The following is a 53120-nucleotide window of genomic DNA, read 5'->3' on the forward strand; positions in this document are numbered from 1 at the left end:
CGCATCACTATGGGGAAGCCTGTTGGGGTAAAGCTCACGAAGTATAATAGAGGCTGTTTGTCGGATCTATGCAGTGCAATTAATAAGTCATTAACTATTCCGGATTTTATTACACTTTCAGAGGAGTTTTATAAGTCATTCCTATGTCATCCAGCAAATGAAGGCAAAAAGCAGGATGACTTTTTTGCCAATGTTAGTAAGGTTTTAAGAATGCATAAGCTGGATGAAGAGGTTAAGATTATTGCAGAAGGGACAATTAAATCCGGTTTTGATCTATATAAATCCTTTGCCCTTGGAGTTTCTGCCTGGTTCCTTGCTTCAGGATTTTATACCAGATCTATGAATGATAAATATATTCTTTCAGATAAGTATATCGCAAGAGAAGAGTTGTTAAATAGTTGTTTTGAATTTATGAAGCTTGGCGGATATGTTGAGACCTGGCAGATAGAGCCTTATTTCCTATACAAAAAAGATATCAAAGGTAAACATGAATCTCTCCACGATTTATATTTTCAAACAGCAGGGGGCTTTTCATCTGCATCAATAAAGCATTTTAATTTAAACTAATAGACTTTTATGAAAAAGGAAATTATTTTATCAAAGCAAGACTATGATCTTATTACAAGTCTTATAAAAAATACTCCATCAGATTTTTCTCAGTATAGTTTGAGAAAGCTTAGTACTGAGTTAAGATCTGCTAAAGTTGTAGAAGGTGAAAGTCTACCTGCAGATGTAATAAGAGTAAACTCTGAAGTTGATATTTTTGATGAAAAAGAAAAGAAAACAATGACCTTCAAACTTGTTCCACCTTCTGTTTCTAATCTTAAAGAAAATAAGTTATCCATATTAGCTCCGCTGGGGTCGGCTATTATCGGGTATAGAAAGGGAGATATTGTAGAGTGGGAGGTACCGGCAGGTACGAAGGTATTTAAAATTAAAGAGGTAAGGAATTCATGAAGTGAAAGCTTTCACTTTGAGTTTTGGAATATAAATTATTACACAGAATTATATAGAGAAGACACAGAGATATACAGAGACCATGTTCAGCAATGCTTCATTTATCCCGATGCTTATGTTTAGTTTGTTGAGCATTTCTCTGTGTATCTCTGTGTTTTAATAATACTGAGTAAATCGTTAGTTATAAAGCATAACCACTTTTAGCCTTAAGCCTTCCACTTTAAGCTTAAAATTATTTTTTCCAAGGTAAGTTCTAAAATACACTCATTCATTGATAACCTTCTGAAAATAACTAATCCTCATTTAAAAGAAAAAAAGACCTTTCATTGTTGAGATAGGTAGTAACTTGTAATAATTGCTTCTGTATAGTCATTATAAATTCTTAATATCATTTGTAAAATATTGTATTCGATTGATTAAAGTAGATAGAATTTAGATAGTTAAGTTTCATACTTTTGTAGTTATGCACATTTTGTGAAAAACTTCAATTATGGAAAAAATAAAAAGAGTGGACGAGTTCAATTCTTTTTACTAGTTTCAATACTTTAATCAAAATAAAATAATGACAGAAGAAAACAAACCATGCCCACAATGCAAATCTCCTTACGGGTATTTAAGCGGATCGTTGATGATGTGCCCTGAATGCGGACATGAGTGGGATCCTAATGAAGTGGAAGAAACGGGGCTTGTAGTAAAAGATGTAAATGGAAATATTCTAAAAGACGGTGACTCTGTAGTGGTAATAAAAAATTTGCCGGTAAAAGGATCTCCACAGCCAGTAAAAGCAGGGACAAAAGTGAAAAACATCAAGTTAGTAGAAGGTGATCATAACATAGATTGCAAGATAGATGGATTTGGGTCAATGGCTTTAAAATCGGAGTTTGTGAAGAAAGCATAATGTATTCAGGTTCTTATATTTTAGGATTATTATCAATGTGATAAAAATAAATCCCGGAAAATGAAGCCGGGATTTTTAATGAAAATAGAATTGGAATAATTGCTTAATGCAGTTTCGTAATAAACAACCCTGTAATTGAATCTGGATAGCCATATTGACGCAAATAGATTCTGATCTCACCCTGGTTAAATTTTTAATAGCACTTTTTATATTCCATGATGCGTTTCACAATATTTCTTTATGTAGTCGTAATAACGCTTTTTTCTTTGCTTATCAGCCTTGTATTCTGAAAAGAGCTGCTCATCCCTTTTAATTATTTCTTCGATTGCTTCTTTATTTAGTTCATAATCAAAACCATTATTCATATTCAATAGAAATGGTACAAGCTGATTTACCGTACTTCCACCCCCACTTGGAGCTGGAGCACTCATGTATGAAGTTGAAACCGTATTGTAATAGCTATATTTTCCAAGTAATTCCATTTTATTGAAAATGTGATCATATTTGGCGAACGATAATCCTTCTGCACGATATACATCTTTGCCATCGCAAAATCCCCATACCTGCTTCATTTTTATATCTATAGTATCTTCAAGCCGCATTTTGTACTGGACATATTTTTCAAAAAATCCGTAAACGGTTTTGGTTTCTTTAGCTCTTACTTGACATTTTATGGAAGGTTTGTTGTTTTTGAATTCACTAAAACTAAGGTAAATACCTCCTACTTTTGTCGAATCTTTTAAGATTGGAGCCTGGCAAAAGGCATTGATACATATTAATAATGCACCAAAAGTGAATGAGAAAAGTTTACGAGTCATTTTATACAGAAATTTTTAACATTTATAAAATTACTTAAATTTTTTAATCAGAAAGTAATGAATTAATTCAAAAGTTTACATCTGCAATTCCAATTGATTTCACTAACTATTTCAGATAAGGTTAATTAGATCTCATTTGAAATCAGTCTGTTGAGAATTAAAAGATGAAATTTTAATGACTCGATTTTGTAACTTTTTGAGATAATAATGAAAACTCTTGAGAGGGGTGTTGGATAATTTTGCATATAAGCATACACTGGTTTTATCATCTATATCCTAATCCTACAGAAAAACATTTCATTCTTGAGACTGGTGCAGACCTTATAGAGCAAGCATCAATATGCGATTTGCAGGGTGTCTTGCAGTATTCAATGAATGGAAAAAGTTATATAGGAACACGCCTTATTGATGTGAGTAGTTTGAATGCTGGTGTATACATTTTAAAAATAAGTGATGGCCAAAGAGGGGTGAGATAGATGTTAAAAATAAATTGAACATTTGTAAAGGGTTGATTTTGTTGCTTTTAAAAGAAAAAATATTAATTTAGAAGGAAAAACAAACTTATGTTCAAACTATATTATTTGATAATGGCTGTAACCGCAGGCAATATATTGTTAAATACTACAGTAAAGGCTCAGGTTACTCAATCATGTGGAACTACCATTCAAAATGGGCAGAACCTCACTAAAAACGGTGATTTTACTGCTGGCAATGATGGCTCTTTCACTTTTACTCCTGCAGGAGCAGGAGGATACACTTACTTCACTTGCGCAGATGCTTTCCCTTCTTCTTCCTGCTATTCTAACCCGGGAAAGATATGGGTAGGCCCAAGTTCAGACTGGTTTAATCAGGCGTTTAACGTGGGAGCAAGTGGTTTTGGAAATCCTATTAAAGATCATTCTCCAACGGCTGATAATAATTTTCTAATGGTAGACGGTGTCTGTCAGCTTGGCATCAATGCGTGGAGCCAACAAGTAGCGGTGGTTCCTGGTACCTGGTATTATTTTGAATGTTATGTTACAAACCTGAATAGATCAGGAACTTCAAATGACCTCGCCATATTGAATTTTGATATTAATGGTGATAACCTCACGTTAACTACTGGTGGAAGTACATTTACAACTTCCTCTACTCAGGGAATTTGGCAAGTAGTAACTGCAACATGGCAATGTCCTCCTGGAATAACGTCTGCAGCCATCAGTATTCAGAATACAACCACAGGTACAGCCTGTAATACAGGTGTGGATTTTGGTCTGGATGATATTACCTTTACTCCGGGATGTGCGTTTGCAGATGCTTCTACGCAGCAGCCCGCATTGTCTTCAACAGGTACCTTATGTGGTACTGGCGGTGCCGGATTGACACTTAATCCAGGAACGCCTGCAAGTTATATCTATGAATGGAAAAACAGCGCGGGAGCCCAGTTGTCAACCTCATCAACATATAAGGCTACAAGTGCAGGAACATATGTTGTATGCGTTAAAAACGGGGCGGGAGGATGTTTAAAATCCGATGTAATTACGATAACAGGAAATTATACCTTGGCATTGCCGAATCCTGTTAAATTATGTGATCCTCCTTCAATAACTCTTAATCCAGGTTTTAATGGACCAGGCGTTACATTTAAATGGCTTTCATCAGACAATGGTACCAAGTGGGATACAATTAAAGGAACACTTGGAGTCGCGTCAACTTACACAGCTAATTCTGCCAAGTATTATAAAGTAGTGGCAAATGATCCAACTCCAGGTTGTGGTGAAGTTGTCTCAAACGTTTCTCAAATCACTACACTGCAAACTGCTGTCCCTAAAGATGCTTATTTCTGCGCTCCTGGAACAGCTAAATTGTCCGTTACCGGCCCTGCTACTTCTACTTATAAATGGTATGCAAGTCCAACGAGCACAACAGCACTTCAAACTGGTACCACATACACAACCCCATCGATTTCCACTGCTACGACTTATTATGTCGAAGATGTAACTGTTTATAACACCACAATGGGAAAAGCTGCAATAAGTGGTACATATGGCAACAGATCTTTAGATCAATATAAAACGGCATTTACGGCGAAGCAAAGTTTCATCATTGACAGTGTAACAGTTTACTGGTGGATGAATAATAGTAATCCTAATGATCCCATAACAGTTCAGATTCAGTTAACCAATAATCCTGGGGGAACAACAGCACCGACAGTAATAGATCCCGGAGTACCATTCACTACAACCAATAGTGGTGCTCAGACATTAGGGATCATAAAACCTACATATCCAACTGCTGGAGTACAGATTTATGCAGTAAGAGTTCCGGTTAAAATTACAGTACCTGCCGCTGGTACTTATAGACTCACAGCTAAAAATGGGGCGACAGGAAATGCACAGATTGAAAATCCTACCACTGCCCCTTATCCCATCTCTGACGACGCAGGTGGCACTATTGGTATAATAACAGGGACATCAGAAGGGGGAAATGCCGTTGGTACTGCTTTTTATGGAGGACTATATAACTGGAAAATTTTATATAATCTTAATTGTGGGAGAATTCCTGTAAAGGCTACCCCAGATTGCACACAGCCTCTTGAATTTCTTTATTTTGGAGTGAAACAAGAGACGGATAAAAAAGTTCTCTTAAGTTGGATTACTGCATTCGAAAAGAATACAAATCGATTTATTATTGAGAAGTCGATCAATGGCATTGATTTTTATGAGATAGGAACGCTCAGTGCTGCTGGTGAAAGCTCTACTCCACTGACATATACGTTTACAGATAATAAAACTGAAGGCCAAGTTTACTACAGGGTAAATGAAATAGATAATGATGGCTCTGTGTATAAAACTCAAATAAAGAGTGTAAAGTCCGTAAATGAAGCAAGTATAAAAGTCTGGCCGAACCCAAACAAAGGAAAGTTTAACCTGGTGATTACTGGAGTTGAAGATTCGGATTATGTTGAACTGGAATTATCAAATACTATGGGTCAAAAGATTATCGATCTTATTGAAAGAAGAACTGGCCTAATATTTTCAAGTGAGATAAACCCGGAAGGTTTAGAGCCTGGAGTATACATTCTTAATGTAAGAACGGATAAAGATATATTAACGGAAAAAATAATAGTAGAGTAAAATATGAATTGATTAAAAAATCCAGCCAACCTTTTTAAGTTATAGGTGATAGGATTTTATAATTAATATATATCAGAGCAGGTTTAAAAGAAAATTAGGGGAACGAATTTTTATTGTTCCCTTTTTTTATATGCCTTTCTTAACGTTGTAATCTAAATCTTTTGAAAAATTTGAAATATTTTAATCTTTCATTCGTCTGCCTGTATAAGCTCACACCTTACCCTTCTTTCGTGAGGCTAGTTAATTTAAGCAGATTCAACAGAAATGAATTTTAGGAGTTAAGTTGTAAGAGTTTTTTATTGCTAAACAGATAATCGAAATTTGCTACTATGAAAGTTATTATAACCGGTGCCACAGGTATGGTGGGAGAAGGCGTTTTGCTGGAATGTCTTGAAAATACTGAAGTAAAGAAGATACTGATGATCAATCGCAAACCTTCACCTATCAAACATGCCAAACTGGAAGAACTTATTGTGCCTGATTTTATGAAGCTTGAAAATTACAAGGAAAGCTTATCTGGCTATGATGGCTGTTTTTATTGTGCCGGGATAAGCTCAATCGGCATGAGTGAAGAGAAGTATACTTATATAACTTATGATACAACCATGCACTTTGCAAAAGTACTTGCAAGCATAAATCCGAATCTGGTATTTAATTTTGTTTCTGGAGGTCATACAGACAGTACAGAAAAGGGAAAGTTGATGTGGGCACGGGTTAAAGGGAAAACTGAAAATGATTTAATGAAGCTTCCATTTAAAGCTGTTTATAATTTTCGTCCTGGATTTATGAAGCCTTTCAAAGGACAAAAGAATGTGAAAAGAATTTTTAGAATTATCATTCCAATTATTCCTTTATTATTTCCCCAAGCTTCATTAACAATGAAACAGGTGGGCCAGGCAATGATCAATGTTGTTAAGAAAGGTTATTCTAAACATATTTTAGAAATAAGCGATATCAGGTTATTGGCTGGATAAGTCAGTAGGTTTAATCTGATAAAGTATTAAGTTTTACTGTTACTAGGCGTTAAACGCCTAAATTTTAATGACCAGTATAATATTAAATTTTTGCTATTGAATATGCTTTATATTTTATAAAAAATGCAACAGATATGGAATGTTGAATGGATCATCATTGATATCATATGCTTACATTAAATTGTTGATTTTTAATTTATTTTGTTTTGATCTTAGTTTTCATAATGTAGTTACTTTTAATTGAAATAGATATCTGACATGGTTGAGATAAGCATTTGATTTTTTTATTATCAACTCATAAAACCATATTATCAAATATTTAATTGCTACTTAAATCTTTGAATTATTCAAAAAATAATCCCATCTTTTCAATCAAATAAAACAGCTTGCACGAGATTCTCCTGCGTCAAGTATCACAAATACTGATCCGTATTGGTTTTGATAAACAATTTGATCTTAGAAGGTTAAATCAGATTTCTTATGTCCCTTCTTAAAGACTGTAGTTTTACAGTCATAAGGGTTGTTCTGATAATTATACATCGAACAATACAGCTGTTTTAATAGTTACCGACATCTAATTTTAAGTTTATATACTCAAGGAACACATGAATAATAATTTATTAGCAGATCTGCTTCTTAAGAAGCAAAAAGAAATTTTAGAACAATGGATGAAGAATCAGCTGGCAAATGCAACGCTGCGCGAAGATCTTATGAGCAATGAAAATTTGCGAATACAATCTGGTGAAATGCTTGACTATCTGATTAAAGCAATTAAAAAAGGAAATTTTGAAGATTTAAATTCCAGAGAATTTGAGCCCATTGTTGAGATGTTGCAAGGCTTGTCGATATCAAGAGCTCAACAAGGCTATACTCCAAAGGAGACAGCGATATATGTATTTTCTTTAAAAGAAGCATTGATAAATCTGTTAATAAAAGATATGGCAGATTCAAGAGAACTTGTTGATGCTGTTGTATTAATAAGTCAACTTCTTGATCAGCTTGGTATTATAACATTTGAAACCTTTATCAAAGGCCGTGAATCAGTAATTCTAAGACAGACACAGGAAATTAATGAAATCTCAACTCCTGTTATTCGCGTTTGGGATGGAATTTTGGCTTTACCCATCATTGGGACCCTGGACAGTGCAAGAACACAGATTGTGATGGAAAACTTGCTTCAGGAGATAGTGGATACTGGAAGCAGCATTGCAATATTGGATATCTCAGGAGTACCTGCAGTAGATTCTCTTGTAGCTCAACACCTCATCAAAACAGTGAGCGCCACTAGACTAATGGGAGCGGAATGCATTATCAGTGGTATAAGAGCAGAGATTGCTCAGACTATAGTTCATTTGGGTATAGATCTATCAAATATCCAGACCAAAGCAAGCCTGGCCGCCGCATTGAAACACGCATTTGGAATGCTACAACTTGAAGTAAAGAAGGGAGAAAGGAAGATTGTAAGATAAGATATGGACAGAATACCGATTTTAAAGATGGGCGAATTTTTACTTGTAACTATTCAAGTAGATATGTATGATCGTCTGGCCCTGAATCTTGAAAATGATCTTGTGACTATGATTAAGAAGGTAGAAGCCAAAGGTGTATTGATAGATATATCGGCAGTTTCTATTGTTGACTCTTTTATGGGAAGAATTCTTGGGAATATAGCCACAATGTCAAAAATATTAGATGCTGAAACTGTTGTTGTTGGAATGCAGCCAGCTGTAGCAATTACACTTGTGGAGCTTGGCCTTCCGCTCCCAGGAGTACATACAGCATTAGATGTTGAAAAAGGTATGCTCCTTCTTCAAAAGAAATTGAACTTTTATGAAGAAGACGAGGACGGAGACCTGGATCAACATGATAGCACTGAATAAGGAGAAGATATCAATTGAAAAGGAACAGGATGTAGTCTTTTTCAGACAAAGGCTTAAAGAACATGCGGTAAAGATAGGCATGTCTGTTCTTAATCAGACGAAACTGATAACAGCGGCAAGCGAGCTTGTCAGGAATATGTTGAAATACGGAGGTGGCGGAGAGATTACAATTGAAGTAGTTAATGAGAAAATGCAAGTAGGAGTAAGGGTTATTTTTGCCGATAAAGGGCCAGGTATTCCTGATATCTCAAAGGCTATGCAGGACGGCTATTCCACCGGAAAGAGCCTGGGGCTTGGCTTGCCCGGAGCAAAAAGACTTGTTAATGAATTTGATATAAAAAGTACAGTAGGAGTTGGTACTACAGTTTCAATAGTGAGGTGGAAGAATGGATTTTAATCTGCATACAGTATTTCCAGTTGAAGACAGAAGTTATCTGGCTCTCATAAAAAATAAGATTAAAGACATAGGTCAGGAGTTACTACTTGGTGATACAGAAATCGGTAAGTTAAACATCATAGCGACTGAATTGGTTACTAATCTGATAAAGTTCGGTGAGCATGGAAGAGAAATCCTGATCAAGCCCGTAGTTTTTTCGGAAGTTTCTGGGGTTGAGATAGTAAGCATTGATAAAGGGAGTGGCGCAAAGGATCCTGTTAGAATGATGGAAGATGGCTATTCTACTGCAGGGACCAAGGGGGAAGGATTAGGTGCTATAAAAAGACTTTCAGACGAATTCGACATTTATTCCCAAAGTACCGGTACTATTGTTTTAGCACGAGTATTTAAAAAAACGAAATCTCTTTATCCTAAGACCAAAGAAGGTTTTGAGGTCGGAGGGGTAATGGTCGCAAAGATACCCGAAACTGTTTGCGGAGACCAATGGCATTATGTTACAGATGACAATGGACTGTCACTTGCAGTAATAGATGGCCTTGGACATGGCAAAGAGGCCAATGAAGCAGCAGTCGAAGCAATCAATATTTATAAAGAAAATATAAAATCAGAAACTCCTGATTTTATTGTTGATAAAATCCACAGTGGCCTCAAAAAAACAAGAGGAGCAGTCGGCCTTATCATACATGCAGATAATCAAAAGAAAAACATGATTCATTGCGGCGTGGGCAATATTGGCTGTAAAGTAATCAGTAATTACAGCATGGAGAATGCAAAGTCTCTAATCCTCTTTAATGGCATACTTGGGTTGAATGTAAAGAGAATGAATAGTACCATAAACATTTGGGATAATACCAAAACTATGGTGGTACATTCTGATGGACTTACAAGCAGATGGGACCTTCACAAATATCCTGGAATATTAAATAGGCATCCAACTATTATTGCAGCAGTTCTTTATAGAGATTTTAACCGAAGAACGGATGATATTACTGTCGTTGTAGCCAGAACAAAAAGGGCAATAAATTATGTATAGCGCGATTGTTAAAGTTAAAATCGATAATGAACTAGATATTGTCGTCGCTCATAAAAGAGCAAGGCAGCTGGCAACGCTTACAGGATTGAACTTCTCCAACCAGGCAAAGTACGCTGCCGCAATTTCCGAAATAAGCAGAAATACATTGGAACACGCTAATGGAGGAGAAATTATGTTTTATATTAATGAGATTTCAGGTAGCCTATGTTTATCGTCGGTTATCAGAGATGAGGGGAATGGTATTTCTGACATTAATAAAATAATGAATGCCTTTCCAGGCAGAATGGGGAAGGGAGTAGGTATAAAAAATACACAGCGACTGGTCGATTTTTTTAATATTCAATCTGAGTCAGGTAAAGGTACACAGGTTGAATTGGGAATGAAACTTCCTGCAAATCATCCTCCGATTAACAGAATTATTATAAAAGGATGGGCCCAGCATTTCCTTAATGAAAAACCTGTTAGCCCATATGAAGAGTTGAAAAAGCAAAATGATGAACTCATTGATGCTTTGGAACAACTTAAATATAAAAATCTAATGGTTGAAAACCAGCTGGAAGAGATTAAACGTTTAAATACAGAACTTCAAAAGCAAAATGCGGAAATCTCTTCTTTGTCTAAAGACAAAGAGCGCCGCAATAAACAATTGGAGGAAAAAAATAAGCAGCTGGATGAATTCTCCTATATCGTCACGCATGATCTAAAAGCTCCTCTCAACAATATGCTTGGGCTTATCGATGTCTTCAAAGACGAAATCAGGGAAACGAACATCAATGATGAATTTGAGATGTTTGTTGGTCAAGTTGAAAAAATGCAGAAACTGGTTGGAAATATTGTTTCCTACACGAGATCTGGAAAGGAGAATATTGTTAAAAGTAACGTAAACCTTTCAAATCTCTTAGAAGAGATCATCAAATTTCTACCTTCTAAAGATGGGGTGAGTGTTGAAGTTCCTAGGGACATCCCATCCATTTATACAGAAGAGATTTATCTTGAGCAGATTTTTAACAATCTTATCGGTAATGCATTGAAGTATCATGATAAGAAGCAAGGCAGTATAAAAATTTCTTATAAAGTATGCGAAAATGGTATGTACCAATTTGGCGTCTGTGATGATGGTCCAGGTGTACCAGATGGTCAGAAGGATAAAGTTTTTGACCTGTTTCATACTATTAACCAAAACAGGAGCATTGAAAGTACAGGGATTGGGCTTGCTATAGTTAAAAAGATAATTGAATCTAAAGGCGGTAATATTTGGATAGAAGACAATATTCCATTTGGAGCAAACTTTATGTTTACTTGGCCAGCGTCCGCTTCGGAAGAGATTGTGAAATAATTATTAAATACATCAATAGCAAATACTTTTTTCTTGAATGATACCTATGTATACCTGCGGTTAAGAATTAATGAAGTTTAGTAAAGCTGTTATAATTTCATTCCGGATTTATGAAACCTTCATCGGGTAAAAGCATGTGATAGGTATTTTTAAAATTATCCAATTTTTTCAAAGCTTCATTAAGTATGAAACAGACAGAGCAGGCAATGATCAACGCAGTCGATCTTGATGGGGTGAATGAAATAATTGTTCATGATTTGACATTTGAAGAGGTAAGTAAAGGAAATTATCAATATGTAGACATTCCATTATTTGTCGTTTTTAAATTTAAGATTAATGATTTTAAAAAGGATGAGGTTTGACTAATACCTACAATCTGGAACATAACTTGAAGTTTAATGAGTATTTGAAAATGAAACAACCTGTCCTTGCTAGGCATGCAGACAGCATTCATGGTCCATTTTTTTAAGTGGATTTTGATACTTTAAAGCCATAAGAGCCAAATTGGTCCTTTGGATATTAAATGTTAAGGAAAAAAAATAATAGTTTTTCAAAATTGAAAAATAAATTACATCATTTAAGGAACCTGAAAAATCCTGTTTGTTTTTTAAGTAAAAGAAAATTTTAAATTTTTATTTGCCATCTAAAGAAGTTTGTTTTTGAAGCTTTTTGTAGACTAAATAATTGAAAAATAGTTGTTTGTTGTGTGTTTGGTTATAAAAAGAATAGCTTAAATAATTTAAATATTACCACTTTATTGTATAAATTGCCGCACCAAAATAAAAGTTTAACTTAATTTTTTATGAAAAGAATGTTTTTAAAATCAATGCAACTTGCATGTTGCGCTGTGCTGTTATTTTTTAGTTCGCTTTCCTTAAATGCACAATCTATTGAATTAGATAAAGTAGGAAGAGCAGGGTTTAAAGGTGTTCAGAAACTGGATGACAAAGGTTACTATGTTCAGTATGAAGAAACCAATGCAAAACCACGTGTTGTAAAGCTGATTATACTTGACAACAATCTGGTTGCGACAAATGAAATAAAACTGGAGTTGAAACCAGAAGACAAACTTGAAGACCTTGCCTATAATGGTGGTAATTTTATGTTTGTTAAATCAAACTCAAAAGAAAAATCACGTACTTTCAAAATTCTTGATAGACAAGGCAAAGAACTTGCTTCAAAAGAGCAAAAGGATGTACCTGCACGTCTTCTTTATAAGCCTGCAATGATCACTCCTGTAGAGCAAACAGACTTTTTGGTGATCAATTATACAAAAGATAAAAAAGTAGGTTACAGCATTGAGCGTTTCAACGAAAAGCTGGAAAGCAAATATCTTGAAACGTACGAGCCTGAAAAGAAAAAACTTTATCCTGTTGATTACCTTGTTGCAGATGACGTACTATATGTATTGGAATTTTTATCAGCAGATTATTCTGACTATTTCGAGTACCATATTGCTGGTTTTAGCATGACCAATGGAAAGCAGTTATTTAACAATCATCTGAAGAGCGCTGATGATAAGGCTTATGGTTATGCAACTTTCCTTCGTTTAGGAGCAGAAGGAAAAGTAGTTACTGGTGGTATGTATTTCAATGGTCCTAGAGAAGACAATGCAACATCTGATGGTCTATTTACTGCAGTAGTTGATAAAGCTGGTAAACTTAACTATCAATATAAAACATGGAAAGATGTTGAAGCTAAAGTTAAAGCTGGTAATTCAACAAATGGTATCTGGGGTGGTAAGACAAAGACATTTGTGCAGGACTTAGCTGTAAATGCTGACGGTAGCTTTTCTTTAATTGCTGAGAACTTCAGAAGAGGTGATGAGGCATTAGCAGGTGGGAAAAACAAAACTCTTGGTACTCTTACCAAAGTGAGCAATATGTCGAATGGTGAGTCTTCAGATGAAGCAGTAACCGTCTCTGAATTTGTGTTGTTCGATTTTACAAAAGACAATGTTCTTTCTGATGTGCGTAAATTAAACAAACCCGAATCTGTAACTGTTATCAGATCAGCTGCTGATCCTAATGATCAGCCTTATGTAGGACAAGCTAAAGGTTTGAACCTGGCAAATATCCTTAACAACAGGGGGTATTTCCCATATCGTTTTACTGCACAGAAAAACGGAGAGAAAGTATTGGTATATCAGTTTACTTATGAAAAACTTTTCAAAGAAAAATTGTTTTTCACAAAGTTAAATGCAGCTACAGTTGATACTAATGCAATAGAAATCACAAATTCTGTTATGAAAGTAGAGCAGGAGCTTGATGCTGCTTCATCTCAGAAAATGGGTAAATTAGGAGCTCTTTCTAAAAAGCTTGATAAAGCATCTGGTTCTGATATTCAGAATACATATTACATGAAAGGTTCACACAGCCCTCATGATTTCCGCAGCCGTTCTTTGAATACAAGAGTATCGTCTTCAAATTTGGATGGAAAAATCCTTATTTATGATTTCGTTCCTGAACTTACAGGTGATGCCAACCAAAAGAAAAGCATGCTGGCTAAGTATAACAATGGGATGAACAACGCTATCAATGCGAAATTGAAAATATGGTATATTGATATCCGTTAATTATTTAACTAAATATTAGAATGAAAGAGGCTGTCCAAACGGGCAGCCTCTTTGCTTTATATACAATTTGTATGAAATAAAATGAACTGTATGGAACTACCTGCTGTTTGAAAGTAACCATTATAAAAAAGATCCGTTTCTATTTAAAGTAGAAAATTCTATTTTTGTAAATAAATCAAAGAATAAAGTCCTTTATGTAAAATTAATTTCTTTCAGGAAAACGAATTGTCCCTGGCATCTGCCTGGTACTCAGTGTCCACTTTTAAAGAAAGAAGTTATGATAATTCTTCAGAATCTCACATATATACATTCCAATAAAGATTTATTGTTTGATGAAATACATCTTGCAGTAAACAATCATGATAAAATTGCCTTGATTGGCAATAACGGTTCCGGCAAATCCACATTGATGAAGATTATAGCCGGTGTTATTCAACCATCTGGCGGTTTTGCGAATACAAGCTCAAAGCCATATTATGTTCCTCAGATCTTTGGCCAGTATAATGAACAGACGATAGCACAGGCACTTCAGATTGAAGACAAGCTGAATGCTTTGAGCGAAATTCTTAAAGGAAATGTCACTGATTTGAATTTTTCAATTCTCAACGATGACTGGACTATAGAAGAAAGGTCTTATGGAGCTCTTGCGCACTGGGGGCTTCAGGAACTAGAACTTAAACAGCAGATGGGCACTTTAAGCGGAGGCCAGAAAACAAAAGTTTTTCTTGCTGGAATTATGATCCATCAGCCAGATATTATACTGATGGATGAACCAAGTAATCATTTGGATATAGGGGGAAGAGCACTCTTGTATGAGTTTATTCAATCATGTACAGCAACTTTATTAGTAATTAGCCACGATAGAAAGTTGTTGAATATGCTTGATACGGTTATAGAGCTGAGCACAAAAGGCTTATCTGTGTATGGTGGAAATTATGACTTCTATAAAGAGCAGAAACAATCGGAACGACAGGCACTGGATCATGATTTGAAAAGCAAAGAAAAGGAGCTTAGGAAAGCAAAAGAAACAGAACGGGAAGCGATGGAGCGCCAGCAAAGGGCAGATGCAAGAGGAAAGAAGAAGCAGGAGAAAGCAGGCCTTCCCAGGATATCCATGAATACATTTAAAAACAAAGCGGAAAACAGCACAGCGAGAACAAAAGGTGTTCATTCAGAAAAGACAGGTACACTTTCTCAAGAGCTCAGTGATCTTAGAAAAGAATTGCCTGAGGCCGACAAGATCAAGTTTGGTTTTGATAATTCGGCTTTACATAAAGGGAAGATTCTTTGCACCGCTAAAGAAATTAATCATAGTTATGACCAAAATCTTTTATGGAAAGAAGGTCTGAGTTTTCAAATTACAAGTGGTGAAAGACTTGTGGTGAAAGGTCTGAACGGGAGAGGTAAAACAACGCTTATCAAAATTATATTAGGAAAAATAAAGCCATTAATAGGAACCCTACAGATAGCAGAAAGTAAAACAATCTATGTTGATCAGGAATATTCCATCATAAGCAATATTCTTAGTGTATATGAACAAGCGCAGAAGTTTAATACAGCGCTTCTTCAGGAACACGAAGTTAAAATCAGACTAAACAGATTTCTTTTTACTAAAGATGATTGGGATAAGCCTTGTGGTGTACTAAGCGGAGGAGAGAAAATGCGTCTGATGCTTTGTTGTCTGACGATAAGCAGCCAGGTGCCTGATATTATTTTGCTGGATGAGCCTACAAACAATCTTGATATTCAAAACGTCGAAATCATGACCGCAGCTATCAATGAATATGAAGGAACGCTTATTGTTATTTCACATGATGAATATTTTCTGGAACAGATAGGAGTGGAGAGGGTGATAGAGTTGAAATGATAAGTTTGATTATGATAAATATAAAATGAAGAAGCCCCGAATTTCGGGGCTTCTTCATTTATGCTCATTAAAGATAAAATAGTATTAATAACCCATCACTCTATCTCATCAATGGTCCAATGAAATTGCTTTCTGAAGATCGGTAATGTATCAATGTTTAACTTTTTAAATTTTACTTTTTGACTTTTGTTGTTGTTTAAATAGACTAAAGTCAGGATGCTATCTTTAGTAGAATAATGATAGTTTAAAACCATTTTATATTGATTGTAGTCTGTCAGAATCAAAAGATTTTCAGCTTTGTCAATTTTTAGTTTGTAATCAATCATCTCATCGCTATCATCCTGGAATATCATATAATTCATACGATGTATGAAAACGCGTTTTGTCTTATCTAACCATGTAAATGAGCTGTCTCTATCCATAGATAAGTTAAGATAAGCACCATGTAAATAGGGGCGATTCTCTTTGTCATCATTTAAGTTCCCTGTTTGAATCGTAGGATATAATACTTCAAACAAAATTATTAAAATCAGAAATGTCTTAATGAAGAAAGATAGAAACTGGTTTTTAATATTTGAGGAAAAGTCTTCGCCTGATGGTAATTGTAGCTTGCTTAACGATGTGCTGATAATTGAATAATAGCTACTCGCCCCTAATAAAGAAAGGAATAGCAGGAAAGAAGAGAAAAACTTCAGGGAGATATCAAAACAAAGATTAATTACTAAAATGTTTGTAAACGTTAATATACTTAGAGCATATCCAATTAATCTTGTTCTTTTATATAAAAGTAATGAACCTGTTATAGCTTGTGTTAAACCTAGAAAAATATTAAAGGAATAAGAAGAGCCAATGGTTGTCCAAAACAATATGTCCTTGTCAAGGAAGCCGATTGGCGTGTATAAAATGTTTGGTTCGGGCTGATAAAACTGACTCTTGAAAATCTTGCCAAATCCATAGTTAAGAAGCTGAAAGCTTAAGTAGTATGCTATTATCGCGTTGCCTATTTTTGCTATACCTCTTTGGAGATGGATCGACCTGAAAAGCAATACAGCAGAGCTCAACAGAAGTGAGAGAATAAATAATATAAAAGCAAGAGTATAAAGGGACGACGAATCTGAGGTGATCTCCTTATAGTTATAATCATTAAATAAAAGAGGTTTGAAAAATGATATCAGGCCTCCAAAAACTAATGACGCTATCTCCTCATGTTCAGGAAATAAATTGAAAGGAAATGGAATAAATAAGATGCCAAGCCATGTAAAAAAATAACTGGCTATTCTAAGGAAAGCTCTCGGATTACCTTTCATTCAAGAGTCTTTTCATAGTTGAATATTTTTTACTCAGAAATGCAATTACTAAGGCTATAAAGAATATTGAAACAATACCGATCCATTTTGGATTGAAAGGAGGATTCGAGTTATCAAAAATTAAGAGAGGGGTATAGTTCTTTTTTGTTTTTTTTGAGACATTACTGATTTTGTCAAATCCAATAAAGTCAATGCTGTCGGAAGTTTCATAATCAAGTTCTTCTAAAGCTTTCTTTAGGTTAACTGTAGACATGCCCTGCTTAAATAAAGGGTGATTATGGATAGTGTCAAATTCAAAAGAAACTCTGTCTTGGTGAATAATGGAGAGTCTGCTTACCACTATAGAAATACTATCTGAGATGTATTTGACAGAATCTATTTTAGAAAAGTATCTTTTGGGTGGAAGTCCATAATTAGAGAAATCCTGGTCGGAAGAATCGGCCTTCATTGAGGTTCTGAAAGTAGTAGTTTTCCCGCTATGACTTTTATGGGCAATTAATTTAGTCTGTGATAATGCAGGAGTTATAATCGAAATAAAAATTGTAAAGATAAAAAAGATTCTTTTCATAATTCGTTGGTTTGATTTTTTATACTATTCTCTAGCTATTTCTAAAAAAAATTATTTCTCAGAATATCCATCTTTTAAAACGAAATATTTAAAGGATTAATATAGTTAATACTCTTGAATTTCACTAACAAAAAAAGCCCCGAATTTCGGGGCTTTCCATATATTTTTAACGTTAATCTAAAATTACTTCACCAACTTCTCATAAGCCTGCTGTACAAGCTCGAAATGGAACTGGTCAAATATGTTGTCAAAAGACGCTGTAATCTCTTCATTCATAAGATTACCTATACTTCCTTCATGTGTATGGTTAATGGTTTCTGGAGCTTTAAATTGATTTTCTTCGATAAGAGCTCCTACTTGCTTGTATGCATCTCTGAATGGTGTCCCATCCAATACCATTTGATTGACTACCTCCACACTGAAAAGATACTTGTACTTCTCATCTTTCAACAAGTTGCTCTTTACTTTGATTTGTCCTAGCATGTATGCTGCAATCTGAAGACAATTATTAAGGTCCTCAAATGCAGGCAGAAAGTTTTCTTTGATGATCTGAAGATCCCTGTGATAACCTGAAGGCAGATTAGAAGTGATCAGACTAATCTCATTCGGTAAAGACTGAATCCTGTTACATCTGGCTCTTATCAATTCGAATACATCCGGATTTTTCTTGTGAGGCATGATGCTTGAGCCTGTAGTCAATTCATCAGGGAATGTAATGAAACCGAAGTTCTGGTTCATATATAGACACACATCCATTGCAAGTCTTCCAAGTGAGGAAGCTATTGAAGACATCGCAGCTGCAACGTTCTTTTCTGTTTTGCCTCTTCCCATCTGAGCATAAACAACATTGTAATTTAAGCTTTCAAAGCCTAAAAGATCTGTTGTCATTTGTCTGTTAAGTGGAAAAGAAGAACCATAACCAGCAGCAGATCCTAGTGGATTTTTATTAGCAATTTTATATGCAGCCAGCATCATATTGAGATCATCTGCAAGGCTTTCTGCATATGCACCAAACCATAATCCGAAAGAAGAGGGCATTGCTATTTGCAGATGTGTATATCCTGGAAGTAAATCGTTTTTGTGTTTTTCGCTCAATGAAATTAAGAGCTCAAACAACGTCTTTACATTTTCTACAGTTACCCTTATCTGATCTCTTATATAGAGCTTAAGGTCTAGCAGTACCTGATCGTTTCTTGATCTCCCGCTATGTATTTTCTTACCAACATCACCAAGTCTTCTTGTAAGGATTAATTCTACCTGAGAGTGTACATCTTCCACGCCATCTTCAATGGTGAACTGGCCTTTCTGTATTTCTCTGTAGATATTTTTTAATTCTTTATGAAGGATATTTAATTCACTCTTCTCTAGCAACCCGATGCTTTCAAGCATTTGCGTATGTGCAATAGATCCAAGTACGTCAAACTCAGCCAGAAGCAAATCCATCTCGCGATCTTTGCCAACAGTGAATTTCTCAATGCTTTTATTTACTTCTGTGCTTTTTTGCCACAACTTCATGGTAACGAAATTTTAAATATCAGTTAATTAGAATCAAACAACCAGTTCACTTAGAACAGCAATGTACCTGTCGATACCTTCTTCGATTTCAGCCAGCCAGATAAATTCATTTGCTGTATGAGATCTGCCTGAGTTCCCAGGTCCCATTTTAACAGAAGGAACAGGAACCAATGCCTGATCTGAAGTAGTCGGCGAACCGTATGGCTTCGCACCAAACTTTATAGCTGCATGCACCAGGGCATGGTCAGGGTCTATGAATGATGGTCTCAACCTTACAGATCTTGGCTTCACTTCAGATTCAATGTTTTCTTCTATAATGCGAAGAACATCTTCGTTTTTATATTCTTCCGTAATACGCACATCAATGGTGAATGTACAGTTCTCAGGAACTACATTGTGCTGATAACCTGCATTGATAATGGTTACAGACATTTTCATCGGTCCGAGGTGTGGAGACACCTTTTCGAACTTATAGTTTCTGATCCACTCGATGTCTTTAATGGCCTTATAAATGGCGTTATCGCCTTCTTCACGTGCTGCATGACCAGCTTTACCTTTAGCAACACAGTCAAGCACCATAAGTCCTTTTTCTGCAACAGCGATATCCATCAACGTTGGTTCTCCAACTATTGCGAAATCGATAGGACCAAGGTCAGGATAAACCAATTCAAGTCCGTCAAAGCCTGATATCTCTTCTTCTGCAGTAGCTGCCACAACAAAGTTGTATTTCAGGTTTTCTTTCTCATAAAAATGGATGAAAGTCGCCATAAGCGAAACCAGACATCCTCCCGCATCATTGCTTCCAAGGCCAAATAACTTTCCGTCTTTTACCATTGGATCAAACGGGTCATTTGTATAGCCAGGATTAGGCTTTACTGTATCGTGATGAGAATTTAGAAGAATCGTAGGCTTGTTTGGGTCATAGTTTTTATTAAAAGCCCAAACATTGTTCTTCTTTCTGTGAGTCGGGACTCCTCTGTCTTCAAAAAAACGGTTTAACAATTCCGCAGTTTTGTCTTCCTGCTTGCTGAAGGACTCTATTCGTATAAGTCCCTTTAGTAGCTCCAGAGCGTCTTTTTTTAATTTATCCCTATCAAACATAAAAATTTGTAGTTTAAAATGTAAAGGAGTTTAGCCTTTACCTTATTTATTAAATGATTTATCTCTTCCGTGGCCTGTCCCCCGACAGGCCACCACTAATGTTATCTACAATGATACTTTACTACTTGTTTAAACTAAACTTATAGTTAATTGACTCTATGCTCTAATTGTGTCCTGTCAGGGGATAGGCACGGAGCATACTCCTTTAAACTTTCGACTTTAAACTTTTAGCTTTAAGCCTTCCGCTTTACGCCTTTAAAACCGTTCCCGCCTGCACAGACTGGTTTACAATTGAAACAATATCATCAGCATGACATATGATTACGGACTTCACACCAGCTTTAATAGCGTCAAAGGAGTTGTCCATTTTAGGAATCATACCTTTTGCGATAACGCCATCTTGCTTCAATTGACCGTATTTCTCAGTATCAATAGATGAAATTACAGAGTTTTTATCATTGATATCCTGAAGAACACCTTTTAGTTCAAAACAATAAACAAGGCTCACATCAAAAGACCTGGAAAGCGCAACAGCAAGTGTAGAAGCAACCGTGTCAGCATTGGTGTTAAGCATGTTTCCTTTACCATCATGAGTAAGAGGAGCTATAACGGGAGTAAGGCCGGAAGAAATTAAGGTTGCCAAAGGTGCAGCCTCAATTTTTTCAACGTCTCCGACAAAGCCATAGTCTATGCCATTTTTGACAGGACGTTTGCTCGCCAGCATGATGTTTGCATCAGCACCTGTAAGTCCAATAGCATTGGTTCCCATAGACTGAAGCTGACTGACAACCTTTTTATTTATCAGACCACCGTAAACCATGGTGACAATTTTCAAAGTCTCTGCATCTGTGATCCTTCTGCCATCGACCATCTGAGCTTCGATACCAAGACCTTTGCTTATTTCCGTAGCTACTTTTCCTCCTCCGTGGACAAGGATTTTATTTGCCTTCAATGAAGAAAGATCTCTAAGAAATTTTTGAAGTGTCTTGTCGTCGTCAATGACGTTGCCACCTATTTTTATGATGTAAAGTTTATCCATCGTTAAGTTTTAAGTAATAAATTGTAAGTTTTAAGAACTCAGGCTTATTACTTTTAAAAATTATCCTCTAATATTTTTTTCAGTACAGCCTGCGCAGACCACACCCTGTTGCCTGCCTGCTGGATCACAACGGAGTTTGGGCTATCTATTACTGCATCAGAAACAATGACATTTCTTCTCACAGGCAGACAGTGCATGAATTTAGCCTGATTGGTAAGCTTCATTTTCTCAGGGCTGATCATCCAGCTTTTATCTTTGGAAATGATATTACCATAGTACTTATATGAAGACCAGTTTTTTGCATAAACAAAGTCTGCACCTTCAAGAGCTTCGTTTTGATTATAGGTAATCTTAGCTCCCTGTGTAAATTTAGGATCTAGTTCATACCCCTCGGGATGTGTAATTACAAGGTCGACGTTTGCAGCCGGATGATTCATCCATTCTGCAAATGAATTAGGTACAGCTTGTGGAAGAGCCTTAGGATGTGCAGCCCAGGTAAGCACTACTTTTGGTCTTGCTGTTTTCTTAAGTTCATTGATAGTAATCAAATCGGCAAGAGACTGCAATGGATGACGTGTTGCAGATTCAAGACTTACTACCGGAACTCCTGAATAGGTTATAAATTTCTGTATAACTTCTTCTTTGTAATCTGTATCCTTATCATTAAGGCTTGGGAATGATCTGATACCAATAATATCGCAATATTGACCTATTACAGCAGCTGCTTCTTTAATATGCTCGCTTGTATCTCCATCCATCACCACATTATCTCTAATCTCAAGATTCCAGCTATCCTGACCAACGTTCATGTCCATAACCCTTAAAGTTAGGTTGTGAGCAGCCTTTTGAGTGCTCAAACGTGTTCTTAGACTTGGGTTGAAAAATATCAGGCCAAGGGTTTTATTCCGACCGAGATTCGCATGCTTTAATGGATCGTGCTTAAGTTCAAGCGCAAGGTTGACAAGAGCTGTTACATCATCTACATCATGAACAGAGGTAAAATTTCTCATTTATTTAACAAGCATTTTAGACATTACAGATTTGAAAGCTTTTAAGAATAAGTCTGCTTCTTCTTTAGTGATATTTAAAGCAGGAAGTATTCTCATCGTATTTTTGTCAGAAGATGATCCTGTGAATATTTTGTGATCATCAAGAAGTGAATTTCTCACGCCAGCGCAAGGAATTTCAAGTTCAACACCAATCATTAATCCAAGACCTCTTATTTCTTTTACTCCAGATACCTTTTTCAATTCAGTCATAAGGTAATTACCTATGTTTTCTGAATTTGAAAGAAGGTTTTCATCTTTAATTATATCCAGCACTGCAATACCAGCCGCACATGCTAAGTGATTTCCGCCGAAAGTTGTGCCAAGCATTCCGTGTACAGCTTTGAACTCAGGACTGATCAATACACCTGCGATAGGAAATCCATTACCCATTCCTTTGGCAACTGTGATAAGGTCCGCTTTAACTCCTGAATGTTGGTGTGCAAAGAATTTGCCGCTTCTTCCGTATCCTGATTGTACTTCATCAAGGATTAAAACAGCTTTGAATTTTTTACAAAGTTCATCTATCTTTTTAAGGAAAGGAGTACTTGGAATCTGCACGCCTCCAACACCTTGTATTCCTTCAATAATAACAGCTGCAACATCTTCATTCATGTTCTTTTCAAATGCCTCAATATCATTGAAAGGAAGGAATTGAATGTTTTCAGTTTTGTTTACAGGGGCTTGCATTGAACTACCGTCAGTAGCTGCAACTGCAAGAGAAGTTCTTCCATGAAAACTTTTGCTGAAGCTGATGATTTTTTTTCTTCCAGTATGGAAAGAAGCTAATTTTAATGCATTCTCATTAGCCTCTGCTCCTGAGTTTACAAGGAAAAGATCATAATTGTCATATCCGGAAAGCTTACCTAGTTTTTCAGCAAGTTCACTTTGCACAGATATTACAACAGAGTTGGAATAAAAGGCAATGTTATTTAACTGTTCAGTAATCTTTTTTACATAATGTGGATGAGTATGACCGATAGAGATAACAGCATGACCGCCATAAAGGTCCAGGTATTCATTACCTTGTTTGTCCCAAAGCTTGATTCCCTGAGCTTTTACAGGCTCCACATTAAGGAGAGGATAGACGTCGAATAGTTTCATACTTAAGTTGTAAGTTATAAGTTATAAGTATTAAGTAGTTTGCCTTACCTTTTTAATAAAAGAAATAAGCATGGCTTTTACTTCATTAACTTCCTGGTTCAATTCTTCAAATAAATCTTGAGTCAGGTATTTCAAATCCTTTGAAAGGAGTAATAAATATTCAATTTCATCAGCAGATCCCAAAGATATTTGCAGAAAATTTGCGAAGTCAGCATTGGTGCGCCTTCCACAGTCTTCCGCTATATTACAAGTAATCGATGCCTCAGCTCGCCTCAATTGACTTACAAGATTGAATAATTCCCGATTTGGGAAAGACTTCAGTAGCTTTATAGATTTTAAGCGTTAAACTATAGGCTTTTTGCCACACTATTAATTCCTTATAGTCTTGCATAATTACTTATAACTTACAACTTATAACTTAAAACTCAGAAGGCTGCTGCCTTTAGTCTTAATCCTTCCGTTTCCTCCAGACCAAACAACAGGTTCATATTCTGAACCGCTTGTCCTGAAGCCCCCTTCAGAAGGTTGTCAATCATGCTCACGATCAGAAGATAGTTGTCATGCTTTTCGATATAGATGATTGTATTGTTTGTATTCACTACTTGCTTTAAATCAGGATTTACTCTGCTTACATGGGTAAAAGGATGAGAAGCATAATAGTTTTCATACATCGCATAAGCTTCTTCCTGAGTCAAAGTAGACTTCACATGAAGCGTCGCGAATATACCCCTTGTAAAGTCACCACGGAAAGGAATAAAGTTGATGGCCTTATCCATTCCTGGCTGAAGTATTCTTAAGCTCTGTTTGATTTCTTTTAAATGCTGGTGATTGAATGCCTTGTAAATAGACATGTTATTGTTTCTCCAGCTGAAATGAGAAGTAGCAGAAAGACTCTGACCAGCTCCTGTAGAACCTGTTATAGCTGAGATATGAACCTCATCCTGAATTAGACCTTTTGAAGCAAGAGGAAGAAGTCCAAGCTGAATGCATGTAGCAAAACAGCCAGGGTTCGCAATATGATGCCCTTTTTTAATCTTGTCTCTCTGAAGCTCTGGTAATCCGTAGATAAAGTCGTTGCCTTCTTTAGCGATACGGAAATCCTGACTAAGGTCAATTATTTTAATAGTTGATGCAATCTTGTTTTCCGCAAGGAATTTGGAGGCATCGCCATGACCCACGCAAAGAAATAATACATCAATTGCATCTGATAATGTAGAGGAAAATTTCAGATCCGTAACACCCAGAAGGTCAGTATGAACCTGAGAGATCGGGTTACCAGCGTTACTATTGCTGTGTACAAAAGCAATTTCAACAGAAGGATGGAATACAAGGATTCTTAAAAGTTCACCACCTGTGTATCCGGCACCACCGACAATTCCTACTTTAATCTTTTTCATGATTTTAAAAACGTAAAGCTTAAAGCAAAAAGCTGAAAGAGTTTGTATTCAGTTTTAGCTTTAAGCTTTAAAATGATTTATTATAAATGAACTCATCTAAATCCTCTCCCAATTAGGAGAAGTAGTTGAGTTGGTTGTTAACTTTTAGCTTTTAACTTTAAAGAACCTCATCCTAAATCCTTCTCCTGAAGGAGAAGGACTTTAATGCGTTGAAAATTTTAATTCTTCTACTTCAAGTAAGCTTTCTCAAAAACTACAACTTAAGACTTTTAACTTTAAGCTTTCTGCTTTTCGCTGTCAGCTTAGTTATTCACCTTATGGAAAATCATTGTCTGATTTCCGAAGATCTTAGAGAACCCTTTCACATCTTCACCAGACCATGCATTGTTCATCTCACCGTAGCTTCCGAATTTAGAAGACATAAGGTCATGAGAAGACTCTATACCTATCACATGGAATCTGTATGGAGCAAGGTATACTTTCACTTTACCGGAAACAAACTTCTGAGAATCATCAAGGAATTGTTCTATATTTCTCATTACAGGCTCAAGGAATTGGCCTTCATGAACGAAGTTCCCATACCAGCCGGAAAGTTGCTCTTTCCAGTAGGTTTGCCATTTGGTTAAAGTGTGTTTCTCAAGTGTATGGTGTGCTTTGATGATTACCATCGGAGCAGCAGCTTCAAAACCTACGCGTCCTTTAATACCAATGATAGTGTCACCTACGTGGATATCTCTGCCGATTCCAAATGGAGCGGCAATGTCATTCAATTTAAGAATAGCCTCTACAGGAGAAAGCTTCTGGCCATTAATACCAACAAGTTCACCTTTTTCAAAAGTTAATTCGACTTCTTCAGCCTCTGTTTTTGTAACTTGAGTAGGGAATGCAGTTTCAGGAAGATATTGACCTGAAGTCAGAGTCTCTTTACCACCTACACTGGTTCCCCAGATACCTTTATTGATAGAGTATGCAGCTTTTGTCCAATCAGAAACAACTCCTTTTGATTTCAGATACTCGATTTCGGCCTCTCTTGAAAGCTTCATGTCTCTGATAGGAGTGATGATACCTACATTAGGAATCAGGATATTGAAGATCATGTCGAAACGTACCTGATCGTTTCCAGCTCCTGTGCTGCCGTGGGCTACAAAGTCAGCATTGACCTGCTTGCAGTAATCAGCAATTGCAGTTGCCTGAAATACTCGTTCAGCACTAACAGATAGTGGGTATGTGTTATTTTTTAGGATGTTACCGAATATGAGGTACTTAACACAATCTTTATAGAACTTGTCAACCACATCAAGGGTAACGTGGGTTTTTACGCCCAATTTGTAAGCTTTAGCTTCTATTTCTTTAAGCTCTTCCTTAGTGAAACCACCTGTATTGACGATGGCGGAATGAATCTCAAGACCTTTCTCTTCTGAAAGATATTTTACACAATAGGAGGTATCGAGCCCTCCGCTAAAAGCCAGTACTACTTTCTTACTCATTAGTGAAAATGCTTAATTGAGCTTTAAATTTAAAGATAAATTTTAAAAACAGGACAAAGGCGACATTAATTTGTCGCCTTTGCTGTAGAAAAAAGAGTCAATACTTTTGAAGACATCTTTAAAGCTTTGAGTAGCTTATGATTTTTTAGTCTTTGGAAACGCTCGTAGAGTTTGGATTTTTTTACAAACTCCCATTTTTTCTTATTCTTCTCTTCAGGATCGTAAAGCATTCCTGTGCAAAGACAGTTTTTATAGTTCTTGCTTTCCAGTATCTGAAAGTTAACGCAGCTTTGGCAACCTTTCCAAAAGGTTTCATCATCTGTAAGTTCTGAAAATGTAACCGGACGATAACCTAGTTCGGAATTAATTTTCATCACAGCGGCACTCGTCGTAAGGCCAAAGAGCTTTGCGTCTGGATATTTTTTTCTTGATAGCTCAAATGCCTTCTCCTTGATCTTTGTAGCAAGGCCTTCTTTTCTGAATTCCGGTGATACAATCAGACCTGAGTTGGCCACATATTTATTGTGAGACCAGGTTTCTATGTAGCAAAAGCCAGCAAATCTGCCATCCTTAGTGGTGGCGATAACGGCTTTGCCTTCTTCCATTTTTTTCTTAATATATTCAGGATTTCTTTTAGCTATACCGGTACCACGTGCCTTGGCACTTTCTTCCATTTCTTTACAGATTGCCTCTGCAAGAACTTTATGTTTTTCCCCAGCAATAGTTACAATAAAATCAGCCATTTTTTCTGCTCAGATAAATAAAATTGATAAAATTAACCCTGGCTTATATTTACAAAGCCCTTTTTAAATTTTAAAAGAGTAAAGTGAATTGAGAGCAGAATTACCACATGGGTAATTCAAGAGGTATACCGGCCTAGGGCCTGGGGTTCCTGAATGGTAAAATTCTTCCTGCACCCATGGTTGTGGGAGTAGAGATGAGGTTAGAATATTTAAAAGTATTTACCATTTCTTGTTAATGAAAGAAAGCACAAATTTAAGCTAAAATGCAGATTTTTCAAAAAGAGTTCATTGAAAATCTACAAAAAAATAACTCTAATTATTACAATACTGTTTATTTAACATTTTGGCCCATATTCATCCGCTCATTATCAGTACTTTCTTCTTCCACACAAACACTGATTCAATAGATAAGCAAAAAAACACGTTATATAAATAATTATACAAGGATAATAAGCTAGATTGTTAGTATATTGTATAATAGAGGCTTCGGGGACAAGCAATTTCACAGATGTTCTGCTATAGCTGAGAAATGTTCTTTCATATTCAAATTTTGTTTGATCCTTTACCTGGAGTTCCTCATTGCGGAGTGAGTTTTTTCCGATAAATAAGATTTCTCAAAATTATTTGGTCCTGTGATTATTACTTGTTCTTTCGTTGAATCTCGTTTTTTGATAGAAGAACATATGCATTCATGGTCGTATTCCGGTTATCTGTGTTCAATTTTATTTTCCATAAATATTTTTCCGCTTGTGAAACTAATGGCATTTCACAAATAAACTCCAAAGTTCTTGTTTCTCCGGGGCTGAGGTTTTTGTAATTGTTGCCATCAATTGTGCTTATTCCATCAGGAATAGTTATTTCATGCATTTGATTGCCAAAATTGTCCTGAACACTCACATCGCCTTTTAACGACAACTTTTCTTTCGGACAAAAGAATTCCTGGTTACAGAAGTTGACTATTTTGCAGGTGAGAATAAAGTATTGTTCATCACTGGTTAGTTCCCTGGATCTTTCTCCAGGAGTATGGTCCAATAAAAATTTTACTGGTCTAATTTGTGCTGAAAGTGCTGTGATTTCAAGATTTCCCATCTTTAAGGTTTCTCCTAGTGAAAGAGTGTGCTTCAGAATGTCTTGGATATCTGAAGTCTTTCTGGAAAAATGCACTCCTTCGACTGAATCTTTCATCTTCTGAAGATAAAAAGCTTCTTCAAAGCGCATTTCTTTGATCGCTCTTGAAATCTTTTCTTCAAGCCCATGTCTTTTTGTGGAATTATTTTTCGCTGATTTTTTTTTGCTGAAATTCAGATAGATTTTATAATCGCTTTTCTCAGAGACAACCTTGAAAATCTTTTCTTCTGAGGTAACCACTACAGGCTTTTCCTCCATCAGACTAAAAAGTGCATTTTCAGGATCTGGCATTTTCTCCTCATTTCTACTGATAGAGTTTAGCATAAAAAAGCCCAACTCTCTCATAATTTCTTCTGCATCAGGTTTGTATAGTTTTGTATATACAATTAAAGTGTCAGCTTGTTTCTCAGTCCTCAGGATTTCATATTTGTATTGCTTCCTTACATTTTTGGGGAGCTTTTTCTTAAGATAATTTTTTCTGTTTATTTCTCTTATAAACAGGTCTCTAGTTTTAATTTTTTGATCTTCTGCTGATAGAAGTTCATATGCATCATCAGGCTGGGATTCAATATAAGTTAAGTCAAGATAGTTTTTTACAACATCTTCCGGCTTTCTGTGACAACCGCTAAACCCCACAATATTTGATATTACAAAAAGTATGTATAAATAAAGCTGTATTTTTTTTTCCATAACTTTTAAAAATGACCAATCGCATTCTTCCTCCGTAACAGGAGAACTCTGAAAAAATAATTAATGTTAAAATATAATGTATCGTATTGAGAATTACACTGATATATAGTGGTCTATAGAGATTTTTTGGATAATCGAAAATATTTTAGTAGTTGGCTGGCAGGAATTTGAATTAAAAAAACTAAAAACTTGGGACGGGAGGTTCAAAATCTTAACTTTGCCCGATTATTTATTGGATAAATTGTAATTCGGAATCTAGAGGTAATGAAAATTTTAAAGTTTGGCGGGACTTCAGTTGGAACTGCAGATAGTATAAGAAAGGTAGTAGATATTCTACTTTCATATAAAAAAAAGAAGCAGGAATTTTCCGTAGTTTTTTCAGCAATGTCGGGAATTACCAATCAGCTGATTGAGGTAAGCAAAAAAGCTGCTGAAAGTGATGAAGACTATCATGCAATTCTTAAATCCATTGAGAATAAGCACATCAATGCGGTAAAATCGCTTATAGATATAAAAGTTCAGAGCAAAGTGGTGGCACATATCAAAATGCTTACTAATGAGCTTGAAGACCTGCTGCACGGTGTATTCCTTCTGAAAGAACTTTCACCAAGAACAACAGATCTTGTTGCGAGCTTCGGAGAAAGAATGTCAACTTACATTGTTTCCGAGTTTATGAAGCAATCTGGCCTAGATACTGAATTTTGCGATGCCCGCAAGCTGATTGTTACTGATAATAGTTTTGGAGCTGCGACTATTGACTTCAAAGCAACAGATAAAAATATAAAAGAGCATTTTAAAGCTACCAAAAAAATCCAGGCCATTACAGGTTTCATCAGTTCTACAGTTAAGGGGGAAACTACAACATTAGGACGTGGAGGCTCTGACTACACGGCTTCTGTATTTGGTGCAGCTTTGGGAGCTGAAGAAATAGAGATTTGGACGGACGTTGATGGTGTGATGACTGCAGATCCTAAGAAAGTTAAAGGAGCATTTACGCTTCCTGCAATTTCTTATGTGGAAGCAATGGAAATGTCACATTTCGGAGCTAAAGTTATTTATCCTCCTACATTACAGCCAGCATTTAACAAAAAAATTGCTATCTGGATTAAAAATACTTTCAATCCGGAATTTGAAGGCACCTACATAAGTGCTAAAACCAAAGCCAATGATTTCCTGATTAAAGGGATCAGCTCTATCCGTGAGATCGCATTGATCAGCCTTCAAGGTAGTGGTATGATGGGTGTACCAGGCGTTTCGGCACGTTTATTTGGCTCATTAGCTAAGAAAAAAATCAACGTTATATTAATTACGCAAGCGTCTTCTGAGTACTCAATCTGTTTTGCAGTAGAACCAAAGGAGGCAGAGTACGCAGCTGAATTGATCAATGAAGAATTTGCCAACGAAATTCAGGCAAAGAAAATTGACAACGCAATAGTAGAATATGATTTGTCTATCATTGCGATTATCGGTGAAAACATGAGAAATACACCAGGTATAGCAGGGAAGTTCTTTGCCTCACTTGGTAAAAACGGTGTTAACATTCGTGCAATCGCTCAGGGATCTTCCGAGTTAAACCTTTCTGTTGTAATTGGAGAGCATGATTTATCCAAAGCCTTAAACTCTCTGCACGAATCTTTCTTCCTGTCTGATATCCGTACATTGAATGTCTTTGTAGTAGGTTTGGGATTGATAGGAAGCACCCTTTTAAAACAGATACAAAAGCAGTCTTCTCAATTGCTTAAAGAAAGATTATTGAAGATCAATATCATTGGAATTGCTAACAGTAAGAAAATGTTGTTAGATGAAAATGGGATCAATCTGAAAGACTGGAATGGAAAGCTTGAGAAAGACGGAGAAAAGATGAAAATGTCTGCTTTCGTTGAGAAAATGAAAAGTATGAACCTTCAGAATTCCGTATTTGTGGACTCAACGTCTAGCAAAGATGTCGTGGAGCATTATGAGGATGTTCTTAACACAAGTATCTCTATCGTAACTCCCAATAAGCTTGCAAACTCAGGATTATATAAGGATTATCAAAAGATTCAATCTGCTGCATTTAAGCATGGGGTGAAGTTCCTTTATGAAACAAACGTGGGAGCAGGGCTTCCGGTCATCAATACACTGAAGGATCTTAAATATAGCGGAGATAAAATATTGAAAATTGAAGGTATCCTTTCAGGTACGCTTTCATTTATTTTTAACACATTCAAAGAAGGTACAAAATTCAGTGAAGTAGTTAAAGAAGCTAAGGAAAAAGGATATACCGAACCAGATCCGAGAGATGATCTTAACGGAATGGACGTTGCAAGAAAGATTCTAATATTGGCAAGAGAAGCAAATTATCCTTTGGAAATTGCAGATGTCAATGTGGAGAACATCCTTCCAGAGCCTTGCAGAAAGGCTAAGTCTATAGAAGATTTCTTTGTTCAACTTGAGAAGAACAATGATGTTTTCTCAGCAAGAAGAGATGAGGCTGCAAAGAAAGGTAATGTATTAAGATTTATCGCAACTCTTGAAAACGGTAAAGCAAGAGTGAGTCTTGAATCTGTTGGAACTACTCATCCATTCTACTCCTTAAGTGGAAGTGACAATATGATCGCTTTTACAACCGAGAGATATAAGGACAGACCTTTGGTAATTAAAGGTCCAGGTGCAGGGGCAGAGGTAACTGCTGCCGGCGTTTTTGCTGAGATTATCAGCATAAGCAATTATTTGAAAAGTTTTGTCTAGTATGAAAGATAGTATAAAAGTATTTGCCCCTGCTACAGTGGCAAATGTGGCATGTGGGTTTGATGTACTTGGCTTTGCGGTCGAGAATCCAGGGGATGAAGTAGTGCTTACTAAAAAATCTACACCTGGTGTAAAGATTACAACAATTACTGGGGATGAAGGAAGGCTTACGAAAGATGCAGAAAAAAATACCGTCGGTGTTGCTGTTTCCAGGTTCCTGAATCATCTTCAGTCGGATGCAGGTATTGAAATTACCTTGCATAAAAAAATGCCTCTTGGCAGTGGACTTGGTTCAAGCGCAGCAAGCGCAGTGGCTGGTGTGTTTGCAGTAAATCAACTATTAGGTATGCCGCTTAATCAGCAGGAATTACTTCCATTCGCAATGGAAGGTGAAAGAATTGCCTGTGGTAGCGCCCATGCGGATAATGTTGCACCTTCATTGCTAGGTGGTTTTGTTTTGATCAGAAGTTATGATCCACTGGATGTGATCAAAATTCCTACTCCGGCAAATTTATATTCTACCATTATTCACCCTCAGGTAGAAGTACAGACGAAAGATGCGAGGGAAATACTGAAAAAGCAGATCCCTTTAAGGGATGCAGTTACTCAGTGGGGAAATGTCGGTGGATTAATTGCTGGCCTTATGCTTTCAGATTATCAACTCATCGGAAGATCCATGAAAGATGTAATCGTAGAGCCCATAAGAGCAATTTTAATTCCTGGGTTTGAAGATGTGAAGCAAGCAGCTTTAGGTGCTGGTGCACTTGGCTGTGGAATTTCAGGTTCCGGACCTTCAATATTTGCACTTAGCACTTCAGAAGAAATTGCTTACAAAGTAGGCGGCGAGATGCAGAAAGTCCTTAATTCTATCAATATAGGAAGCGAAGTTTATATTTCTAAAATCAATAATTCAGGTCCACAAATACTGGACTAAAATTGTCAATATAAAATGAGATTATACAGTACCAATCGTTCTGCAGCCGAAGTATCTTTTAAAGAAGCTGTATTTAAAGGTTTGCCTGATGATAACGGTCTATTTATGCCGGTATCTATTCCTCAGTTGCCATCATCTTTTTTTGAGACCATTGATAACCTTTCTTTTCAGGAAATTGCTTTTCAGGTTACAAAAGCATTAATCGGAGATGAAATTCCTGATACAGATCTGAAGAAGATTATTGACGATGTACTTTCTTTTGATGCTCCACTAGTAAAAGTGGAGGATAATATTTCGGTACTTGAATTATTCCATGGGCCATCTCTTGCATTCAAAGATTTTGGAGCAAGATTTATGGCTAAGATCATGTCGTATTTCCTTCAAAAGGAAAAAAAGGAAATTCATATATTAGTAGCAACTTCAGGAGATACAGGCAGTGCTGTAGCTCAGGGATTCCTTGGTATGCCGGGAATAAAGGTTACTATTCTGTACCCAAGTGGAAAAGTAAGCGATATTCAGGAAAAACAGTTAACGACTTTGGGTCAGAATATTACTGCACTTGAAGTAAATGGTACATTTGATGATTGTCAAAGACTGGTTAAAGAAGCTTTCTTAGATAAAGAACTTAACAGCAAAATAAATCTGTCTTCAGCCAATAGTATTAACATAAGCAGATTGATACCTCAGTCATTCTATTATTTTTATGCTTATGCAAAACTGAAATCATTAGGGTTGCCAATTGTATTCTCTACGCCAAGCGGAAATTTTGGTAATCTCTGCGGAGGACTCATTGCAAAAAGAATGGGTCTGCCTATTCATAAATTTATTGCATCTACGAATGCGAATGATGTAGTTCCAGAGTTTCTGAATACTGGTATTTTCAGTCCTCGTCCTTCTGTCGCTACTATTTCAAATGCCATGGATGTTGGAAATCCTAGCAACTATGCAAGACTTGTAGAGCTTTACGGAAAGGATCTTGAAGCGATTAAGAAAGATATCTTTGGAACAAGATACAATGATGAGGAGACTGCACAGGCAATAGAAAAAGTATATAAAGCCGGCGGCTATATTATGGATCCTCACGGAGCCATTGCTTATCTTGGGTTAAAAGAATATTCCAAAACAACAGGTGAGAAATTTGCAGGCGTATTTCTGGCTACTGCTCACCCAAGCAAATTTATAGAAGTTGTTGAAGACATTATTAATAAAAAAATAGAACTTCCGGAGCGTCTTCAGGCGGTTGTCAATAAGAAAAAAGAAGCATTTCCATTAACTTCTGACTTCTCTGATTTGAAATCTTATTTGCTTAAATCAATGTAATTTTTACAAAGATTTAACATATTTTATAATACGGGCAGGTTTTAAGTAAAACCTGCCCGTATTTTTTTAATCTATATTATTCTCAATGCTTTTTAACTGAATTTTAATTTTGGACTTTTTGTTTTCTAATCAGCGCAGGATATAAAGAAGGCAAAAGCTTAAAACGCCTACAAGGTTACCCTCTCAGACATTATAAATCTTGTTTTAGTCTTTTTACGCCCTGTTGTAGGATAATTCCATTATTTAAATTTGTTATTCAGTGAGCGGTGTTGTACTAAATATAAAATCAATTCGAAAGCAAAAGGGAATAAGTCAGGAGTATCTAGCCTATCAACTAGGAATTGACTATTCAACTTATGGCAAAATTGAACGCGGAGCGATCTCTTTAACTGTAGATCGTCTGGAAAAGATAGCTTCCATTTTGGAAGTAACTGTTGAGGATATCTTTAAATGGAGAGCTGATTCTTCTGAAAAAGAAGATATTATGAAAGCATTGTCAGATCAGAAATTTATCAATGAGCAATTGATACAGGAAAATGAGCGTATGAAAAAGGAGGTTGATCTACTAAAACAGCAGTTATCTGATAAGGAAAAAATTATCTTTTTGCTTGAAAATAAGCTACATAAAGGAGAGAACTAAAAAAAGTCTCTCCTTTAAAAAATATTTTTTTGATGTAATTTTTTTGCCGATTTGTAGGGATCTATTAATTATTTTTTTAACTTTAGGGAAATTAATTACTTATTTTATGAATACAGGTACAATCAAATTCTTCAATGAGAGCAAAGGTTATGGTTTCATTAAAGATGAAAGTTCAAACCAGGAAATTTTTGTTCATGTAACAGGTCTAGAAGACAAAGTAAAGCAAAATGATAAAGTTGCTTTCAAAGTGGTAGATGGCAAAAAAGGCCTTAGCGCGGTGAATGTAAAGAAAATATAAATTATTTTATTTACAGAGGCAAAAGAACTTAACCCGTGGCAACGCGGGTTTTTTTATTTACTTTTTTGATGTCCTCCTCCTGCAAGACCTTAATTTTCAAATAGTAGATATATTTTTTACAATTATTTTCCAGTAGGTTACAATTTCTATTGAAATAGTATATACAATATGGTATTTTGCCTGGATTCTATATACTAAAACCAATTTTGGAAATGAATAAACCTTTATTAGTATTATTAATTTCAATTTCCCTCTTTGCGGCAAACCTCAGTGCAAAGGCCCAGGGTTTTACTACTCAGGATTATAAAAAGGCCCTATGGATGACAACCAGAATGTATGGTGGTCAAAGATCGGGAGAGAATAACTGGCTTGTTTCTGGTCATTTGCCGTCAGGTGTTGCAGAAAATCTTAGAGGAAAATGCTTTTCAGAGGACAAAGATACCGATGGCTATGACATCTCCGGTGGATGGCATGATTGCGGTGATCACGTAAAATATGGTCAGACTCAGTTTTATTCAGCATATATGCTGCTTAAGGCATATGCAGAGTTCCCAACAGGATATGATGATTATTATTCCTATACATATAATGGTTACAAAACTGCCGGAGACTGGTCCTGGGAAGGAAAAAAGCATGATCCGAATGGAATTCCGGACATTTTAGATGAGGTAAAGCATGCAACAGATTATTTTATAAAATGTACTCGAAATGCAACTACCTTTTATTATCAGGTAGGAAATAGTAATTACGATCATCAAGAATGGGTCACAGCAGTTAAAATGCAGACTTCTGCAGTAAACAAAGGTGGTCAGCAAAGGCCAGTTTATAAAAATCCCAATGATGCTTCCATGCCTTCTTTCTGCGGAGCTACATTAGCTTTAATGTCAAGAATGTACAGACCTTTTGATCCTGCTTATGCAGATTTGTGTTTGCAACATGCCTTATTTGCTTATACCTACGCTAAGGCGCATCCTGGAACAGCTGCAACAGGAGAAGGAGGATTCTACGGCGCAAACTATTCCTGGAAAGATGATTATGCGACTATGTGCACTGAATTATTTTGGGCAACCAATACTGAAAGCTATAAAACAGAAGCATTTGCATTTACTATTGCGGCCAACAATGCCTCTGCCTATGATATTTCCGGAAAAACTTATGGCTTTGACTACGAAAATAATGGAGACATAGCTATCTATAATTTAGCCTTGTTAGGTCGTACAAATGCAAAATCTACGTTTGGAACAATTGTTAATAGTTATCTTACAAATGTGCAAGCCGATGGCCAGTTTGCCGGAGGAAATACAAGCTGGGGACCGCTTCGTTATAATGCTAACACTGCCCTTATGGTGGCTCTTTGGCAGAAATTGAACGGAACTGATGCTACTCCTCATAAATTTATTTATGATAATATTGACTATATACTAGGAAAGAATTCATCGAATTTGTCATTTATAGTTGGTTTTGGGTCGAAATCACCATTGCATCCACATCATCGAAATTTATTTTTAAGAGATGATAATCCCACTGATGCAATAAAAATGACTTTCCCAATTCCTACAAAAAATAAACAAGCTGGCTATATGGTTGGAGGAACAAGAAATGCGGGCAGCTTCAGTGATGATCTTGTTAATGTCCTTCATACAGAAGGTGGAATAGACTACAATGCCTGTCTTGTCGGCGTCCTTGCATTTATCAACTCAAAACTTGATCCTGTAAATACAGCGAAATTTGGTAAAACAACTCCTGATTTAGGTGAAAATCAATCCATCTGTGGTAAGACAAGTCATTTGCTTCATTCAAAAGTGGCAATAGACAATGTTAAAACTTTTACCTGGTACAAGGATGGAGTTATAATCTCTCCTGCATCAACATCAAAAAATACTTTGACTGTTACTCAGGCTGGGGTTTACAAATGCAGACTTGATTCTCTTACATCTTGGTTTACTGAAGGTAGTGTTGAAATTCTGGGAGTATTGCCAGCGGTTAATCTTGGCGCAGACCAGGAACTTTGCAGTATTACTTCGGTAACATTGGATCTAGGGGTTTCCGGAACTGGTATAACTTACAGCTGGACAAAAGACGGTAAAGCAATCAGTAGTGCTACCTCCCAAAAATATACTGCTACTCAGGCGGGAACATATGTAGGAACGATAAGCGCGAGCGGATGTGCCTCAAAATCTGACAATGTAGTAATAACATCAAAATTGCTAAGTGTTGCAAGCGACACAATTTGTGAGGCTGGTAAGGCAAACCTTAAAGTAAATGCAGCAAGTGGTGTTTATGACTGGTATGATGCATCAACAGGAGGAAGTTCACTAGCTACAGGTTTAAATTATAGCCCTAGTATTACCTCTTCAAAAACATACTATGTTCAGGATGGTAATTCAATTTCAGCTAATGCTGGTCCATCTTCGACTTCCAATACTCTTGCATCTCCTCAAAACGGCGGATCTATTGGAATAAAATTCACAGCTTCAAGAGCTTTTACAATAACTCAGATGAAAATATTGCCTTTTGTATTCTCCTGCAATAATGGAGATTTGGTTAAGGTAATATTTGATTTGAAACAAAACGGTGTAGTTATAAAAAGTTTTGCTTCTGTTGGTATAGCATGCACAGGCACTCAGAGCAATGCTCCATTCAACACTTTCTATACATTCAATTTTGATACTCCTATAGAAGTTCCTAGCGCTGGTTCCTACGAACTTACTCCTCCTTCCAATCTTCCAAATGGTTATTCTCAGATTGTATGGTTTGAGAGTGGTGCAAATTTTTCAACTATGGATGCAGCTGGAGTGATGGATATCACAGATGATACAAGAGATGATAAAGCAACTTCTTTCCCTGGAATTTTTGATATCAAAATTCAGGCAGGGAATGCTTGTTCCAGAACACCTGTTTATGCAGTTATAGACGCTCAAAATCCAAACTGTGGAGTTGTTTCTTCAATAGATGGTTCTGTTTCAAATAAACTTGTAATATTCCCTAACCCCTCGTCTTCCGAGTTTATAATTGAAGCTCCGGAAAATTCTATGATAAGGATTTATGATGAGCTGGGAAGAATGGCATTTGAAGCAAATTCTAATGGAAAAACGACATTTGGAGAGCAACTAAGTCCAGGTTTCTATCACGTGGTTCTATTCCAGGAAGGAAAAATGATTAATTCCGGAAATATAATAAAGCAATAAATCTTTAATCCTTATTGCAAAAGAGCCTTTGATTTTATAGATCAAAGGCTCTTTTTATTTGTAAAATATAAATTGGCAGTGTTAGTGAATTATTTATTTTGCTGCGGGGTTATATAAGTGGTTGTGCGCAGCCGAAAGTTAAGGTTATTAATTCGGGAAGGCTCGGGAAACCGGGTTTTCCTGTTTTTTTATCTCTCAAATCCATGTTTGAGATCTAATTCATTCATACATTTGAAATGTCCCTTAGGGCACTGTTTATAACCAATTTTTGAACAAGGCCTGCAGTTTATATTATTATTCTCAAGAACATGATATTTAGTCTGATAAGGATACATTCCGAATTGTGGAACTGTATTACCCCAGATAGAATAGATCTCTTTTTTGAAGGCAGATGCTATATGCATCAATCCGGTATCGTGGCTTATTACAAATTTTGATTGTTGAAGGAAAGAAGCTGACTGGTTTAAGGAAAGTTGTCCGCTCAGATTTATAACCTGAAATGGCAAAGCTTTGCATGCTTCAGCAACAGAATCTCCTGTTGATTTATCCTCTTTCCCTCCTAAAAGAACAATTGGCATATTTTGCAAAGAGCATGCTTCAATAAGTTTTTGAAGTGGAAGTCTTTTGGTCGCATGTTGTGCACCTATCGCAAACGCTATGTACTTATCAGGCTCTAGCCCATAGTTTGGAAGGTTTACCTTGTCTTTGGATGGAATGAAATAATCAAGTCCTTTTGCATCATTGACTACACCTAATTTTTTAAGCGTTGCCATATACCTGTCAACTATGTGAAGGGAAGGCAATACATTAACTTTTAGATTGACCAGTAACCATTTTTTGAGGTTGAGTTTATCAAAAGTAAAAGATTTTTTTCCTAGTCTCCATTTAATGACTGATGTGCGAAGGTTGTTATGAAGATCAATGATATAATCATAGTTTTCTCTCTTCAGCTCATCTATCAGGTTGTTTAACGATTTATCAAGGTAAAAAACCTTGTCTATATAGGGATTGTCTTCAAAAAGAATTCTGAATTGACTTTTGGTGCAGTAATGTACCTCTGCCCCGGAAAGTTGTTGCTTTAAATTTCTTACAACAGGGGTCGTAAGCACTATATCGCCTATAGATGAAAATCGTAAAACCAGTACTTTAGGCATTAGTTGAAATCTTAGAGATGCTTTTCTTTTTGTTGAAATATTCTTCTGCTTCCTGCACACTTAGGGCATTAAAAGTCATTTCTTTCGTCAGGCCCGCTTTTCTTCCCACATGTACTCCATAATGCATATCCAGATATCCTTCCATTTCATGTGCATCAGGATTAATGCTGATCATGATACCTTTTTCCAATGCATATCTCACCCATTTCCATTCCATATCCAGTCTTCTCGGATGTGCATTGATTTCAATGATTACATTGTTCTCTGCACAGGCATCAATTACTTTCTTATGATCTATCGGATAACCTTCTCTTTTAAGTAATAGTCTGCCTGTCGGATGCCCGAGCATTGTTGTATAAGGGTTCTCGATAGCTTTAATAAGTCTTTCAGTTGCTTTGGCTTTATCCATTTTCAGGTTGGAATGGATAGAGGCAACAATAAAATCAAAAGATGCTAAAACGGAATCTTCATAATCGAGGCTACCATCATTCAGGATGTCTGACTCTATACCTTTAAATATCTTGAATGGTGCTAATTTTTTATTCAGCGCATCAATCTCTGCATGCTGTTCTGTAATACGGAACTCTTGAAGTCCATTGGCATAAAAAGCAGATTTGGAGTGGTCGCTTATTCCTAGGTATTCAAATCCAAGCTCCTTGCAATACTGAGCCATTTGTTCAAGAGTATGAACACCGTCACTATAGGTGCTATGATTATGTAGCGAACCTTTAAGGTCTTTGTATGTGATGAGCTCCGGGAGTTTGTTTTCTCTGGCTTTTTCTATTTCATCATATCCTTCACGAAGTTCAGGAACGATAAATGGAAAATTCAAGTGGGTGAAAATCTCCTGTTCGTTTTTAAAATCTTTGGAAGTCAAAAGTTGGAATAGATTGGAAGAATTTCCAAGGTCCGTTTTAAGATGTGATGAAGATGCAGAGTTAAGATATACAAAATTGCCGAAACGCCCTTCAGGACAGATTTTTATTTCAACCTTTAGCTCGGTTAAAAGATCTTTGCCTCGCCAAACAAATGGTCCTGATGCCTTTATATTTTGCTCAAGTGTTTTTATTCCGCTAACTGCATCAAATACTTTTTTCGGCTGGTTTTCACCGACTATTAGTTGGATTGTATCAAGCGTTTCAGCCTTTCTTTGAATATCTCCGGCAAGGGATACTTTCAGGTCTAATGAAGAAAGGTCTTTTTCAAGCTTCAAAGCAGTAGCTTCCGCTTCGGCAAACATCCACCTGTCTTTATGGGCAGAAGCAAAAAGTAGCTCCTTCTTTATGCTTTCCTGGGTTTTTTCACCGAAGCCTTTCAGGCTGGCAATTTTATTTTCATTGCAGGCATCGAGTAGTGCTTCAGTGGAAACGATATCAAGTTCTTTCCAGATGCTTCGTACTTTTTTAGGGCCGATTCCTTTTATATTTAAAATATCAATGACACCTTTAGGAGTTTGCGCCAATAAAGATGATAATTCGGGAAAAGTACCTGTAGCATTCAAATCCTGAATTTTTCCGGCGATACTTTTTCCGACCCCTTCTAGAGAAGCAAGTTCTTCTAATGAAAGTCCGGCTAAATCACCGGAGATTTTGTCAAGATTATATACCGCATTTTGATATGTTCTGATCTTGAAAGGATTTTCCTCATGAAGCTCCATTAATGAAGCTGTGAGTTTGAAGATGTTGATAATTTCCTGATTGCCCATTAATTCAAAATTAAAATAAAAATGAGGAGAAACCAATGAAGGTTTACGCACATAAATGTTTTTAAAGGAATTAGGGTTCCATCCGAAAGATTTTCTTTTGGGTTTAAAGGAAAAGGTTAATTTTGAGAGGAAATTTGTGAACTAAAAATGAATCACTGGCTAGTAAAATCAGAACCATTTAAGTATCCTTTCGAACAGCTTCAAAAGGATAAATCAACTTTCTGGGACGGGGTTAGAAATTATCAGGCTCGTAACAATTTGAAAGCCATGAAAAAAGGAGATCTTGTCCTTTTTTATCACAGCAATGAAGGAAAGGAAGTGGTAGGGATAGCAAAAGTGCTGAAGGAATCGTATCAGGACCCGACAACAGATGATGCCAATTGGGTGGTAGTAGACCTGGGCCCTCACAAAAAGCTGAAGAGTCCTGTTACCCTTGAGACAATAAAGGCAGATAAAATACTGGGAAACATGAGCTTAGTGAAACAGTCAAGGCTTTCTGTAACGCCCGTAAAGAAAGAAGAGTTTGACAGAATTCTTGAATTATCCGAGAAATAAAAATCCTATAATTTTTCGAATAAAATCAGTTCATTGCTATCTTTGAAAAATTTTTAAATGGAAAAAAGACTCATCATCGGTACCGAACATCTTTCAATAACGATCGACAGACTTTGTCATCAGTTGATTGAACTTCACGGTGATTTTTCCAACTCTGTTATTCTTGGTATACAGCCAAGAGGTGTCAGCTTTTCCGAACGTATTCAAAGAAAACTTCAAGACATCCTTCAAAAAGATGTAAAGCTTGGCTATCTGGATGTTACTTTCTTCCGTGATGATTTCAGAAGAAAGGATAATCCTTTAAAAGCCAATGCTACCAAAGTTCCATTTCTGATTGAGGATAAAAACGTAATTCTTGTAGATGATGTACTTTATACAGGAAGGACTATCCGTGCAGCTATGGATGCCATGACGGCTTTTGGCAGACCGAGGAAAGTTGAATTACTGGTACTGGTAGACAGAAAATACAGCAGAGATCTTCCAATTCAGCCTAATTACATCGGTGTAGAAGTTGATTGCCTCGAATCCGAAAAAGTATTGGTTGAACTGAAGGAAGAAGGATTGAAAGACGATAATATTTGGTTGATTAATAAAACCTAACAATGCAGCATTTAAGTGTTAAACACCTTCTTGGAATCAAAGACCTCACCAGAGAGGACATTAATTTAATTTTAGATACTGCGGAAAATTTTAAAGAAGTAATTAACCGGCCTATCAAAAAAGTTCCTTCTCTGAGGGATATCACTATTGCCAATATATTTTTCGAAAATTCTACCAGGACAAGATTATCTTTTGAGCTTGCCGAAAAAAGATTATCAGCAGATGTCATAAATTTTTCATCATCATCTAGTTCTGTAAAGAAAGGCGAAACATTACTGGACACCGTCAATAACATCCTTGCGATGAAGGTGGATATGATAGTGATGAGACACAGCAGCGTAGGTTCTCCTCATTATCTTTCAAAGCATATCAAAGCAAAGATTGTCAATGCCGGGGATGGAACTCATGAGCACCCTACTCAGGCTTTGCTTGACGCATTTACGATAAAAGAAAAATTCGGTCATGTTGAGGGAAAGAAGGTTTGTATTTTCGGAGATATCCTGCATTCAAGAGTAGCACTTTCAAATATTTTTGCATTACAGAAATTAGGAGCTGAAGTAATGGTTTGTGGTCCAATCACACTTCTTCCAAAATATATCAAAGACCTTAATGTAAAAGTAGAACTGGATCTTAAGAAAGCATTGGAGTGGTGCGATGTTGCAAACGTTCTGAGAATTCAGCTTGAAAGACAGACAATCAAATATTTCCCTTCACTAAGGGAGTATTCTTTATATTATGGAATCAATAAATCTTTGTTGGATTCTCTTAACAAAGAAATAATGATTATGCACCCTGGACCTATTAACAGAGGAGTGGAGTTGTCAAGTGATGTTGCAGATTCGCATCATTCGGTGATCCTGAACCAGGTAGAAAACGGAGTGGCAGTAAGAATGGCAGTGCTTTATCTGCTGGCTGGCGCTACAGAGTAATAAAGCTGAACGCGTAAAGCTTAAAGCAAAAGTGAAATAAAAGGTTTACCTTTAACATAATAGCTGATTTTCCTGGAAGAAGAAAATAGCAATAGGTTTAGCAACTGCAACAAACTATCTATTCGAAATTATTTGAAAGGCACCTCTATTTATCTTGAACGAACATTATCCTCTCAAGAGTTTGAAGATGCCTTCTTAAAGAAAAATAAAGAAATCTTGAAATTAGGGCTTCTTTATCAGGGACCTAGAGGGAAAAAGCCAATTCTTAAAACTTGATACCTAAAACTTTTAACTTTCCACTTTTTACTTTAAGCTTTCCGCCTTCGCTTTAAGCTTTCCCCAAACTTAACTTCCCTAATCTTTGTTTAAATACGGGTCAGGAATTTTGTTTCAAAGATCTTATTTCTAATTTTGACAAAGGCAAACTTTAAGTTTTTATGTACTACTCTTCAATTATTCAGGCGATAGGAAATACTCCCTTGGTGAAACTAAATAAAGTAACCAAAGGGATAAAAGGGACAATACTCGTTAAAGTCGAATATTTTAATCCCGGAAATTCTGTAAAAGACAGAATGGCTTTAAAAATGGTTGAAGATGCAGAAAAAGCAGGTATTCTAAAACCAGGAGGAACCATTATAGAAGGAACTTCGGGAAACACAGGAATGGGACTTGCACTGGCTGCTATTGCAAAAGGCTACAAGTGTATTTTTACCACTACTGATAAGCAGTCAAAAGAGAAGGTAGATGTATTGCGTGCGCTAGGTGCAGAGGTTATTATTTGCCCTACAAACGTAGCTCCTTCTGATCCGAGATCATATTATTGTGTTGCCGCAAAATTGAATAAAGAAATACCGAATTCATTTTATCCGAATCAATACGATAACCTTTCTAACACAGCTGCTCATTATGAAACAACTGGGCCTGAAATCTGGAGTCAGACAGAAGGAAAGGTAACGCATTTTGCTGCTGGTGTAGGAACTGGTGGGACGATGTGCGGAGTTTCTAAATTCCTAAAGGAAAAGAATTCATCAATCAAATCAATAGGAATTGACACTTATGGTTCTGTTTTTAAAAAATACAAAGAAACTGGAGTGTTTGATGAAAATGAAATTTTCCCATATGGAACAGAAGGTATAGGCGAAGACATCCTTCCAAAAAACGTTGACTTTAGTCTGATCGATCAGTTTATTAAAGTTACGGATAAGGACGCAGCTGTAATGACAAGAAAACTAGCAAGAGAAGAAGGTCTGTTTGTCGGATGGTCCAGCGGTTCTGCAGTGTTTGGGGCCTTGGAGTATGCAAGAGAGCATTTTACCGATAATGATGTAATGGTGGTTATCCTTCCTGATCATGGTACGAGGTATCTTGCGAAGATTTACAATGATGTGTGGATGAAAGATCATGGATATCTTGAAAGCCGCAGTTTTGCTACTGCAAAAGACATTATTGCAGAGCAGAAAAACGGAAAGCTGATTACTATAGCGAAAAGCGATAAAGTAGGGGAGGCTGTGAAGATACTTAACGGAAAAGGAATCTCTCAGATCCCTGTAACAGATGGCGATGCTTTTGTAGGAAGTCTTACAGATTCTAAAGTGTTGAAGAAACTAATTGAAAATCCAGGTCTGAAAGATCTTACAGTAGGAGAGGTAATGGAAGCACCATTCACTTTTGTAGGGCTGGATAATACTATAGACGTACTTTCATCCTTAATAACAAAAGAGAACACCGCCCTTCTGGTTCGTGACGAAAGGAATGATGTGAGAATTATCACTCAGGCAGATTTGCTTTCTGCTATGGCGAGATAGATTTCTCAAATAAATCTAAGATTATGAAAATGCTGAATTATGAAGAGATTAATTCTTTTCATAATTCAGCATTTTTTATGAAGAAAAGAATGAGGCTCTGCTAAAGAAAAGTATTTAAGACAGCCAATAATATTGTTTTTTTATTATTTTTGAATGACCCAATTAGGACGTTTACTCTTTCTGTCCGGTCATTTCAGACATTTTAATTTTTTTATAACGTATTAATCTTCCTGTTCAATGAGTCAACTTAAGAAATTAGAGAAGTTACTGGTTGCCAATCGTGGTGAAATTGCTATCCGTGTTTTACGCGCTGCATCTGAGTTAAAGATAAAAACCGTAGCTATTTATACCTATGAGGATCGTTATTCTTTACATCGTTATAAAGCGGATGAAGCATATCAGATCGGAAGGGATAATGAGCCCCTTAAACCCTACCTTGACATTGAACAAATTATTCAACTTGCAAAGAGACATAGTGTAGATGCCATACATCCGGGCTACGGCTTTTTGTCTGAAAATGTAAATCTTGCAAGGAGATGTAAAGAAGAAGGAATCATCTTTATTGGTCCTGAACCTGAGGTAATGGAAGCGCTGGGTGATAAGGTTTCAGCAAAGGAAATCGCAATCAGCGCAGGTGTGCCGATCATTGAAGACAGTAAGGAAGGTTTGTTATCTCTTGATATAGCCAGAAAAGAAGCACATCGCATTGGTTATCCCTTAATGATGAAGGCTGCCGCTGGTGGAGGTGGAAGAGGGATGCGCGTTATCCGTGATGAAAGTCAGCTTGAAAGAGCATATAATGAAGCCAGAGCCGAAGCTATGAAAGCTTTTGGGGATGATACAGTCTTTCTTGAAAAGTTTATAGACAGGCCGAAGCATATTGAAGTTCAGCTCATGGGAGACAACCATGGGAATATTGTGCACTTGTATGAAAGAGATTGTTCTGTACAAAGAAGGTTTCAAAAAGTTGTAGAGGTCGCTCCCTGTCCTGTTTTGAAAGAGGAAACGAAACAACAGATCTATAATTATGCGCTTACAATTGCAAGGCATGTAAAGTATAATAATGTCGGTACTGTTGAGTTTCTGGTAGATCAGGATGAAAAAGTTTATTTTATAGAAGTAAACCCTCGTATTCAGGTTGAGCATACAATTACTGAAGAAATAACAGGAATAGATATAGTCCGCTCTCAGATTCTGATTGCCAAAGGACACAAGTTATCAGATACTTGTATCTATATATCCAGGCAGGAAGATGTTAAGTGCAATGGTTTCGCGATTCAGTGCCGTGTGACAACCGAAGACCCTGCTAATGGGTTTAAACCAGATTATGGTACTATTATAGCTTACAGAAATGCAGCAGGTTTTGGTATTCGTCTTGATGAAGGCAGTTCCTATCCGGGAGTAAAAATTTCTCCTTTTTTTGATTCTCTATTGGTGAAAGTTTCAGCATCCGGAAGGACCATGTGGGGAGCGTGCGAGCGCTTGAACCGTACGCTTCGAGAATTCAGAATAAGAGGCGTAAAAACAAACATAGGATTTTTAGAGAATGTTATTTCTCATCCTGAATTTATCAAAGGTCATGCAACTGTAAAGTTTATAGAAGAACATCCTGAATTGCTGAACATCAAAAATATTCAGGATAGAGGAACAAAGACACTTAAGTTTCTTTCCAATGTCATTGTGAATGGGAATCCGGATGTTAAGAATGTGGATGAAAAGAGAACATTCAGAACTCCGCAAATACCATTTTATGAGAAATACAGTCCATATCCTGACGGTACTAAGCAGATACTGACGAACAATGGTCCGCAGGGGCTTGTCAATTGGCTGAAAGATCAAAAAGCTATTCAGATTACCGATACAACTTTTAGAGACGCACATCAGTCTTTATTAGCAACAAGGGTGCGTACCAAAAACATGGTAGAGGTTGCAGAAAGTTTTGCTAAAAATCATCCTCAGGTCTTTTCAATGGAAGTATGGGGAGGAGCGACATTTGATGTAGCTATGAGGTTCCTTCATGAAGATCCTTGGCAAAGACTGCAGCTAATCCGGGAAGCGGTTCCAAATATTCTGCTTCAAATGCTGATCAGAGGTTCCAATGCCGTGGGATATAAAGCATATCCTGATAATCTGATTGAGAAATTTATTGAGAAAACCTGGGAGAATGGAGTAGACATCTTTAGAATTTTCGACTCGCTCAATTGGGTTGAAGCCATGAAGGTAAGTATAAAGGCTGTGAAAGAGAGAACAGGCGGTATTGCCGAAGCAGCGGTTTGTTATTCCGGCGATATTCTTGATCCGGAAAATAAGAAGTATACTTTGCAGTATTACCTTGATATGGCAAGGCAGCTTGAAGATCTGGGTGCACATATTCTGTGCATTAAAGATATGGCTGGTCTGTTAAAGCCTTATTCCGCAGAATTGCTTATTAAAGAACTAAAAAAAGCTGTCAGCATTCCGATACATCTTCATACACATGATACCTCGGCTATTCAGGCAGCAACTTACCTTAAGGCAGTGGAGGCAGGTGTTGACATCATTGATGTGGCGATAGCGTCCATGTCAGGTCTAACTTCTCAGCCAAACTTCAACTCAATAGTAACTATGTTGAAAGGCCATGAACGTGAGCTTAAGTTTAACATGCCTGCACTAAATCAGTACTCGAGCTATTGGGAAGATGTCAGAGAGTTTTATTATCCTTTTGAATCAGATCTGAAAGCAGGTACTGCTGAGGTATATGAGAATGAAATTCCAGGCGGACAGTATTCAAACCTTAGACCTCAGGCAGAATCATTGGGTTTGGGAGAGAAGTTCGAAAAAGTAAAGCAAAATTATGCCTTGGTCAACAAGATGTTCGGTGATATTATAAAAGTAACACCAAGCTCCAAAGTTGTAGGTGATATGGCTTTATTCATGACATCCAATAATCTGACAGAAAAAGACATAATGGAAAGAGGCCAGTACCTGTCTTTCCCTGAGTCAGTAGTAAGTTTATTTAAGGGAGAAATAGGACAGGCCTATGGTGGATTTCCTGAGAAGCTTCAGTCTATTATTCTTAAAGGAGAAAAGCCATTTACAGAGAGGCCAAATGATCATTTAGCCCCTGTAGATTTTGAAAAGGAGTTTGAAGCATTTCAGCAGCAGTTTGGAAATACAGCAAGTTTCCTTGATTTCCTTAGTTATAAGATGTATCCTAAAGTTTTCGAAGGGTATGCAAAACATAGGGAACAATATGGTGATGTCAGTAACATACCGACACTTGCTTTTTTCTATGGACTAAAAAACAATCAGGAGATTCTTGTAAAGCTGGGCAAGGGTAAGACAATCATTGTAAAAATGATGTACTGCTCTGCAGCCGATGAAAACGGCATGAGAACTGTATTCTTTGAACTCAACGGGCAGACCAGAAATGTTCAGGTAAAGGATAATACAATTAAAGTATCAAGACCAACAAATAAGAAAGTTGAGACAACCAAACAGGTAGGAGCTCCATTACAGGGCAAAATTGGCCAGGTTATGGTTAAGGTTGGAGATTCAGTCCGAGAGAACGCACCTCTATTTGTGGTTGAGGCTATGAAAATGGAGACTACCATTACTTCAAAGATGGATGGAAAAATTAAAAGCGTTATCCTTCCTGAAGGGACAATGGTTGAACAAGATGATATGGTTATAGAACTAGAATAGCAGAATTGAATGATTTTTAAACAAAAAAGCAATGAATTATATTAAAGGACTTAAATAACTACAGACTTATGAAAAGAATAGTGGTATTAATTTTTTTAATTTCATTTTTCGCATTTTCGTGTTCATCCGGACACAGGAGTCAGACCTGGGCTCCCAAAAGCGGTAAAAAAATGAAGGGCGGACATAACAGGAGGTAACATTATGGTTATGCTTTTTATGGAAATCTTTAAATACCCCGCATGAGGGGTATTTTTTTTTGAAATTCATTCACCTAAATCTATTTTTCTCACTGGATTTTTACGTCGAATCAGGAGCTCAGAACTAAAAAAAATATTTCTCCTAAACTTTAAATTGTAAACTCCAGAAAAACAGTATCCTATCAAAAGTTGATTTCAAACTCAAATCAGAGTTAATTTGTTGAAATTCCAGAGACGGAAGTACTCAAAATGGAGGTAAAAAAACACCCGTAAATTCTATTGGCTTAGTGATTACAATACTTTATATTTACTAAATGAAGAAAATTATCATAGCAATAGATGGATACTCTGCTTGTGGTAAAAGCACTACGGCTAAGATAGTTGCTTCCAAATTAGGATATGCCTATATCGATACGGGGGCTATGTACAGAGCAACTACCCTGTATTTTCACGAGCACTATGTGAATATTACCGATCCGAAAGCGATCCATAAGGCGCTTGAGAATATCCACATCACTTTTGTCTTTAATCCTAAAACAAACAGGAGCGAAACTTATTTGAATGGTTTAAATGTGGAAGATGAAATCCGTAAAATGTATATTTCTGAAAATGTAAGCGAAGTAAGCGCTATCAAAGAAGTAAGGAAATACATGGTTGCGCTTCAGCAAAAGATGGGAAAAAAGAAAGGCCTGGTAATGGATGGAAGAGATATAGGAACCGCCGTTTTCCCAACTGCCGAATTAAAGATATTTATGCAAGCAGATATGTATGTTAGAGCATTTCGCCGTCAGCAAGAGTTATTGGAGAAAAAACAGGTAGTCGGAATTGAAGATATCATAGAAAATATTGCTAAGAGAGACCATCTTGATACTACAAGAGAAGAAGGCCCGTTGAAGAAAGCGGAAGAAGCTTATGTGCTGGATACTACCCACATGACTGTTGATGAGCAGGTTGATTTTGTGATCAATCTTTCTGTTGGAAAAATGATTGAAAGCCATAACTCGATTATAATTAGTTAATTAAATACATGAACGTTACGATAGATAAAAATTCAGGCTATTGTTTTGGAGTTGAATTTGCCATTCAGATGGCTGAGGATGAAATGGATCAGGGAGGTGAACTCTATTGCCTGGGAGATATCGTACACAATGCCATGGAGGTAGAGCGCCTTACTAAAAAAGGTCTGAAAGTAATTAACCGCGAACAGTTAAAAGAACTTCGCGATTGTAAAGTTCTTATCAGGGCTCATGGTGAACCTCCGGAAACCTATCAGCTTGCACTCAATAATAACATAGAATTAGTTGATGCTTCCTGCCCTGTGGTTTTAAAACTTCAAAACAGAGTCAAATCTGCATTTGACAAAATGGAAGAAGTGGAAGGCCAGATTGTTATTTACGGTCAGGAAGGGCACGCTGAAGTGGTAGGACTCACCGGACAAACTAAAGATAAAGCCATAGTTGTTACTAAAGAAGAGGATCTTGAAAAGATTGATTTTTCAAGACCAGTAACCCTGTTCAGTCAGACAACAAAAAGTACCAAAGGTTTTTATAGAATTTCTGCCCTTATCGAGGAGAAAATGAAGGAACAAAAGGGAGCAGAAGTAGTTAACTACGATTACAATGACAGCATTTGTCGTCAGGTTTCAAACAGAGAACCGCAGTTACAGAAGTTTTCGAAGGAACATGATGTAATAGTGTTTGTCAGCGGGAAAAAAAGCTCCAACGGCAAGGCCTTATATTCCGTATGCAAGGCTGAAAACGAGAAAAGCTATTTTGTGGAAAATGAACTTGAACTGGATCCCAACTGGTTTAAACCTTCTTATTCCGTAGGAATATGCGGAGCAACCTCAACCCCAATGTGGCTTATGGAAAATGTAGCCACCTTTATAAAAAATATATTCGCTGAGACAGGAACAGCTTCCTGACCTTATGAAAAAGTTTCTTAGATATTTCCTGCAGGGTTTACTATTTGTAATTCCCTTATTCTTTACAGTATATGTATTGGTAGTATTCATCAGATGGGTAGATAACTTTGTTCCATCGTTATTTGAGGCCCACCTCTTTCCCGGAATGGGCATAGTAATCGTTGTTTCATTTGTAACGATAGTAGGATATCTGGGATCAACCCTTATAGCAAAGCCTGCATTCACAGTTTTTGAAAACTTCCTCTATAAACTTCCTCTCATCAACCTTATCTATTCATCAACGAAAGATGTGGTCGGTGCTTTTGTAGGAGATAAGAAGAAGTTCAGCCAGCCTGTGATGGTCAGAGTGAATAAGGATTTTGATTTTTACAGATTAGGCTTTATAACACAGACTGATCTTAATATAATTAACCTGCCGGATAAAGTGGCAGTATATTTTCCTCATTCATATAATATCTCCGGTAACCTTTTTATAGTGCCGAAAGAACATATTACCATTGTTCAGGCACCGAGTTCGGAGATAATGAAGTTTGTCGTGTCTGGTGGGGTTTCTGGGTTCCATCATTGAGGAGGAAAACCAGTACAGATTGGAAGTTAATAAAGATTAAAACAGCTGAAAAAAGTTTTAAATGAAAAGCCCTCCATATTCATAAACGTGGAGGGCTTTTATACTTTTAGGTCAAACGTTGTTCTTCTACGACGTCTTCCCATCCTTTCTAAACTCTTTCCTTATTCCATTGATGAGATCTTCAGCTGTGATCAGATTTGAATTTCTGTTTAATGCCATCAGAGCGCAGTAACGAACAACGTTGATGATCGCACCTCCGGCCAGCTCATATTCAAAAGCTATTTTTTTAAGATTGACTTTTTCGCTTAACTCAAACTTGTCTGTAAAAGCACTTTCCCAAAGCTTTAATCTCAGCTCAGGGCTTGGCATTGGGAAGTAAATCATTGACTGAAAACGTCTCGAAAAAGCATCATCAATGTTTGATTTAAGGTTGGTAGCCAGAATTACAACTCCTGGGAAATCTTCTATTCTTTGTAAAAGGTATGATACTTCCTGGTTGGCATACCTGTCCTTGGCATCCTTTGTCTGAGTTCTTTTGCCAAATAATGCATCTGCTTCATCAAAGAATAATATCCAGTGCTTATTTTCAGCGAGGTCAAAGATATTTGCAAGGTTTTTCTCAGTTTCACCGATGTACTTGGAGACGACCATTGACAAGTCGATTCTGTAGACATCCAGTTTATTGGATTTGCCTATCAAAGATGCAGTAAGCGTTTTCCCTGTTCCGGGAGGTCCGTAGAATAAGGTTCTGTAGCCTCTCTTAATGGTTTTGCCAAGACCATAATTCATCAATAAATCATCGCCATGTCTGATCCAGGCTGTTATTTCATTGATCTCCTCAAGTACTTCAGGAGCAATGATCAAATCATCCCAATTCATCCCGGTCTTTAAAAGCGTTGCAGGAAAGGAACTGTTGAAATTTGGCTTGTACCCTGCCCCAGAAAGGATAAAGGAAAGTTGTTCCTGAGAAATTTTGACTTCGGTGTCTAAAAAAGAATCTTCAGATTCAGGTACGAAGCTGATGATATTGTCAAACCTCATTCTGGAAGAAGGTTTGAAGATGTCAATAGCTTTTAATCTAAGGTATAATTCATTTCCCGCAATTAGGAATATATATGTTTCTGCTGTGGGCAGAAACTTATTCGCCGGACTGATTTTTCCACCGAATTCGGTAAATATTCTTCCGTCAGAATTTTTAGTGAAAAAAGCATCCAGAATATTAGGCTTTAATTGTGGAGCTAAAGCAAGAAGTACCAATACCCTCTCACTAAAATTTAAATTGAAATGCTTTACAAAATTAACATAAAAGGAAGTTCTTTCTTCCAGCTCCGGTGGCTCGGGAAAACAAGTTTCAGCCCCAGACTCTCCTATATGTGCGCGAACCCTGTATTCTATAAACGATTTAAACCACATTAATTCCTTTTCAAGGACCTCACAATTCAATAATGTTTGTGGTTTGCTTTTTTCCGCAATGCTTGGAATACTCATAAAAGTGCTTTAAAAATTAGCTATACGCTGAACTCAAATAAATTTAATTAAAATATTACGAAAACTAAATCCATTAGTGAAAAATACCTTTCGGAATAGAAAATGGAATTAATTTCAACGGATATTGGCGTAAGTCCCCCTAAATAATTATTTTCAATTGTTATTTTTTTGATATTTAACTATTTCCAATGAAAATCCATAAGAAAAATACTCAACAAGTTTTTCAGGATAAAGCGAACTCACCTAAAGGATCGTCACCTGCTCAAATGGCGCCAGTCCATAAGATGGATGCTAAAGGTGATGAAGAACTTCAGATGAAAAGAAACCCTGTTCAAATGATGGAATCTCCTGAGGTGGAAGAAGAGGAAGTTCAGATGAAGAAAGGTCCGGTACAGATGATGGAATCGGGCGAGCAGGAAGAAGAA

At 36.7% G+C, this 53120-nt stretch carries 45 protein-coding genes (1 of these 45 cut by a window edge); 29 read left to right on the top strand and 16 right to left on the bottom strand.

The genetic code is table 11. The features are described from left to right. The 3 genes from K350_RS0119830 to K350_RS0119840 all read left to right on the top strand — a co-directional run. On the top strand, positions 1-567 hold the 3' portion of the coding sequence (locus K350_RS0119830; protein ID WP_028981378.1) for a hypothetical protein. 762 nt of this gene lie to the left of the window's left edge; 567 of the gene's 1329 nt are visible here — the last part of the coding sequence; the start codon falls outside the window, past its left edge; its stop codon occupies positions 565-567. A 9-nt stretch (positions 568-576) separates the two neighbouring features. Further along, positions 577-957 (top strand): GreA/GreB family elongation factor, encoded by a 381-nt coding sequence (locus K350_RS0119835; RefSeq protein ID WP_028981379.1) that lies wholly within the window; start codon positions 577-579, stop codon positions 955-957. A 562-nt stretch (positions 958-1519) separates the two neighbouring features. Then, positions 1520-1855 (top strand): zinc ribbon domain-containing protein YjdM, encoded by a 336-nt coding sequence (locus tag K350_RS0119840; RefSeq protein ID WP_028981380.1) that lies wholly within the window; start codon positions 1520-1522, stop codon positions 1853-1855. Between the two features lie 206 nt (positions 1856-2061). Here K350_RS0119840 and K350_RS0119845 read toward each other — a convergent pair whose 3' ends face one another. Further along, positions 2062-2673, bottom strand: coding sequence for a hypothetical protein (locus tag K350_RS0119845; RefSeq protein WP_028981381.1), 612 nt, complete (start codon positions 2671-2673; stop codon positions 2062-2064). Positions 2674-2912: 239 nt separating this feature from the next. Here K350_RS0119845 and K350_RS0119850 point away from each other — a divergent pair, with 239 nt between their 5' ends. The 11 genes from K350_RS0119850 to abc-f all read left to right on the top strand — a co-directional run bounded on the left by K350_RS0119850 (position 2913) and on the right by abc-f (position 15851). Beyond that, on the top strand, positions 2913-3149 hold the full coding sequence (locus K350_RS0119850) for a T9SS type A sorting domain-containing protein (RefSeq protein ID WP_028981382.1): 237 nt from the start codon (positions 2913-2915) through the stop codon (positions 3147-3149). 111 nt (positions 3150-3260) lie between these two features. Then, positions 3261-5789, top strand: coding sequence for an Ig-like domain-containing protein (locus tag K350_RS0119855; protein ID WP_028981383.1), 2529 nt, complete (start codon positions 3261-3263; stop codon positions 5787-5789). A gap of 329 nt (positions 5790-6118) precedes the next feature. Further along, entirely contained in the window at positions 6119-6763 is a 645-nt protein-coding gene (locus tag K350_RS0119860) for an NAD-dependent epimerase/dehydratase family protein (RefSeq protein WP_028981384.1), read from the top strand. Positions 6764-7368: 605 nt separating this feature from the next. After that, positions 7369-8232 (top strand): STAS domain-containing protein, encoded by an 864-nt coding sequence (locus K350_RS0119865; protein ID WP_028981385.1) that lies wholly within the window; start codon positions 7369-7371, stop codon positions 8230-8232. Between the two features lie 27 nt (positions 8233-8259). Then, a complete protein-coding gene (locus tag K350_RS0119870; RefSeq protein WP_425423919.1) occupies positions 8260-8643 on the top strand; it encodes an STAS domain-containing protein in 384 nt (127 codons plus the stop codon). Next, positions 8627-9040, top strand: a complete 414-nt coding sequence (locus K350_RS0119875; RefSeq protein ID WP_028981387.1) for an anti-sigma regulatory factor — start codon at positions 8627-8629, stop codon at positions 9038-9040. Before K350_RS0119870 ends, K350_RS0119875 begins: the two co-directional genes overlap by 17 nt. Beyond that, a complete protein-coding gene (locus tag K350_RS0119880) occupies positions 9030-10073 on the top strand; it encodes an ATP-binding protein (RefSeq protein WP_028981388.1) in 1044 nt (347 codons plus the stop codon). Before K350_RS0119875 ends, K350_RS0119880 begins: the two co-directional genes overlap by 11 nt. Next, positions 10066-11409, top strand: a complete 1344-nt coding sequence (locus K350_RS0119885) for a sensor histidine kinase (RefSeq protein ID WP_028981389.1) — start codon at positions 10066-10068, stop codon at positions 11407-11409. The genes K350_RS0119880 and K350_RS0119885 overlap by 8 nt, the downstream gene beginning before the upstream one ends. Before the next feature lie 185 nt (positions 11410-11594). Then, positions 11595-11771: a hypothetical protein gene (locus K350_RS32445; RefSeq protein ID WP_156027110.1), complete on the top strand. Its 177-nt coding sequence runs from the start codon at positions 11595-11597 to the stop codon at positions 11769-11771. A 440-nt stretch (positions 11772-12211) separates the two neighbouring features. After that, positions 12212-13984 carry a DUF6770 family protein gene (locus K350_RS0119895; RefSeq protein WP_028981390.1) on the top strand — a complete coding sequence of 591 codons (1773 nt, stop codon included), beginning with the start codon at positions 12212-12214 and terminating at the stop codon, positions 13982-13984. A gap of 277 nt (positions 13985-14261) precedes the next feature. Further along, the gene (gene abc-f / locus K350_RS0119900) at positions 14262-15851 is read left to right on the top strand and encodes a ribosomal protection-like ABC-F family protein (RefSeq protein ID WP_028981391.1); all 1590 of its coding nucleotides are present in this window, start codon (positions 14262-14264) and stop codon (positions 15849-15851) included. A gap of 95 nt (positions 15852-15946) precedes the next feature. Here abc-f and K350_RS0119905 read toward each other — a convergent pair whose 3' ends face one another. The 12 genes from K350_RS0119905 to K350_RS0119960 form a co-directional block, all read right to left on the bottom strand. After that, positions 15947-17158 carry a hypothetical protein gene (locus tag K350_RS0119905; RefSeq protein WP_028981392.1) on the bottom strand — a complete coding sequence of 404 codons (1212 nt, stop codon included), beginning with the start codon at positions 17156-17158 and terminating at the stop codon, positions 15947-15949. After that, a complete protein-coding gene (locus tag K350_RS0119910; protein WP_156027111.1) occupies positions 17148-17726 on the bottom strand; it encodes a hypothetical protein in 579 nt (192 codons plus the stop codon). The genes K350_RS0119905 and K350_RS0119910 overlap by 11 nt, the downstream gene beginning before the upstream one ends. Before the next feature lie 183 nt (positions 17727-17909). After that, the gene (gene argH, locus K350_RS0119915) at positions 17910-19241 is read right to left on the bottom strand and encodes an argininosuccinate lyase (protein WP_028981394.1); all 1332 of its coding nucleotides are present in this window, start codon (positions 19239-19241) and stop codon (positions 17910-17912) included. A gap of 33 nt (positions 19242-19274) precedes the next feature. Continuing rightward, complete coding sequence (locus K350_RS0119920; RefSeq protein WP_037576463.1) at positions 19275-20342, bottom strand: M20 family metallo-hydrolase; 1068 nt, start codon at positions 20340-20342, stop codon at positions 19275-19277. A 247-nt stretch (positions 20343-20589) separates the two neighbouring features. Continuing rightward, positions 20590-21381 (bottom strand): acetylglutamate kinase, encoded by a 792-nt coding sequence (argB, locus tag K350_RS0119925; RefSeq protein WP_028981396.1) that lies wholly within the window; start codon positions 21379-21381, stop codon positions 20590-20592. Positions 21382-21434: 53 nt separating this feature from the next. Continuing rightward, positions 21435-22391 (bottom strand): N-acetylornithine carbamoyltransferase, encoded by a 957-nt coding sequence (locus K350_RS0119930; RefSeq protein WP_028981397.1) that lies wholly within the window; start codon positions 22389-22391, stop codon positions 21435-21437. Beyond that, positions 22392-23531: an aspartate aminotransferase family protein gene (locus K350_RS0119935; protein WP_028981398.1), complete on the bottom strand. Its 1140-nt coding sequence runs from the start codon at positions 23529-23531 to the stop codon at positions 22392-22394. Positions 23532-23561: 30 nt separating this feature from the next. Beyond that, positions 23562-23807, bottom strand: a complete 246-nt coding sequence (locus K350_RS29655; protein WP_245598682.1) for a four helix bundle protein — start codon at positions 23805-23807, stop codon at positions 23562-23564. A gap of 149 nt (positions 23808-23956) precedes the next feature. Then, complete coding sequence (gene argC / locus K350_RS0119945; protein ID WP_028981399.1) at positions 23957-24928, bottom strand: N-acetyl-gamma-glutamyl-phosphate reductase; 972 nt, start codon at positions 24926-24928, stop codon at positions 23957-23959. A 302-nt stretch (positions 24929-25230) separates the two neighbouring features. Further along, complete coding sequence (gene argG / locus K350_RS0119950) at positions 25231-26415, bottom strand: argininosuccinate synthase (protein ID WP_028981400.1); 1185 nt, start codon at positions 26413-26415, stop codon at positions 25231-25233. Between the two features lie 65 nt (positions 26416-26480). Further along, on the bottom strand, positions 26481-27158 hold the full coding sequence (locus K350_RS0119955; protein ID WP_028981401.1) for a GNAT family N-acetyltransferase: 678 nt from the start codon (positions 27156-27158) through the stop codon (positions 26481-26483). Positions 27159-27797: 639 nt separating this feature from the next. Next, the gene (locus K350_RS0119960; RefSeq protein WP_028981402.1) at positions 27798-28976 is read right to left on the bottom strand and encodes a hypothetical protein; all 1179 of its coding nucleotides are present in this window, start codon (positions 28974-28976) and stop codon (positions 27798-27800) included. Positions 28977-29240: 264 nt separating this feature from the next. Between K350_RS0119960 and thrA the strand changes: the two genes are divergently transcribed. The 6 genes from thrA (at position 29241) to K350_RS0119990 (ending at position 38086) form a co-directional block, all read left to right on the top strand. After that, positions 29241-31706: a bifunctional aspartate kinase/homoserine dehydrogenase I gene (gene thrA / locus K350_RS0119965; RefSeq protein WP_028981403.1), complete on the top strand. Its 2466-nt coding sequence runs from the start codon at positions 29241-29243 to the stop codon at positions 31704-31706. Between the two features lies 1 nt (position 31707). After that, entirely contained in the window at positions 31708-32640 is a 933-nt protein-coding gene (locus K350_RS0119970) for a homoserine kinase (protein ID WP_028981404.1), read from the top strand. Between the two features lie 15 nt (positions 32641-32655). Further along, complete coding sequence (thrC, locus tag K350_RS0119975) at positions 32656-33960, top strand: threonine synthase (protein ID WP_028981405.1); 1305 nt, start codon at positions 32656-32658, stop codon at positions 33958-33960. A gap of 259 nt (positions 33961-34219) precedes the next feature. Next, the gene (locus K350_RS31510; RefSeq protein ID WP_051313394.1) at positions 34220-34600 is read left to right on the top strand and encodes a helix-turn-helix domain-containing protein; all 381 of its coding nucleotides are present in this window, start codon (positions 34220-34222) and stop codon (positions 34598-34600) included. A 106-nt stretch (positions 34601-34706) separates the two neighbouring features. Further along, a complete protein-coding gene (locus K350_RS0119985; protein WP_028981406.1) occupies positions 34707-34898 on the top strand; it encodes a cold-shock protein in 192 nt (63 codons plus the stop codon). Positions 34899-35110: 212 nt separating this feature from the next. Continuing rightward, the gene (locus K350_RS0119990) at positions 35111-38086 is read left to right on the top strand and encodes a glycoside hydrolase family 9 protein (protein WP_028981407.1); all 2976 of its coding nucleotides are present in this window, start codon (positions 35111-35113) and stop codon (positions 38084-38086) included. Positions 38087-38274: 188 nt separating this feature from the next. On the opposite strand, the gene K350_RS0119995 is transcribed toward K350_RS0119990, so the two are convergent. Continuing rightward, positions 38275-39240: a glycosyltransferase family 9 protein gene (locus tag K350_RS0119995; protein WP_028981408.1), complete on the bottom strand. Its 966-nt coding sequence runs from the start codon at positions 39238-39240 to the stop codon at positions 38275-38277. Then, complete coding sequence (locus tag K350_RS0120000) at positions 39233-40996, bottom strand: helix-hairpin-helix domain-containing protein (RefSeq protein WP_342665059.1); 1764 nt, start codon at positions 40994-40996, stop codon at positions 39233-39235. The genes K350_RS0119995 and K350_RS0120000 overlap by 8 nt, the downstream gene beginning before the upstream one ends. A gap of 96 nt (positions 40997-41092) precedes the next feature. On the opposite strand from K350_RS0120000, the gene K350_RS0120005 reads away from it, so the two are divergent. The 8 genes from K350_RS0120005 to K350_RS0120045 all read left to right on the top strand — a co-directional run bounded on the left by K350_RS0120005 (position 41093) and on the right by K350_RS0120045 (position 51207). Continuing rightward, the gene (locus tag K350_RS0120005; RefSeq protein WP_028981410.1) at positions 41093-41500 is read left to right on the top strand and encodes an EVE domain-containing protein; all 408 of its coding nucleotides are present in this window, start codon (positions 41093-41095) and stop codon (positions 41498-41500) included. A gap of 57 nt (positions 41501-41557) precedes the next feature. Further along, the gene (gene pyrR, locus K350_RS0120010) at positions 41558-42100 is read left to right on the top strand and encodes a bifunctional pyr operon transcriptional regulator/uracil phosphoribosyltransferase PyrR (protein WP_028981411.1); all 543 of its coding nucleotides are present in this window, start codon (positions 41558-41560) and stop codon (positions 42098-42100) included. Positions 42101-42102: 2 nt separating this feature from the next. Beyond that, on the top strand, positions 42103-43029 hold the full coding sequence (locus K350_RS0120015) for an aspartate carbamoyltransferase catalytic subunit (RefSeq protein WP_028981412.1): 927 nt from the start codon (positions 42103-42105) through the stop codon (positions 43027-43029). A gap of 437 nt (positions 43030-43466) precedes the next feature. Then, entirely contained in the window at positions 43467-44834 is a 1368-nt protein-coding gene (locus tag K350_RS0120025; RefSeq protein ID WP_028981413.1) for a cystathionine beta-synthase, read from the top strand. A 237-nt stretch (positions 44835-45071) separates the two neighbouring features. Continuing rightward, positions 45072-48518 (top strand): pyruvate carboxylase, encoded by a 3447-nt coding sequence (locus tag K350_RS0120030; protein ID WP_028981414.1) that lies wholly within the window; start codon positions 45072-45074, stop codon positions 48516-48518. 511 nt (positions 48519-49029) lie between these two features. After that, a complete protein-coding gene (gene cmk, locus K350_RS0120035) occupies positions 49030-49734 on the top strand; it encodes a (d)CMP kinase (protein ID WP_028981415.1) in 705 nt (234 codons plus the stop codon). 8 nt (positions 49735-49742) lie between these two features. Then, positions 49743-50639, top strand: coding sequence for a 4-hydroxy-3-methylbut-2-enyl diphosphate reductase (locus tag K350_RS0120040; protein WP_028981416.1), 897 nt, complete (start codon positions 49743-49745; stop codon positions 50637-50639). A 4-nt stretch (positions 50640-50643) separates the two neighbouring features. Then, the gene (locus K350_RS0120045; RefSeq protein ID WP_028981417.1) at positions 50644-51207 is read left to right on the top strand and encodes a DUF502 domain-containing protein; all 564 of its coding nucleotides are present in this window, start codon (positions 50644-50646) and stop codon (positions 51205-51207) included. Between the two features lie 126 nt (positions 51208-51333). Here K350_RS0120045 and K350_RS0120050 read toward each other — a convergent pair whose 3' ends face one another. Then, a complete protein-coding gene (locus K350_RS0120050; RefSeq protein ID WP_051313396.1) occupies positions 51334-52695 on the bottom strand; it encodes an ATP-binding protein in 1362 nt (453 codons plus the stop codon). 188 nt (positions 52696-52883) lie between these two features. On the opposite strand from K350_RS0120050, the gene K350_RS32580 reads away from it, so the two are divergent. Then, positions 52884-53120, top strand: a 237-nt coding sequence (locus K350_RS32580; protein WP_028981419.1) for a hypothetical protein, incomplete at its 3' end; no start/stop codon positions are given.

Origin of the sequence: Sporocytophaga myxococcoides DSM 11118, assembly GCF_000426725.1 — a bacterium.
Taxonomy (GTDB): Bacteria; Bacteroidota; Bacteroidia; order Cytophagales; family Cytophagaceae; genus Sporocytophaga; species Sporocytophaga myxococcoides.

What these genes read in the sequence shown, in the direction of transcription:
- K350_RS0119870 (WP_425423919.1), top strand. Translation starts at nt 8,260, where the DNA reads ATGGGCGAATTTTTACTTGTAACTATTCAAGTAGATATGTATGATCGT.
- K350_RS0120045 (WP_028981417.1), top strand. Translation starts at nt 50,644, where the DNA reads ATGAAAAAGTTTCTTAGATATTTCCTGCAGGGTTTACTATTTGTAATT.
- K350_RS0120025 (WP_028981413.1), top strand. Translation starts at nt 43,467, where the DNA reads ATGTACTACTCTTCAATTATTCAGGCGATAGGAAATACTCCCTTGGTG.
- argH (WP_028981394.1), bottom strand. Translation starts at nt 19,241, where the DNA reads ATGAAGTTGTGGCAAAAAAGCACAGAAGTAAATAAAAGCATTGAGAAA.
- K350_RS0119835 (WP_028981379.1), top strand. Translation starts at nt 577, where the DNA reads ATGAAAAAGGAAATTATTTTATCAAAGCAAGACTATGATCTTATTACA.
- argB (WP_028981396.1), bottom strand. Translation starts at nt 21,381, where the DNA reads ATGGATAAACTTTACATCATAAAAATAGGTGGCAACGTCATTGACGAC.
- K350_RS0119910 (WP_156027111.1), bottom strand. Translation starts at nt 17,726, where the DNA reads ATGAAAAGAATCTTTTTTATCTTTACAATTTTTATTTCGATTATAACT.
- K350_RS0119955 (WP_028981401.1), bottom strand. Translation starts at nt 27,158, where the DNA reads ATGGCTGATTTTATTGTAACTATTGCTGGGGAAAAACATAAAGTTCTT.
- K350_RS0119985 (WP_028981406.1), top strand. Translation starts at nt 34,707, where the DNA reads ATGAATACAGGTACAATCAAATTCTTCAATGAGAGCAAAGGTTATGGT.
- K350_RS0120030 (WP_028981414.1), top strand. Translation starts at nt 45,072, where the DNA reads ATGAGTCAACTTAAGAAATTAGAGAAGTTACTGGTTGCCAATCGTGGT.
- K350_RS0120050 (WP_051313396.1), bottom strand. Translation starts at nt 52,695, where the DNA reads ATGAGTATTCCAAGCATTGCGGAAAAAAGCAAACCACAAACATTATTG.
- K350_RS0119895 (WP_028981390.1), top strand. Translation starts at nt 12,212, where the DNA reads ATGAAAAGAATGTTTTTAAAATCAATGCAACTTGCATGTTGCGCTGTG.
- K350_RS0119840 (WP_028981380.1), top strand. Translation starts at nt 1,520, where the DNA reads ATGACAGAAGAAAACAAACCATGCCCACAATGCAAATCTCCTTACGGG.
- K350_RS0119920 (WP_037576463.1), bottom strand. Translation starts at nt 20,342, where the DNA reads ATGTTTGATAGGGATAAATTAAAAAAAGACGCTCTGGAGCTACTAAAG.
- K350_RS0120005 (WP_028981410.1), top strand. Translation starts at nt 41,093, where the DNA reads ATGAATCACTGGCTAGTAAAATCAGAACCATTTAAGTATCCTTTCGAA.
- K350_RS0119970 (WP_028981404.1), top strand. Translation starts at nt 31,708, where the DNA reads ATGAAAGATAGTATAAAAGTATTTGCCCCTGCTACAGTGGCAAATGTG.
- K350_RS0119995 (WP_028981408.1), bottom strand. Translation starts at nt 39,240, where the DNA reads ATGCCTAAAGTACTGGTTTTACGATTTTCATCTATAGGCGATATAGTG.
- K350_RS0119930 (WP_028981397.1), bottom strand. Translation starts at nt 22,391, where the DNA reads ATGAGAAATTTTACCTCTGTTCATGATGTAGATGATGTAACAGCTCTT.
- K350_RS0119875 (WP_028981387.1), top strand. Translation starts at nt 8,627, where the DNA reads ATGATAGCACTGAATAAGGAGAAGATATCAATTGAAAAGGAACAGGAT.
- thrA (WP_028981403.1), top strand. Translation starts at nt 29,241, where the DNA reads ATGAAAATTTTAAAGTTTGGCGGGACTTCAGTTGGAACTGCAGATAGT.
- K350_RS0119855 (WP_028981383.1), top strand. Translation starts at nt 3,261, where the DNA reads ATGGCTGTAACCGCAGGCAATATATTGTTAAATACTACAGTAAAGGCT.
- argC (WP_028981399.1), bottom strand. Translation starts at nt 24,928, where the DNA reads ATGAAAAAGATTAAAGTAGGAATTGTCGGTGGTGCCGGATACACAGGT.
- K350_RS0119880 (WP_028981388.1), top strand. Translation starts at nt 9,030, where the DNA reads ATGGATTTTAATCTGCATACAGTATTTCCAGTTGAAGACAGAAGTTAT.
- pyrR (WP_028981411.1), top strand. Translation starts at nt 41,558, where the DNA reads ATGGAAAAAAGACTCATCATCGGTACCGAACATCTTTCAATAACGATC.
- cmk (WP_028981415.1), top strand. Translation starts at nt 49,030, where the DNA reads ATGAAGAAAATTATCATAGCAATAGATGGATACTCTGCTTGTGGTAAA.
- K350_RS0119990 (WP_028981407.1), top strand. Translation starts at nt 35,111, where the DNA reads ATGAATAAACCTTTATTAGTATTATTAATTTCAATTTCCCTCTTTGCG.
- K350_RS0119960 (WP_028981402.1), bottom strand. Translation starts at nt 28,976, where the DNA reads ATGGAAAAAAAAATACAGCTTTATTTATACATACTTTTTGTAATATCA.
- K350_RS0120015 (WP_028981412.1), top strand. Translation starts at nt 42,103, where the DNA reads ATGCAGCATTTAAGTGTTAAACACCTTCTTGGAATCAAAGACCTCACC.
- argG (WP_028981400.1), bottom strand. Translation starts at nt 26,415, where the DNA reads ATGAGTAAGAAAGTAGTACTGGCTTTTAGCGGAGGGCTCGATACCTCC.
- K350_RS0119905 (WP_028981392.1), bottom strand. Translation starts at nt 17,158, where the DNA reads ATGAAAGGTAATCCGAGAGCTTTCCTTAGAATAGCCAGTTATTTTTTT.
- K350_RS0120040 (WP_028981416.1), top strand. Translation starts at nt 49,743, where the DNA reads ATGAACGTTACGATAGATAAAAATTCAGGCTATTGTTTTGGAGTTGAA.
- K350_RS0119860 (WP_028981384.1), top strand. Translation starts at nt 6,119, where the DNA reads ATGAAAGTTATTATAACCGGTGCCACAGGTATGGTGGGAGAAGGCGTT.
- K350_RS0119885 (WP_028981389.1), top strand. Translation starts at nt 10,066, where the DNA reads ATGTATAGCGCGATTGTTAAAGTTAAAATCGATAATGAACTAGATATT.
- K350_RS0119845 (WP_028981381.1), bottom strand. Translation starts at nt 2,673, where the DNA reads ATGACTCGTAAACTTTTCTCATTCACTTTTGGTGCATTATTAATATGT.
- abc-f (WP_028981391.1), top strand. Translation starts at nt 14,262, where the DNA reads ATGATAATTCTTCAGAATCTCACATATATACATTCCAATAAAGATTTA.
- K350_RS0119865 (WP_028981385.1), top strand. Translation starts at nt 7,369, where the DNA reads ATGAATAATAATTTATTAGCAGATCTGCTTCTTAAGAAGCAAAAAGAA.
- K350_RS32445 (WP_156027110.1), top strand. Translation starts at nt 11,595, where the DNA reads ATGAAACAGACAGAGCAGGCAATGATCAACGCAGTCGATCTTGATGGG.
- K350_RS0119935 (WP_028981398.1), bottom strand. Translation starts at nt 23,531, where the DNA reads ATGAAACTATTCGACGTCTATCCTCTCCTTAATGTGGAGCCTGTAAAA.
- thrC (WP_028981405.1), top strand. Translation starts at nt 32,656, where the DNA reads ATGAGATTATACAGTACCAATCGTTCTGCAGCCGAAGTATCTTTTAAA.